Source organism: Dongia sp. agr-C8, assembly GCF_054658695.1.
Window position 1 is genome coordinate 220,709 of the sequence record NZ_BAAGHZ010000002.1, and the last position, 54,282, is coordinate 274,990.

At 66.2% G+C, this 54,282-nt stretch carries 59 protein-coding genes and 1 pseudogene (2 of these 60 only partly in view); 29 read left to right on the plus strand and 31 right to left on the minus strand.

Annotated features, from left to right (window positions below):
* On the minus strand, positions 1–659 hold the 5' portion of the coding sequence (locus ACYQ4T_RS08450) for a creatininase (protein WP_459852513.1). It extends 115 nt beyond the left edge of the window; only the first 659 of its 774 coding nucleotides appear in the window; its start codon is at positions 657–659; its stop codon lies off the left edge, out of view.
* Positions 656–1,645 (minus strand): agmatinase, encoded by a 990-nt coding sequence (gene speB, locus ACYQ4T_RS08455; RefSeq protein WP_459852515.1) that lies wholly within the window; start codon positions 1,643–1,645, stop codon positions 656–658. Before speB ends, ACYQ4T_RS08450 begins: the two co-directional genes overlap by 4 nt.
* Positions 1,646–1,747: 102 nt before the next feature.
* On the opposite strand from speB, the gene ACYQ4T_RS08460 reads away from it, so the two are divergent.
* A complete protein-coding gene (locus tag ACYQ4T_RS08460; protein WP_459852517.1) occupies positions 1,748–2,680 on the plus strand; it encodes a LysR family transcriptional regulator in 933 nt (310 codons plus the stop codon).
* A gap of 59 nt (positions 2,681–2,739) precedes the next feature.
* Here the strand turns inward: ACYQ4T_RS08460 and ACYQ4T_RS08465 are convergent, their stop codons facing one another.
* The 13 genes from ACYQ4T_RS08465 to coxB all read right to left on the minus strand — a co-directional run bounded on the left by ACYQ4T_RS08465 (position 2,740) and on the right by coxB (position 16,337).
* Complete coding sequence (locus ACYQ4T_RS08465) at positions 2,740–3,393, minus strand: GNAT family N-acetyltransferase (protein ID WP_459852519.1); 654 nt, start codon at positions 3,391–3,393, stop codon at positions 2,740–2,742.
* A 19-nt stretch (positions 3,394–3,412) separates the two neighbouring features.
* Entirely contained in the window at positions 3,413–4,696 is a 1,284-nt protein-coding gene (locus tag ACYQ4T_RS08470; RefSeq protein WP_459852521.1) for a M16 family metallopeptidase, read from the minus strand.
* On the minus strand, positions 4,693–6,099 hold the full coding sequence (thrC, locus tag ACYQ4T_RS08475) for a threonine synthase (RefSeq protein WP_459852523.1): 1,407 nt from the start codon (positions 6,097–6,099) through the stop codon (positions 4,693–4,695). The genes ACYQ4T_RS08470 and thrC overlap by 4 nt, the downstream gene beginning before the upstream one ends.
* Positions 6,100–6,197: 98 nt before the next feature.
* Entirely contained in the window at positions 6,198–8,327 is a 2,130-nt protein-coding gene (locus tag ACYQ4T_RS08480; protein ID WP_459852525.1) for a sensor histidine kinase, read from the minus strand.
* A 90-nt stretch (positions 8,328–8,417) separates the two neighbouring features.
* On the minus strand, positions 8,418–9,926 hold the full coding sequence (locus ACYQ4T_RS08485; protein WP_459852527.1) for a carboxypeptidase M32: 1,509 nt from the start codon (positions 9,924–9,926) through the stop codon (positions 8,418–8,420).
* The gene (locus tag ACYQ4T_RS08490) at positions 9,923–10,642 is read right to left on the minus strand and encodes an SURF1 family protein (RefSeq protein WP_459852529.1); all 720 of its coding nucleotides are present in this window, start codon (positions 10,640–10,642) and stop codon (positions 9,923–9,925) included. The genes ACYQ4T_RS08485 and ACYQ4T_RS08490 overlap by 4 nt, the downstream gene beginning before the upstream one ends.
* Positions 10,643–10,675: 33 nt before the next feature.
* Positions 10,676–11,032: a DUF983 domain-containing protein gene (locus tag ACYQ4T_RS08495; RefSeq protein ID WP_459852531.1), complete on the minus strand. Its 357-nt coding sequence runs from the start codon at positions 11,030–11,032 to the stop codon at positions 10,676–10,678.
* A gap of 78 nt (positions 11,033–11,110) precedes the next feature.
* A complete protein-coding gene (locus tag ACYQ4T_RS08500) occupies positions 11,111–11,959 on the minus strand; it encodes a cytochrome c oxidase subunit 3 (RefSeq protein WP_459852534.1) in 849 nt (282 codons plus the stop codon).
* Between the two features lie 59 nt (positions 11,960–12,018).
* Complete coding sequence (locus ACYQ4T_RS08505) at positions 12,019–12,627, minus strand: cytochrome c oxidase assembly protein (RefSeq protein WP_459852536.1); 609 nt, start codon at positions 12,625–12,627, stop codon at positions 12,019–12,021.
* Between the two features lie 3 nt (positions 12,628–12,630).
* Positions 12,631–12,756 (minus strand): hypothetical protein, encoded by a 126-nt coding sequence (locus tag ACYQ4T_RS08510; RefSeq protein WP_459852539.1) that lies wholly within the window; start codon positions 12,754–12,756, stop codon positions 12,631–12,633.
* Complete coding sequence (gene cyoE, locus ACYQ4T_RS08515; protein ID WP_459852542.1) at positions 12,753–13,649, minus strand: heme o synthase; 897 nt, start codon at positions 13,647–13,649, stop codon at positions 12,753–12,755. Before cyoE ends, ACYQ4T_RS08510 begins: the two co-directional genes overlap by 4 nt.
* Positions 13,650–13,776: 127 nt before the next feature.
* Entirely contained in the window at positions 13,777–15,408 is a 1,632-nt protein-coding gene (gene ctaD / locus ACYQ4T_RS08520) for a cytochrome c oxidase subunit I (protein WP_459852545.1), read from the minus strand.
* Between the two features lie 29 nt (positions 15,409–15,437).
* Entirely contained in the window at positions 15,438–16,337 is a 900-nt protein-coding gene (coxB, locus tag ACYQ4T_RS08525) for a cytochrome c oxidase subunit II (RefSeq protein ID WP_459852548.1), read from the minus strand.
* Between the two features lie 381 nt (positions 16,338–16,718).
* Here coxB and tldD point away from each other — a divergent pair, with 381 nt between their 5' ends.
* From tldD to ACYQ4T_RS08540, 3 genes are all read left to right on the plus strand, one after another.
* Positions 16,719–18,152: a metalloprotease TldD gene (gene tldD, locus ACYQ4T_RS08530; protein ID WP_459852550.1), complete on the plus strand. Its 1,434-nt coding sequence runs from the start codon at positions 16,719–16,721 to the stop codon at positions 18,150–18,152.
* Positions 18,153–18,312: 160 nt separating this feature from the next.
* Complete coding sequence (locus tag ACYQ4T_RS08535) at positions 18,313–20,331, plus strand: hypothetical protein (RefSeq protein ID WP_459852553.1); 2,019 nt, start codon at positions 18,313–18,315, stop codon at positions 20,329–20,331.
* Positions 20,332–20,353: 22 nt separating this feature from the next.
* Positions 20,354–20,851: an acyltransferase gene (locus ACYQ4T_RS08540; RefSeq protein WP_459852555.1), complete on the plus strand. Its 498-nt coding sequence runs from the start codon at positions 20,354–20,356 to the stop codon at positions 20,849–20,851.
* A gap of 102 nt (positions 20,852–20,953) precedes the next feature.
* Here ACYQ4T_RS08540 and ACYQ4T_RS08545 read toward each other — a convergent pair whose 3' ends face one another.
* From ACYQ4T_RS08545 to ACYQ4T_RS08560, 4 genes are read right to left on the minus strand one after another with little or no spacing between them, the layout of a single operon-like run.
* Positions 20,954–21,958, minus strand: coding sequence for an SDR family NAD(P)-dependent oxidoreductase (locus ACYQ4T_RS08545; protein ID WP_459852558.1), 1,005 nt, complete (start codon positions 21,956–21,958; stop codon positions 20,954–20,956).
* Entirely contained in the window at positions 21,955–23,061 is a 1,107-nt protein-coding gene (locus tag ACYQ4T_RS08550; protein ID WP_459852561.1) for a DegT/DnrJ/EryC1/StrS family aminotransferase, read from the minus strand. The genes ACYQ4T_RS08545 and ACYQ4T_RS08550 overlap by 4 nt, the downstream gene beginning before the upstream one ends.
* Before the next feature lie 8 nt (positions 23,062–23,069).
* Positions 23,070–24,080, minus strand: coding sequence for a Gfo/Idh/MocA family protein (locus tag ACYQ4T_RS08555; RefSeq protein WP_459852563.1), 1,011 nt, complete (start codon positions 24,078–24,080; stop codon positions 23,070–23,072).
* Positions 24,074–25,252, minus strand: coding sequence for a DegT/DnrJ/EryC1/StrS family aminotransferase (locus ACYQ4T_RS08560; RefSeq protein WP_459852566.1), 1,179 nt, complete (start codon positions 25,250–25,252; stop codon positions 24,074–24,076). Before ACYQ4T_RS08560 ends, ACYQ4T_RS08555 begins: the two co-directional genes overlap by 7 nt.
* 150 nt (positions 25,253–25,402) lie before the next feature.
* Here ACYQ4T_RS08560 and ACYQ4T_RS08565 point away from each other — a divergent pair, with 150 nt between their 5' ends.
* The gene (locus ACYQ4T_RS08565; RefSeq protein WP_459852569.1) at positions 25,403–25,900 is read left to right on the plus strand and encodes an acyltransferase; all 498 of its coding nucleotides are present in this window, start codon (positions 25,403–25,405) and stop codon (positions 25,898–25,900) included.
* A gap of 11 nt (positions 25,901–25,911) precedes the next feature.
* Here ACYQ4T_RS08565 and ACYQ4T_RS08570 read toward each other — a convergent pair whose 3' ends face one another.
* Entirely contained in the window at positions 25,912–26,883 is a 972-nt protein-coding gene (locus ACYQ4T_RS08570; protein WP_459852572.1) for a class I SAM-dependent methyltransferase, read from the minus strand.
* Between the two features lie 130 nt (positions 26,884–27,013).
* Here ACYQ4T_RS08570 and ACYQ4T_RS08575 point away from each other — a divergent pair, with 130 nt between their 5' ends.
* The 8 genes from ACYQ4T_RS08575 (at position 27,014) to ACYQ4T_RS08610 (ending at position 35,455) form a co-directional block, all read left to right on the plus strand.
* Positions 27,014–28,000, plus strand: a complete 987-nt coding sequence (locus ACYQ4T_RS08575; RefSeq protein WP_459852574.1) for a GNAT family N-acetyltransferase — start codon at positions 27,014–27,016, stop codon at positions 27,998–28,000.
* Positions 27,997–28,722: a polysaccharide deacetylase WbmS family protein gene (locus tag ACYQ4T_RS08580; RefSeq protein WP_459852576.1), complete on the plus strand. Its 726-nt coding sequence runs from the start codon at positions 27,997–27,999 to the stop codon at positions 28,720–28,722. Before ACYQ4T_RS08575 ends, ACYQ4T_RS08580 begins: the two co-directional genes overlap by 4 nt.
* Before the next feature lie 52 nt (positions 28,723–28,774).
* The gene (locus ACYQ4T_RS08585) at positions 28,775–29,788 is read left to right on the plus strand and encodes a glycosyltransferase family 2 protein (RefSeq protein ID WP_459852579.1); all 1,014 of its coding nucleotides are present in this window, start codon (positions 28,775–28,777) and stop codon (positions 29,786–29,788) included.
* Positions 29,789–29,801: 13 nt separating this feature from the next.
* Positions 29,802–31,184: a ribosome biogenesis GTPase Der gene (der, locus tag ACYQ4T_RS08590; RefSeq protein WP_459852581.1), complete on the plus strand. Its 1,383-nt coding sequence runs from the start codon at positions 29,802–29,804 to the stop codon at positions 31,182–31,184.
* Entirely contained in the window at positions 31,181–32,149 is a 969-nt protein-coding gene (locus ACYQ4T_RS08595) for a lysylphosphatidylglycerol synthase transmembrane domain-containing protein (RefSeq protein WP_459852583.1), read from the plus strand. Before der ends, ACYQ4T_RS08595 begins: the two co-directional genes overlap by 4 nt.
* Positions 32,142–32,879 (plus strand): class I SAM-dependent methyltransferase, encoded by a 738-nt coding sequence (locus tag ACYQ4T_RS08600; RefSeq protein WP_459852585.1) that lies wholly within the window; start codon positions 32,142–32,144, stop codon positions 32,877–32,879. The genes ACYQ4T_RS08595 and ACYQ4T_RS08600 overlap by 8 nt, the downstream gene beginning before the upstream one ends.
* A 229-nt stretch (positions 32,880–33,108) precedes the next feature.
* The gene (locus tag ACYQ4T_RS08605) at positions 33,109–34,377 is read left to right on the plus strand and encodes a glycosyltransferase (RefSeq protein ID WP_459852587.1); all 1,269 of its coding nucleotides are present in this window, start codon (positions 33,109–33,111) and stop codon (positions 34,375–34,377) included.
* Positions 34,343–35,455 carry a radical SAM protein gene (locus tag ACYQ4T_RS08610; protein WP_459852589.1) on the plus strand — a complete coding sequence of 371 codons (1,113 nt, stop codon included), beginning with the start codon at positions 34,343–34,345 and terminating at the stop codon, positions 35,453–35,455. Before ACYQ4T_RS08605 ends, ACYQ4T_RS08610 begins: the two co-directional genes overlap by 35 nt.
* 167 nt (positions 35,456–35,622) lie before the next feature.
* Here ACYQ4T_RS08610 and ACYQ4T_RS08615 read toward each other — a convergent pair whose 3' ends face one another.
* From ACYQ4T_RS08615 to ACYQ4T_RS08625, 3 genes are all read right to left on the minus strand, one after another.
* Positions 35,623–36,612, minus strand: coding sequence for a lysylphosphatidylglycerol synthase domain-containing protein (locus ACYQ4T_RS08615; RefSeq protein WP_459852591.1), 990 nt, complete (start codon positions 36,610–36,612; stop codon positions 35,623–35,625).
* A gap of 18 nt (positions 36,613–36,630) precedes the next feature.
* A complete protein-coding gene (hpnA, locus tag ACYQ4T_RS08620) occupies positions 36,631–37,620 on the minus strand; it encodes a hopanoid-associated sugar epimerase (protein ID WP_459852593.1) in 990 nt (329 codons plus the stop codon).
* Between the two features lie 260 nt (positions 37,621–37,880).
* Positions 37,881–38,729, minus strand: a complete 849-nt coding sequence (locus tag ACYQ4T_RS08625; protein ID WP_459852596.1) for an aldo/keto reductase — start codon at positions 38,727–38,729, stop codon at positions 37,881–37,883.
* Positions 38,730–38,805: 76 nt separating this feature from the next.
* Between ACYQ4T_RS08625 and ACYQ4T_RS08630 the strand changes: the two genes are divergently transcribed.
* The 7 genes from ACYQ4T_RS08630 to ACYQ4T_RS08660 all read left to right on the plus strand — a co-directional run bounded on the left by ACYQ4T_RS08630 (position 38,806) and on the right by ACYQ4T_RS08660 (position 43,711).
* Positions 38,806–38,997 (plus strand): twin transmembrane helix small protein, encoded by a 192-nt coding sequence (locus ACYQ4T_RS08630; RefSeq protein WP_459852598.1) that lies wholly within the window; start codon positions 38,806–38,808, stop codon positions 38,995–38,997.
* A gap of 7 nt (positions 38,998–39,004) precedes the next feature.
* Complete coding sequence (locus ACYQ4T_RS08635) at positions 39,005–39,562, plus strand: cob(I)yrinic acid a,c-diamide adenosyltransferase (protein WP_459852601.1); 558 nt, start codon at positions 39,005–39,007, stop codon at positions 39,560–39,562.
* A gap of 68 nt (positions 39,563–39,630) precedes the next feature.
* Complete coding sequence (locus tag ACYQ4T_RS08640; protein ID WP_459852604.1) at positions 39,631–40,506, plus strand: hypothetical protein; 876 nt, start codon at positions 39,631–39,633, stop codon at positions 40,504–40,506.
* 275 nt (positions 40,507–40,781) lie between these two features.
* Entirely contained in the window at positions 40,782–41,534 is a 753-nt protein-coding gene (locus ACYQ4T_RS08645; RefSeq protein ID WP_459852607.1) for an electron transfer flavoprotein subunit beta/FixA family protein, read from the plus strand.
* Between the two features lie 43 nt (positions 41,535–41,577).
* Entirely contained in the window at positions 41,578–42,516 is a 939-nt protein-coding gene (locus ACYQ4T_RS08650) for an electron transfer flavoprotein subunit alpha/FixB family protein (protein ID WP_459852609.1), read from the plus strand.
* Between the two features lie 37 nt (positions 42,517–42,553).
* Positions 42,554–43,426: a 3-hydroxybutyryl-CoA dehydrogenase gene (locus tag ACYQ4T_RS08655; RefSeq protein WP_459852612.1), complete on the plus strand. Its 873-nt coding sequence runs from the start codon at positions 42,554–42,556 to the stop codon at positions 43,424–43,426.
* 30 nt (positions 43,427–43,456) lie between these two features.
* Positions 43,457–43,711: a hypothetical protein gene (locus ACYQ4T_RS08660; RefSeq protein ID WP_459852614.1), complete on the plus strand. Its 255-nt coding sequence runs from the start codon at positions 43,457–43,459 to the stop codon at positions 43,709–43,711.
* A gap of 33 nt (positions 43,712–43,744) precedes the next feature.
* On the opposite strand, the gene ACYQ4T_RS08665 is transcribed toward ACYQ4T_RS08660, so the two are convergent.
* From ACYQ4T_RS08665 to ACYQ4T_RS08675, 3 genes and pseudogenes are all read right to left on the minus strand, one after another.
* Positions 43,745–44,119 carry a hypothetical protein gene (locus ACYQ4T_RS08665; protein ID WP_459852616.1) on the minus strand — a complete coding sequence of 125 codons (375 nt, stop codon included), beginning with the start codon at positions 44,117–44,119 and terminating at the stop codon, positions 43,745–43,747.
* 243 nt (positions 44,120–44,362) lie between these two features.
* Positions 44,363–45,120: pseudogene (locus ACYQ4T_RS08670) on the minus strand (IS5 family transposase).
* Between the two features lie 79 nt (positions 45,121–45,199).
* Positions 45,200–46,825 carry a tetratricopeptide repeat protein gene (locus tag ACYQ4T_RS08675; RefSeq protein WP_459852619.1) on the minus strand — a complete coding sequence of 542 codons (1,626 nt, stop codon included), beginning with the start codon at positions 46,823–46,825 and terminating at the stop codon, positions 45,200–45,202.
* Between the two features lie 260 nt (positions 46,826–47,085).
* Between ACYQ4T_RS08675 and ACYQ4T_RS08680 the strand changes: the two genes are divergently transcribed.
* Positions 47,086–47,361 carry a hypothetical protein gene (locus ACYQ4T_RS08680; protein ID WP_459852621.1) on the plus strand — a complete coding sequence of 92 codons (276 nt, stop codon included), beginning with the start codon at positions 47,086–47,088 and terminating at the stop codon, positions 47,359–47,361.
* Between the two features lie 16 nt (positions 47,362–47,377).
* Entirely contained in the window at positions 47,378–47,893 is a 516-nt protein-coding gene (locus ACYQ4T_RS08685) for a PAS domain-containing protein (protein WP_459852624.1), read from the plus strand.
* A gap of 10 nt (positions 47,894–47,903) precedes the next feature.
* Here ACYQ4T_RS08685 and ACYQ4T_RS08690 read toward each other — a convergent pair whose 3' ends face one another.
* Positions 47,904–48,308, minus strand: coding sequence for a response regulator (locus ACYQ4T_RS08690; RefSeq protein ID WP_459852627.1), 405 nt, complete (start codon positions 48,306–48,308; stop codon positions 47,904–47,906).
* A 194-nt stretch (positions 48,309–48,502) separates the two neighbouring features.
* Here ACYQ4T_RS08690 and ACYQ4T_RS08695 point away from each other — a divergent pair, with 194 nt between their 5' ends.
* Together ACYQ4T_RS08695 and ACYQ4T_RS08700 are read left to right on the plus strand one after the other, a co-directional pair.
* Complete coding sequence (locus tag ACYQ4T_RS08695) at positions 48,503–48,685, plus strand: DUF3606 domain-containing protein (RefSeq protein WP_459852629.1); 183 nt, start codon at positions 48,503–48,505, stop codon at positions 48,683–48,685.
* A gap of 175 nt (positions 48,686–48,860) precedes the next feature.
* Complete coding sequence (locus ACYQ4T_RS08700; protein ID WP_459852632.1) at positions 48,861–49,073, plus strand: hypothetical protein; 213 nt, start codon at positions 48,861–48,863, stop codon at positions 49,071–49,073.
* Here the strand turns inward: ACYQ4T_RS08700 and ACYQ4T_RS08705 are convergent.
* Positions 49,070–49,366, minus strand: a complete 297-nt coding sequence (locus ACYQ4T_RS08705) for a hypothetical protein (RefSeq protein ID WP_459852635.1) — start codon at positions 49,364–49,366, stop codon at positions 49,070–49,072. The genes ACYQ4T_RS08700 and ACYQ4T_RS08705 overlap by 4 nt on opposite strands.
* A gap of 146 nt (positions 49,367–49,512) precedes the next feature.
* Here ACYQ4T_RS08705 and ACYQ4T_RS08710 point away from each other — a divergent pair, with 146 nt between their 5' ends.
* The 3 genes from ACYQ4T_RS08710 (at position 49,513) to ACYQ4T_RS08720 (ending at position 50,606) form a co-directional block, all read left to right on the plus strand.
* Positions 49,513–49,746: a hypothetical protein gene (locus ACYQ4T_RS08710; RefSeq protein ID WP_459852637.1), complete on the plus strand. Its 234-nt coding sequence runs from the start codon at positions 49,513–49,515 to the stop codon at positions 49,744–49,746.
* Between the two features lie 84 nt (positions 49,747–49,830).
* Positions 49,831–50,367: a hemerythrin domain-containing protein gene (locus tag ACYQ4T_RS08715; protein WP_459852639.1), complete on the plus strand. Its 537-nt coding sequence runs from the start codon at positions 49,831–49,833 to the stop codon at positions 50,365–50,367.
* Positions 50,368–50,384: 17 nt separating this feature from the next.
* Positions 50,385–50,606, plus strand: a complete 222-nt coding sequence (locus tag ACYQ4T_RS08720; RefSeq protein WP_459852642.1) for a DUF2934 domain-containing protein — start codon at positions 50,385–50,387, stop codon at positions 50,604–50,606.
* Between the two features lie 62 nt (positions 50,607–50,668).
* On the opposite strand, the gene ACYQ4T_RS08725 is transcribed toward ACYQ4T_RS08720, so the two are convergent.
* Positions 50,669–50,983 carry a hypothetical protein gene (locus tag ACYQ4T_RS08725; protein ID WP_459852645.1) on the minus strand — a complete coding sequence of 105 codons (315 nt, stop codon included), beginning with the start codon at positions 50,981–50,983 and terminating at the stop codon, positions 50,669–50,671.
* Between the two features lie 185 nt (positions 50,984–51,168).
* Here ACYQ4T_RS08725 and ACYQ4T_RS08730 point away from each other — a divergent pair, with 185 nt between their 5' ends.
* Positions 51,169–52,575 carry an SAM-dependent methyltransferase gene (locus ACYQ4T_RS08730; protein ID WP_459852648.1) on the plus strand — a complete coding sequence of 469 codons (1,407 nt, stop codon included), beginning with the start codon at positions 51,169–51,171 and terminating at the stop codon, positions 52,573–52,575.
* On the opposite strand, the gene ACYQ4T_RS08735 is transcribed toward ACYQ4T_RS08730, so the two are convergent.
* Entirely contained in the window at positions 52,572–52,946 is a 375-nt protein-coding gene (locus ACYQ4T_RS08735) for a response regulator (protein WP_459852650.1), read from the minus strand. The genes ACYQ4T_RS08730 and ACYQ4T_RS08735 overlap by 4 nt on opposite strands.
* Positions 52,947–53,023: 77 nt before the next feature.
* Here ACYQ4T_RS08735 and ACYQ4T_RS08740 point away from each other — a divergent pair, with 77 nt between their 5' ends.
* Positions 53,024–54,061, plus strand: a complete 1,038-nt coding sequence (locus tag ACYQ4T_RS08740) for a DMT family transporter (protein WP_459852652.1) — start codon at positions 53,024–53,026, stop codon at positions 54,059–54,061.
* Between the two features lie 23 nt (positions 54,062–54,084).
* Here the strand turns inward: ACYQ4T_RS08740 and ACYQ4T_RS08745 are convergent, their stop codons facing one another.
* Positions 54,085–54,282 carry the final stretch of a hemolysin family protein gene (locus tag ACYQ4T_RS08745; RefSeq protein ID WP_459852654.1) on the minus strand. It continues 1,092 nt past the right edge of the window, so only the last 198 of its 1,290 coding nucleotides appear in the window; its start codon lies beyond the right edge, outside the window — the gene reads right to left on this strand; the stop codon is at positions 54,085–54,087.

Sequence of the window (54,282 nt, forward strand, 5' to 3'; positions counted from 1 at the left end):
ACCCAGTCGCGGTGCGGCGGCCAGATGTCATAGGGCGGAAACTCGGCCGGCGGATTGTCCGGGATCAAGTCGAGCCGCACCATCTCCGGGTAGTAGTGCATCATCATGGAGGTCTCCATGACGGCGGCATGCTCGAGGGCGACGCCCGGGAAGCCATCCGGGAAGACGGTCTTCAGCGTCTCCTCGGTGCAGAAATCCCAGTATTCGAGCCGCATCACCTTGAGGCCGGTATGGCCGCATTCGCGCATCGCGAGATCGATGCCCTCGGTCACGATCCACTGGTTCTCGTAGTGGCCGACGACGCAGCAGATCTTCTTGACGCCGTGGCGCACCAGCTCGCGGATCACATCGCGCACCATGGAGATCAGCGTCTGGGCGTCGAGGTTGAGGGTGCCCGGGAAATGCGGCCCGCCGCCGGATTTCGGCATCGACTTGTAGCCGAAGCTCAAGGTCGGCGCGACGACGCCGCCCACCATCTGCGCCACGTCGCGGCAGAGGGCGGTGGGGAGCAGGCAATCGACCGAGAGCGGCAGATGCGGCCCGTGCTGCTCGGTGGCGCCGCAGGGAATGAAGACGGTCGGGTTGCTCTTCAGCGCGTCCCGGAACTCCGGCCAGGACATCCGGTCCATCATCACCCCATTCGGATTTGGGGCGGTCATCTGCGGCGCCGGCGCGCGGAAGAATCCGCGAGGAGACAGAGGATCTCGAACATCAAGGTCGCACCGACCAGGGCGGTGTTGCCGCTGGGGTCGAAAGGCGGTGAGACCTCGACCACGTCGCCGCCGATGAGATCGAGACCCTGCAGGCCGCGCACCAGATGCTGCGCCTCGAGCGTGGTCAAGCCGCCGATCTCCGGCGTGCCGGTGCCCGGGGTGAAGGCGGGGTCGATGCCGTCCACGTCGAAGCTGATATAGGTGGGGCCGTCGCCGACCACGCGGCGCGCCTCGGCGATGGTCTTCTCGACGCCGAGCTTGGAGAACTCCTCCATGTAGATGACCCGCATGCCGCTGTCCTTGGCGAAGGCGATGTCGTCGGCGCTGTAGATCGAGCCGCGGATGCCGATCTGCACCGTGCGCTTCGGGTCGAGCAGCCCCTCCTCCACCGCGCGCCGGAAGGGCGTACCGTGGGTGTACATGTTGTCGCCGAAATAGCGGTCGTTGGTGTCGGAATGCGCGTCGAAATGCACCATGCCGACCGGGCGCTGCCTGGCGATGGCGCGGAAGATCGGCAGGGTGATCAGGTGATCACCACCGGCCGAGAGCGGCATGGCGCCGGCCGCATGGATCTTGGCGAAGAAGCCTTCGATCCGCTTCAAGGCATCCATCAGGTCGATTGGATTCACGGGGGCGTCGCCGAGATCGGCGATCCGGGCGAGCTGGTAGGGCGCGATGCCGCTGACGTGGTGCACCTTGCGCATGAAGCTCGACATGTTGCGGATCTCGCGCGGCCCGTGCCGCGCCCCCGCCCGGTTGGTGGTCCCGCCGTCCCAGGGCACGCCGATCAAGGCGATGTCCACCTGGGTGGGCTCGGTGATGTAAGGCAGACGCATAAAGGTCGGGATCGCGCCGAAGCGCGGGACGATGGCGGCGTCGACCGGCTGCGGGTTGTTGTGGCCCTGCGATGGGTTCTGGGTCGGCAGGTTCATTTGGGTGCGCGCCTCCGCTGTTTACCGATCTTCACCGGGGAAGTCGGTTGCGATAAAGTCGAAATATCGGAAGTAAGCTTCCCGATTTTGGAAAGTATCGCCATGGCGGCAAGCCTCGGAAATCTCGGCAATATCGACCTGAAGCAGGTCCAGGCCTTTCTGACCGTGGTGGAGAGCGGCGGCTTCGCCGCGGCCCAGGCGGTGCTGAACGTCAGCCCCTCGCGCTTGAGCACGCTGATCTCCGACCTGGAGCGCCGCCTCGGCATGCGGCTCTGCCAGCGCGGGCGGGTCGGCTTCCGCCTGACCGAACGCGGCGAGGAGGTCTATCGCGCGGCGCAGCGGCTGGTGACCGGGCTGGATGCGTTCCGTTCCGACGTCAGCGCGCTGGCCGGAAGGCTGGTCGGCAACCTCGCGATCGGCATGGTGGACAACATCATCTCCAACCCGGCCAACCATCTGCCCCGGGTGATGAACCGCTACGGCGAGCGGGCGCGCGAGGTGCATATCACGATGTATATCGACGCGCCGCAGGAGCTGGAGCGCAAGGTGTTGGACGGACGGCTGGACCTCGCGATCGGCGCCTTCCACCACGCTTTGCCCGGCATCGCCTATCGCGCGCTGTTCCTGGAGGAGCAGACGCTCTATTGCGGCGCCGGCAATTCCCTGTTCGGCCGGGCCGGCGAAGCGATCACCAACGAGGACATCCTGGCGGCACCCTATGCCGGCCGCGGCTACATGGAAGACCGGCGGCCGCTGCGCTTCACCGCCAGCGCCAGTTCATACTCGATGGAAGGCCTGGCGCTGATGGTCCTTTCCGGGCGGTTCATCGCCTATCTGCCGAGCCATTACGCGGCGCCCTGGGTCGCGCGCGGCGAGATGCAGCCGATCCGGCCGCGCCGCCTCTCCTACCAGTCGCTGTTCGAGGTGGCGGTGAAGAAAGGCGCCCAGCAGACCCCGGCCTTGCAGGCCTTCCTGGAGGATCTCTACGCGGCGCATGCGGGACCGAAGTCTGGTCGACGTCACCCGCGGGCTTGACTCGCGGATCTCTCGACGGAAGGAGATCGCCGGGTCACGCCCGGCGATGTCGACCGCTGTTACACGATGCGATCCAATAGCTTGCGGAAGTCGCCACCGTCATTGGCAGGCTGCGCGCGCATCGCCTCGGAGTTCATGACGTCTTCCAGGAGCGCGCTGGTCAGCAGGTGGTCGCGCCATTCGCCGTTGATCTTCAGGTAGCCCTTGGCCTCGCCGATCTCGCGGAAGCCGAATTTCTTCAAGAGATGCCGGCTCGGGCGATTCTCGGGGATGCAGGCAGCGTCGATGCGGTGCAGCCCGAGGCCCTGGAAAGCATGCGGCAACAGCGTGCGCACGGCGTCGGTCATGTAGCCCTGGTTGGCGTATTCCTCGCCCATCCAGTAGCCGAGGTTGGCGGCCTGCGCCACGCCGCGGCGCACGTTGTTGAGGTTCACGCCGCCGAGCAGGCGGTCGTCGGTCTTGCGGAAGATGTGGAAGCCGTAGCCGAGGTCGAGGCGCCATTCCTGCAGGATCCGCGCGACCCGGTCGCGGAACACCGCGCGCTCCAGCGCATCCTCGCCCCAGGCGGGCTCCCAGGGCTCGAGGAAGCTGCGGCTCGCCTCGCGCACCGCGGTCCATTGCTTGTAGTCGGCGCGCGACGGCGGCCGCAGATAGGTACGAGCGCCGATCAGCTTGAACCGCGAGAGACCGTCGGAGCGGAAAAGCGGCAGCATCGCGGCCCCGTGCCCGCTCTCAGGCCAGGCGGCGCCGAACCGCGTCGAGGCTCGGCACCTGGCCGACCGGGCCGAGCGAGGCCAGGGTCGGCGGGGAGGCGAAGATGCGCTTGGCAACCCGCACGACATCGAGCACACCGACCGCCTCGATCTTGGCGACGACCTCCTCGGCCGGGATCGGGCGGTCGTAGAGCAGCAGCTGCGAGGCCAGCTGTTCGCAGCGGCTGCTGGTGCCTTCGCGCGACATGAGGGTGCCGGCCTTCAATTGCGCGGCGGACCGCCTCACCTCCTCGTCGCTCAGGTTGTCGGCAACCTTCAGGACCTCGTCGCAGATGACCGGCATCATCTCGGCCGCTTCCTTCTCGCCGGTGCCGGCATAGATGCCGAACAGGCCGGCATCGCTGTAGGAGCTGGAGAAGGTGTGGATGCTGTAAACGAGGCCGCGCTTCTCGCGCACTTCCTGGAACAGCCGCGAGGACATGCCGCCGCCCAGGAGCTGCGACAGCACCGCCGCGGCGTAGTAGTCGGGATCGTGGTAGCTGACGCCGGAGAAGCCGAGCACGACGTTGACCTGCTCGAGGTCGCGGTCTTCGCGATGCTCGCCGCCCTTATAGACGGCCTTCTCGCTGCCCGGCGCGGCGCCCTTCGGCAGGCGGTCGAGCAGGCGCGCGGCGAGATCGACCAGGCGGTCGTGGTCGATGTTGCCGGCGGCGGAGACGATCATCCGCTCCGGGCGGTAGCGGCTCTCCAGGTAATGCGCTACCACGTCGCGCGGCAGGCTGCCGATGATCTCGGCGCGGCCGAGCGTCGGCCAGCCCATCGGCTGGTCGGGGAAGGCGGCTTCCTGGAACTGGTCGAAGATGATGTCGTCCGGCGTGTCCTCGGCCTGGCCGATCTCCTGCAGCACAACCGCGCGCTCGCGCTCGAGTTCGGCCTCGTCATAGACCGAATCCTGCAGGATGTCGGCGAGCACATCGATCGCGAGCGGCATGTCGGCGCTCAGCATCTTGGCGTAATAGGCGGTCTGCTCGCGGCCGGTGTAGGCGTTCAGGATCCCGCCGACCGACTCGATCTCCTGGGCGATCTCGAGCGCGTTGCGCCGCTTGGTGCCCTTGAAAGCCATGTGTTCGAGCAGGTGCGCGACACCATTATGCTCCGCCGTCTCGTGCCGCGTGCCGACGCCGGCCCAGATGCCGAGCGAGACGGTCTCGACGGAATCCATTCGGTCGGTCGCGACCCTGAGGCCGTTAGGCAGGGTCGTGATTTGCACGCTGTTGGGGCGGTGTTTCTGCGCGACGTTCAATTGCCGCTCCCGCTTCGCCGGTGGGCGAGGACGTAGTCCTGGATCTTGCCGAGGTCCTTCGGCAGCACGTCGTAGCGTTCGCGGCGGGAAAGCAGGTTCGACAGATGCGCCGGCAGGGCGGGACGCACCCCGGTCGCCTTCTCCACCGCGTCGGGGAACTTCGCCGGGTGGGCGGTCGCCAGCGCCACCACCGGAACCGACTTGTCCTTGCGCATCGCTTCCGCCGCGGCGACGCCGATCGCCGAATGCGGGTCGATCAGCATGCCGGTGCGCTTGTAGAGGTCGGCCATCGCCTTCAGCGTGCCGGCATCATCCAGCTTGAAACCGGAGAAGAGCTTCTGCGTGGCCGCCCAGCCCGATTTCGGCGCGACGAACCGGCCGGTCTTGCGGAAGGCCGCCATCGCCTCGGCGAGTTTCGGGCCATTGCGCTTGTAGAGGTCGAACAGCAGGCGCTCGAGGTTGCTGGAGATCTGGATGTCCATCGAGGGGCTGAGGCTCGGGACCACGTCCGTCACCTTCATGCTGCCGCTCTTGAAGAAGCGGGTCAGAATGTCGTTGCGGTTGGAGCCGACGATCAGCTGCGCGATGTCGAGGCCCATCTGCCTGGCGGCATAGCCGGCGAAGACGTTGCCGAAATTGCCGCTCGGCACCGAGAAGCTGATCTTGCGGTTGGGCGCGCCCAATGCCACGGCCGCGGTCACGTAATAGACGATCTGGGCCATAACGCGGGCCCAATTGATCGAGTTCACCGCCGACATGGCGATCTTGTCGCGGAAGGCGTGGTCGTTGAAACAGGCCTTCACGATGTCCTGGCAGTCGTCGAAGCTTCCGTCGATCGCGATGTTGAAGACGTTGCCGGAATCGATCGTGGTCATCTGCCGGCGCTGGACTTCGGAGACGCGGCCCAGGGGATGCAGGATGAAAATGTCGATGGCGCGGCGGTCGCGGCAGGCTTCGAGCGCGGCGGAACCCGTATCCCCCGAGGTGGCGCCGATGATGGTGACGCGCTTGCCCTGCTTCTTCAGCACGTGGTCGTAGAGCCGGCCCACCAGCTGCAGGGCCAGGTCCTTGAAGGCGATCGTGGGCCCGTGGAACAGCTCTTCGATCCATACCCCCTCGCCCACCTCGACCAGCGGGGTCACGGCTTCGTGGCGGAAGCCGGCATAGGTTTCGGCGACCATGGATTTGAAGGTGGCGGGGGCGATGGATTTGCCGATGAAGGGCGCCATCACGGCGGCGGCGACCCCGGCGTAAGATTTGCCGGAAAAGCCGGCGAGCGTCTTCGGCTTCAGGCTGGGCCAGGTTTCCGGAACATAGAGCCCGCCGTCCCGGGCGAGGCCGGCCAGAAGAACCGCCTCGAAATCGAGCCGCGGCGCGGCGCCGCGGGTGCTGATGTAACGCAAAATCCACCTCCAAATGGGTGGCGGTACAGTAGTTTGGCGGGGGGTGGGAGGCAACCGCGTAGGCGCGGTATTCGGCCCCAGAAGCCGGGCGGTTGGCCCTAAACCAGCCGGCTGGGCGGCAGCCACAGGATGGCCGTGGTGCCCTCGCCGATACGGCTCTTCAAGGTGACGGTGCCGCCGTGCATCTCGGCCAGGCGGCGGGAGATGGCCAGGCCCAAACCGGTCCCTTCCCGCTTGCGGCTGACGTCGCTGTCGCTGCCCTGGAAGAAGGGCTCGAAGGCGCGTTCGATTGTCTCCGGCGACATGCCGCGGCCGGTATCGGTCACGCTGACCGTGAGGCCGTCGCCGTCGGCATGGGCCTTCAGCTCGACCCTGCCGCCTGCGGGCGTGAACTTGGCGGCATTGGTGAGCAGATTGAGCAGGATCTGGGTCACCGCCCGCTGGTCACCGTTGAAGCCGACTGCACCCAGCGAGATATGGGTTACGAAGGAGACCTGCTTGCTGTCGATCTCCTGGGAGACGAAGCGCGCCGCGGCACCGAGCACGGCGGAGACGTCGAAGACCTCCTCGATCAGGGGAAACTTGCCGGCCTCGATCTTCGACATGTCGAGGATGTCGTTGATCATCCGCAGCAGATGCCGGCCGGAGCCGGCGATGTCGGCGACGCATTCCTTCTGCCGGTCGTTCAAATGACCGTAGGCCTCGCCGTTGAGAACGTCGGCGAAGCCGATCACCGCGTTCATCGGCGTGCGCAATTCATGGCTGACGGTGGCCAGGAAGCTGGTCTTGGCGCGGTTGGCGGCCTCGGCCTGCTTCATGGCGGCCTCGATCTCGCGGCGGCTCTCCTCGAGGTCGAGTTCGCGCTGCTTCTGGGCCGAGATGTCGATCAGCATGCCGCGGAGTTCCAGCGAGCCGTCGACCTTGCGATCGACGCGGAAGAGATCGCGCACCCAGATCACCCGGCCGTCGCCGGCGACGACCCGGTACTCCCATTCGTGGTCCTCGTCGGCGCGGAGCTCGGCGGCGGCGAGACGCTTCATGCGGTCCCGGTCGTCGGGATGGATGAAGTTGATCCAGGCCCGCGGCTTCACCCACTCGGCCATGGGATGGCCGAAGGTCGCGGCCGCGCGCTCGCCTACATAGGAGTAGTCGAGGAAATGCGGGCCGTCCTTGGCGTAAGGAACGATTTGGCCGCCCTCCATCATCATCCTCAGCCGGCTCTCGCTCTCGAGGATCTCATCCTGCTGGCGGTCGCCCTCGGCACGGGCGATCGCGACCACGAGCAGGCCGATCAGCACCGCCGCGAGCATGCCGGCCAAGGCGATACGTTCGCCGTCGAGCGAGAATTGGGGAAAGGGCATGACGCCGAAGCGCGCGGCGCCCACCAGCGCCACCGCCAGCAGCAGTGCCGAGAGGCTGGCGCCGCGCCGGCCGTAGGAGATCGCGGCCCAGAAGGCGAGCGGCATGCCGATCACCGCCAACGTCGAGACGCCGACCGCCAGGTTGGGCGTCATCCAGCCCACCATGAAGAGGAGCCAACAGGCTGAGCCTGCGAGCGCGGCGATCTCCATCCAGCGCGGCCCGCGCACCCGAGCCTGGGTGACCCAGACCAGCGCCATCGGCACCGTCATCAGCACGGCCGTGGCATCGGCGGTCGCCCAGCCGAACCAGAAAGCCAGCGGGTCAATCTCCGTATGTGGCGCCACCACAAGCGTACCGACGATGCCGGAGAGCGCCGGGATGAGGACAACGCCGAACAGTACGAAGCGCTGCAGGTCATCCTGGGTGCGAAAGCGCGGGTCGAACGGCGTGAAACGCGCCATCGCGGCATAGGCCAGCGCCGCCTCGGCCACATCGCCGGTCGCCGCGATCAAGGTACCCTCGGCGCCGCCGCGGGAAATAGCCTCGACCGCAAAGGCCAGGGTGATCGCCGCCGGCAAGGCGCGCCAGCCGTAGAGAATAAGCGGCGCCATCGCCACGGCGCCGCACCAGAACAAGCCTAGCCCGCCGTCGTTCCAAGGGAGCAGGCTTGAAGCCACCAGCCGGCTGGCCAGCGCGCCGAACAGCGAGACCGCCGCGGCATAATAGAGCCGTACACGGTTTTCCTCGGAACGGAAGTCGATGGCGAGCTTCGGCATCATGGAATTGCGGCCCCGACCGCCACCATGCCAGCCGTGCGACGCGGGCGGCAAGCCGCTTCGCGTGCCTTCGTCGGAGTCTGTGACCATGCCCTCACCCCCAACCGAAATCGTCGGCGTCGATGGGTGAAACTTACGACTCTCGCCGTGATCGGTCCGTGACCGACTGTAGCGTCTTGTTCAATCGGGCAAATATCGCCGCTGCAGATGCGCCTTGAAGACCTCGACATCGAGCGGCCGACCGGTGGCCGCGGTCACGATCTCCCGCGTCGTCAGGCTGGAGGCACGCTCGTGCACATTGGGCCGAAGCCAGGCCATCAGCGGCGCGAAATCGCCACGCGCGATCGCGGCCGGGATGTCAGGGTTTGCCTTGCAAGCGGCGGCATAGAGCTGGGCCGCGGTCATCGCGCCGAGGCTGTAGCAGGGGAAGTAGCCGACCGCGCCGTCGAACCAGTGGATGTCCTGCAGGCAGCCCTCGCGGTCGCTCTGCGGCTTGATCCCGAGCAAGGACTGCATGCCCTCGTTCCAGGCGCCGGGGATATCGGCGACCTGCAGATCGCCCTTCACCAGGGCCTGTTCCAGGCGGTAGCGCAGGATGACATGGGCCGGATAAGTGACTTCGTCGGCATCGACCCGGATGAAGCCGCGCTCGACCCGGCTGTAGAGCCGCTGCAGGTTCTCCGGTGCGAAGGCGGCCTCGTTGCCCGGGAAGGCCTCGTTCAGCAGCGGCGAAAGGAAGGTGCAGAAGGCGAGGCTGCGCGAGGCCTGCATCTCGACCAGCAGCGACTGGCTCTCGTGCAAGGCCATGCCGCGCGACTGGCCGACCGGCTGAAGCCGCCATTGGCTGGGCAGGCCGCGCTCGTACATTGCGTGACCGGTCTCGTGGATGATGCCCATCAATGCCGAGGTCACCTGCTCCTCGGAATAGCGCGTGGTGATGCGGACATCGTCCGGCACGCCGCCGCAGAAGGGATGCAGGCTGGTGTCGAGCCGGCCGTGGTCGAAGTCGAAGCCGATGGTCTTCATCACCCGCTCGCCCAGCGCCTTCTGCGCCGCGACCGGGAACGGACCCTTGGGCTCGATCGGCGCCTCGCCCTGGGCCTGGCGCTCGAGCACGGATCCCAGGAACTCCGGCAGGAAGGCGGCATAGTCGCTGAATACCGCGTCGATATCGGCGGTGCGGCTGCCGGGCTCGTATTCGTCCATCAGCGCTTCGTAGGGCGAGAGGCCGAGCTTCTCGGCCTTGGCCTGTGCCGCCTCGCGCACCAGGCGGATGATCGCCTCCAGATGCGGCTGCACCATAGCGAAGTCGCCGGCCGGGCGCGCCTGGCGCCAGACCGCCTCGCAGGCGGTCGAGGCCTTGCTCATCGCCTCCACGAGATCGGAATTGAGCGCGGTCGCATGGACATGAACCCGGCGCATCTCATTGAGGTTTGCGCGCTGCCAGCTGTCGAGGCCCTGCTCCTCCTCGGCCGCGGCCTGAAGGAGCTCACCGGTCTTCGGCTCGGTCAGCAGCTGGTGCGAGACCACGCCGAGGGCCGCGAGCTGTTCCGCGCGCGCGCTATGGCCGCCTTCCGGCATCATCGCCGACATGTCCCAGTGCAGCATGCCGGCGGCGTCGCGCAAGGCCGACCAGCGGCGGAAGCGTTGCTCCAGGTTCTCGTAGGCGCCGACTGTGTTTCCAGTCACCGACTGCCTCGCTCGCGTTCCAGTTTCAGGTGATAGACGACATACACGCCTGCCAGCGATAGCGCCAGCAGCGCCCAGGTGACGGCGTATTGCAGGTGGTCGTTGGGCAGCTCGATCCGGGTCTGGCCGCCCAGGGGATAGTTGCCGGGAATGTCGGTCTTCTCCGCATCGAGATAGAGATCGGTGCGGACGGTGACACCGGCCGCCGCGGCCATCTGCATCGGGTCGATCGTGAACCACACATTCTTGGCGGGCTCGTTGTCCGGCTGAAAATAGGTCTTCACCTGCGGCAGGCGGATGAAGCCGTTGAGGGTCACGCTGCCGGCAAGCTGCCCCTGGGGGCGGGTCGCCGGCGTCTTCATGTTTTCCGGCACCCAGCCCCGCTCGATCAGTACGCTTTCTCCGGATTCCAGCTTCAGCGGCGTGATGATCCAGTAGCCGACATTGCCGTTCTGCGACCGGGCAGCGAGATAGAACTCATGGGCGTGGTCGAAGCTGCCGGTGACGGTGACGCGGCGAAACTCGAGCGGGCCAAGGTCCACCCCGACGGGCGGCAGCGCGACCGGCGCGGCGGTGGTGCGCGCGACCCGCTCGGCGATCAGGTTCTCTTTCCAGTGCAGGCGCTGCACCTGCCAGATCGAGAGGCCGATCATGACCAGGATCGCTGGTACGGTGAAAACCGTCGGCCAGAAGGTGGGGCGGAAGGGAAGGCGCATGATACTGCCTAGATAATCAGAACGGTCGGGCGTTCAACGGTCGTCGTGACCGGCGCGATGATGGAGTTGCAGCGCCATCAGCACCGATTTCGCGGGGCGCATCAGCAGCGCACCGCCGCCCAGGGTGACCGGGATCAGGACGACGACAAAGAGCCAATAGGGCGGATCGAAGGTGAACTCGGCCCAGAAGGCGAAGCCCATGACGATCGCGCCCCAGATCAGGATGACGAAGGCGATCGGCCCATCGCCGGTCTCTTCAGCGTGGAAATCGAGGCCGCAATTCGAGCAGGAAGGCGCGGGTTTCAGGAAACCCGTCAGGAGCTTGCCCTGGCCACAGCGGGGGCAGACACCCGCCAGGCCGGAAGCGATCGGCGACCGGTAGCCGGCCATCAGAGGAAAACGGAGGGAGTCATTGCGGGGCACCCCCACCCCACCCTCCCCCGAAGTCGGGGGAGGGCTTTAAAAGGGTCAGCCCGCGTACGGGCCGGGGCCGCTGCCCCAGATGTAGACGAAGCTGAACAGGAACAGCCAGACCACGTCCACGAAGTGCCAGTACCAGGCGGCCGCCTCGAAGCCGAAGTGATGATCCGGCTTGAAGTGGCCCTTGATTGCGCGCACCAGGCAGACAATCAGGAAGATGGTGCCGACGATCACATGGAAGCCGTGGAAGCCGGTCGCCATGAAGAAGGTGGAGGTGTAGATGCCATCCTTGAAGCCCCAGGGCGCGTGCATGTACTCGTAGGCCTGGAACGAGGTGAACAGGATGCCGAGCACCACGGTCAGCGCCAGGCCCTGAATGAGGCCGGCCCGGTCATTGTGCTTCAGCGCATGGTGCGCCCAGGTGACGGTGCAGCCCGAGGTCAGCAGGATCAGCGTGTTCAAGAGCGGGATCGCATAGGGATCCAGCGGCGTGATCGCGGTCGGCCCGGTCGGGGGCCAGACGCCGCCGGAGGCCTCGCGCGGGAAGATCGAGAAGTCGAAGAAGGCCCAGAAGAAGGCCGAGAAAAACATCACCTCGGAGGCGATGAACAGCGCCATGCCGTAGCGCAGGCCGATCTGCACGACCGGGCTGTGATGGCCCTGGAACTCGCCCTCCTTCACCACGTCGCGCCACCAGAGATACATGGTGGCGGCGATCAGCAGCACGCCGGGGACGATGTTGCCGAGCCCGAACTTGTGCCCGAACACGGCGATGTCGTGCATGTAGAGCACCATGCCGCCGGTGAACAGGCCGCCCGCCAGCGCGCCGACCACCGGCCAGGGGCTGGGATCGACCAGGTGGTAAGGATGGTTCGGCTTATGGGCTGCGTCGCTCATGGTCTCCACTCTCCCTTCGCGGCCGGTCCCCCTTGGACCCGGTCGGCAGATTCACGCATTCAATTCACGGCCGGCTTCGACACCGGTTCGGCCGAACCGACCTTGGCCGGCGCGTCCTGCGCCGACGGCTGATCGGCCGCCTTCCAAAAGGTGTAGGACAGGGTCACGTCCGACATCCGATTGAGCAGCTTGTCGTCCGCCAGCGCCGGGTCGAGGTAGAACGTCACCGGCATCTCGATCGATTCCCCCGGCTTCAGGGTCTGTTCGGTGAAGCAGAAGCATTCGATCTTCACGAAATACGGGCCCCAAGGCTCCGGCGACACGTTGAAGGTCGCGGTCCCGGTGATCGGCTTGTCCGAGAGGTTCTTCGCCTCGAAGAAGGCGAGATAGGTCTCGCCGACCTTGGCCTCGATCCGGTTCTGCTTCGGATAGAAGGCCCAAGGCATGCTCTGGTTGACATCACCGGTGAAGCTCACCGTCACCACCCGGTCGATCGCCTTGCCGCGCTGGCCCGCGGCGTCGGCGCGGATCGGCGTGCCGTCAAAGCCGGTGCGCTCGCAGAAGATACGGTAGAGCGGCACGGCGGCGAAGGTCAGGCCCACCATGAAGGCAATGACGCCGACCAGGCTCATCACGACGTTGAGGTTGCGGCGGTTCTTGCGCGTCATCGCTCAGCCGCCCTTCATCTTCACGATGGTGACGACATAGACCAGCACGACGAAGGCGACCAAGGCCGCGAGCAGGGCCCAGTTGCGCTGGCGGAGGCGCTTCTGCTTCTCGGTCAATTGCGCGCTCATCGCAGGAGCTCCAGCAGGCCCGGCGCACGGTCGATGCAGAGCACGGCGAAATGCGCGAAGAGGTAGAGCAGCGAGAAGCCGAACATGCGCTTGGCGTAGCGCAGATCATCACTCTTGAGCACCCGGATCGCATGGCCGACGAAGCCGAAATTGAGCGCGATCGAGACCGCGCCGTAAACCCAGCCTGCAACGCCGAAGTAAACCGGCAGCAGGGTCAGCGGGCAGAGGATCAGGGTATAGACCAGCATCTGCAGCTTGGTGGAGCGCTGGCCGGCCACCACCGGCATCATCGGCACGCCGGCCTTGGCGTAATCCCCCTCGCGGTAGAGCGAGAGCGCCCAGAAATGCGGCGGGGTCCACATGAAGATGATCAGGAAGAGCGCGATGGATGCCAGCGACACGTCGCCGGTGACGGCGGCCCAGCCGATCATCGGCGGGAAGGCGCCGGAAGCACCGCCGATCACGATGTTCTGCGGCGTCGAACGCTTCAGCCAGATCGTATAGACCACGACATAGAAGAAGATGGTGAAGGCCAAGAGCGCCGCCGCGGTGGTGTTGACGGCGATGTCCATCAGCATGACCGAGAACAGCGAGAGCACCAGGCCGAAGGTCAGCGCCTGCTCCGGCGTCACCACGCCGCGTGGGATCGGGCGGCCACGGGTCCGCGACATGACCGCGTCAATGTCGCGGTCGTACCACATGTTGATCGCACCGGAGGCGCCGGCGGCAACCGCGATGCAGAGCACCGCCACCGCGGCGATCACCGGATGGATATGTCCAGGTGCCACATAGAGGCCGGCGAAACCGGAGAATACCACCAGCGACATCACGCGCGGCTTCAAGAGCGCGATGAAGTCGCCGACGGACGCGCCCTCGCCCACCACACCCACCATTTGACTGATGGGGGCAGCTGCTTCGTTCGCGATGCCAATCTGCTGTTCGGCCATTTTCAGTCAGTTCATCCCGACAATTCGGCGGCGGGCCGCTCTCTTTGGGAAAGCGGGCCGCCGCCGTTCGTCGTCAGTGGTGACCTTCAGCCGGCTTGATCACCGGCAGGTCTTCGAAGGTATGGAATGGCGGCGGCGAGGACACCGTCCATTCCAGCGTCGTCGCGCCCTCGCCCCACTGGTTCGCACCGACTCGACGGCCGGCGAACACGGTGTAGAGCGCCATCGCCACGAAAAACAGCGTAGAGGCGAAGGAGATGAAGGCACCGATCGAGGAGATGTGGTTCCACAGCGAGAAGGCGTCCGGATAGTCCGGATAGCGCCGCGGCATGCCCGCGAGGCCCAGGAAGTGCTGCGGGAAGAAGGTCAGGTTCACGCCGACGAAGGTGGTCCAGAAGTGCAGCTTGCCCGCCCATTCCGGATGCTCGCGGCCCGACATCTTGCCGATCCAGTAGTAGTAGCCGGCGAAGATCGAGAACACGGCACCCAATGAGAGCACGTAGTGGAAATGCGCGACGACGTAATAGGTATCGTGCAGCGCCACGTCCACGCCCGCGTTCGCCAGCACCACGCCGGTGACTCCGCCGACCGTGAACAGGAAGATGAAGCCGAGGGCCCACATCATCGGCACGCGGAAGGTGATTGAGCCGCCCCACATCGTCGCGATCCAGGAGAAGATCTTGATGCCGGTCGGGACCGCGATGACCATGGTCGCCGCGGTGAAGTAGGCGCGGGTGTCGACGTCGAGACCGACCATGTACATGTGGTGGGCCCAGACGACGAAGCCGACGAAGCCGATCGCGACCATCGCGTAGGCCATCCCGAGATAGCCGAACACCGGCTTCTTCGAGAAGGTCGACACGATCTGCGAGATCATGCCGAAGCCCGGGAGAATGAGGATATAGACCTCGGGGTGACCGAAGAACCAGAACAGGTGCTGGAACAGGATCGGATCGCCGCCGCCGGCGGGATCGAAGAAGTGGCTGCCGAAGTTGCGGTCGGTCAGCAGCATGGTGATCGCGCCGCCGAACACGGGGAGCGAAAGCAGCAGCAGGAAGGCGGTGACCAGCACCGACCAGACGAACAGCGGCATCCGGTGCAGGGTCATGCCCGGGGCGCGCATGTTGAAGATGGTGGTGATGAAGTTGATGGCGCCGAGGATCGACGAGGCGCCGGCCAAATGCATGGAGAAGATCGCCATATCGACGGCGATGCCCTGTTGCGTGGCCAGGGGCGGATAGAGGGTCCAGCCGGTACCGGCGCCGCCGTCGACGAAGGCCGAGCCGATCAGAAGGGCGAAGGACGGGATCAGCAGCCAGAAGCTGATGTTGTTCATGCGCGGGAAGGCCATGTCCGGCGCGCCGATCATCAGCGGCACGAACCAGTTGCCGAACCCGCCGATCATCGCCGGCATGACCGTGAAGAAGATCATGATCAGCGCGTGCGCCGTGATCACCACGTTCCAGTACTGCTGGTCCGGGTTGGCGTCGCCGCCGAACATCGGCAGGTCGATGCCCGGGCTCATCAGCTCGGCGCGCATGAAGATCGAGAACAAGCCGCCGATGCAGCCCGCTACCACCGCGAAGATAAGGTACATCGTGCCGATGTCCTTATGGTTCGTCGAATAGAGGTAGCGGATGATCCCGGTCGGGTGATGGCCGTGATCGTGGCTGTCGTGGGCGTGCGAAGTGGAGACGGGGCTCATGGCAGGGTGTCCCTCAAACTACCGGCGGATCAATTCGCCGTCTGAACTTGGGTGGCGGAAGCGAGCGCGCTCGATCCGTCGTTGGTGGGCGCGATCGAGGCGGCCGGCGCGTCGAGCTTGTCGAACTTGCCCTGGGCTTCCTTCACCCAGGCGTCGAACTCTTCCGGGGTCACGGCGCGGACCTTGATCGGCATGTAGGCATGCTGGATGCCGCAGAGCTCGGAGCACTGGCCGTAGTAGATGCCAGGCTTCTCGATGTTGAACCAACTCTCGTTGACGCGGCCGGGGGTCGCGTCGTGCTTCACGCCGAAGCTCGGGATGGTCCAGGAGTGGATCACGTCTTCCGAGGTGATCTGGATGCGGATGTTCTTGCCAACCGGCAGCACGACTTCCTCGTCGGTGTCGAGCAGGCGCACGACATTCTTCTCCTTCGCGACCGCCTCTTCGGCGGTGACCATGCGGGCGTCGAAGGTGAAGTTGCCGTTGTCCGGATAAACGTATGACCAATACCACTGATGGCCGATCGCCTTGATCGTGAGGTCCGGCTTCGGGATCTCGAGCTGGTTATAGAGCAGGCGGAAGGACGGGATCGCGATCAGCACCAGGATCAGAACCGGGATGCCGGTCCAGGCGATCTCCAGCATCGTATTGTGCGTGACCTTCGACGGGACAGGGTTCCGCTTGGCGTTGAAGCGGAACATCACGTAGAGCAGCAGCAGCATGACGAAGATGGCGATCACGAAGATGATCGGCGTCAGGATCGCGTTGTGGATCCAGTCCAGCTCTTCGGCCAAGGCGGTCACGGGCGGCTGCAAGCCGATCTGGTCGGGCTTCGGCTCGCCGATCACCTCTTGTGCGAAGGCGACCCCGCTCCAACTTGAGACTCCGAGCACCCAGGCAGCTTGTGCAAGAAGACGCTTCAACGACATATCGATCCACCCCGTCCTGTCGGCGTTCGCAAGGCCCCCTAAGACCCGTCCCGCCGACGTGTGCGAAAGGCCGGAAACGGACCGATCGGCCCTTCCGGCGAAAGAATTTGCTCTCATTCCAAGGCTTTGACGGGCAGCCGCAGGCTTGCGTCCGACCCCCATCGAAAGCGAGCCGACCCTACATGGGCGTCCTCGATAACTCAAGCATTTCGGGGCCTTGCACGCCTTAAGGCGGACGGCTTTGCGGAGGATCAATCCGATTCTGCGACGATCCGTCGCAATAAAGGTAAACGCCCGCGGTAAACGCGGTTGGTGACGGCGGCGGATGACTTATATTGCGGATAGCTACATGCCTTGAGCACCGCGTTTTCCGGAGGATCCATGTCGAATCTGATCGAGGCCGACCGCCTTTTCTTCGAGCGCGCCGGGCTGGACCGCAGCCGAATCGAGCGCACGGTCGCCGATTCGCTGAAAGGGGCCGATGACGGCGAGCTCTACCTGGAATACGCCCAGTCCGAGGCACTCGCCTATGACGACGGCCGGCTGAAGAGCGCCAGCTTCGACACCACGCAGGGATTCGGGCTGCGGGCGGTCAGCGGCGAGACCCATGGCTATGCCCATGCCAGTGAACTCAGCGAAGCCGCGATCAAGCGCGCCGCGGAGACGGTGAAGGCGGTCCATGCCGGGCGCGGCGGCAAGCTCGACGTCGCACCCAGTGGCACCAACAAGCAGCTCTACAAGCCGGACAACCCGATCTCGCTGGTGCCCTTCGAGACCAAGGTGAAGGTGCTGCAGGAGATCGACGCCTATGCCCGGGCCAAGGACCCGCGGGTGAAGCAGGTCATGGCCTCGGTCTCCGCCTCCTGGCAGGCGATCGAGATCCTGCGCGGCGACGGCGCCCGCACCGCCGACATCCGCCCGCTGGTCCGCCTCAACGTGACGGTGATGGTCGAGGCCAACGGCAAGATGGAGACCGGGAGCTACGGCTCCGGCGGCCGCATCGGCTATGAGAGCCTGCTCGAGCCCGAGCATTGGAAATCGAGCGTCGATGAGGCGCTGCGCCAGGCTTTGGTGAATCTCGATTCGATCCCCGCCCCCGCCGGCGAAATGCAGGTCGTGCTCGGGCCTGGCTGGCCCGGCATCCTGCTGCACGAGGCGATCGGCCATGGCCTGGAAGGCGATTTCAATCGCAAGAAGACCTCGGCCTTCGCGGGCCTGATGGGACAGCGGGTCGCCGCGAAAGGCGTGACCGTCGTTGACGACGGTACGCTGGGGCAGCGCCGCGGCTCGCTCACCATCGACGACGAGGGTACGCCGACCCAGTGCACCACCATGATCGAGGACGGCATCCTGGTCGGCTACATTCAGGACCGGCAGAACGCCCGGCTCATGGGCATGAAACCGACCGGCAATGGGCGACGCCAGAGCTTCGCGCATAACCCGATGCCGCGTATGACCAACACCATCATGATGAACGGGCCGCACGATCCGAAGGAGATCATCGCCTCGGTGAAGAAGGGCCTCTATGCCGTCAATTTCGGCGGCGGCCAGGTCGATATCACCTCGGGCAAGTTCGTGTTCTCGGCCGCCGAAGCGTATCTGATCGAGGACGGCAAGGTCGGCCCGGCGGTCAAGGGCGCCACCCTCATCGGCAACGGACCGGACGTGCTCACCAAGGTCGACATGATCGGCAACGACATGATGCTCGATCCAGGCATCGGCACCTGCGGCAAAGACGGCCAGGGCGTGCCCGTGGGCGTCGGCCAGCCGACCCTGCTGATCGGCGGCCTGACTGTCGGCGGCACCGGGGCGTAACCCTGATACGTCATTGCCGGGCTTGACCCGGCAATCTGCCGCCACGCGGAGCGAGATGCCCGGGTCAAGCCCGGGCATGACGGTGAAATTTTCGGTCGGCAGACGGCGGCGCGCCTGATAGCGTGCCGCCGTTGTCTTATCTGAGAATCGAGAGAGCCAAATGCCGGGGGAAGGCCGCTCCGCGGAGATGATTCGGCCGGAACTTGAACAACTGCGGCTCGGCCTGTTCGCCGTCGCGTTGTCCATCCTCATCACCGCAGTCCTGTTCGCCTTCCGGGTCGGCCTGCCGAACCCGCCGCTGGCAATTCTGCTCGGCCCCGCCATCGTCGCCGTCGCCGTGCTGCCAGCCTTGCTCTGGGGCGGCTCGATCTGGGCCGGGCCGCTGGCCGTGGTCGGGCTGCTGGTCGGATGCGGCCTCGCGGCCCTGGGAACGATTGGATTCGCCCTGCTCTGGCTCGCCGCCATGGCGAGCGCCGGTATCGCCGTCCGCCGGCTGCTCGACAACGCCTTCCAGTCGCCGCGGCGGGTCGCGGCATGGCTGCTGCTGCTGCTTGCGGCCGCGCTCCTTTCCACCCTGCTGATCGCCGGGAGCAAGTACACCAACTTCATCTCCGACCAGCTGCTGCTCTACGGCCGCACCGACGGCGACGTGATGTTCCACGGTGCGATCATCAACGCCTACCGCTACTTCCATTTCCCGAGCACCGGGATCGACGGCCTGCATCTGCTGCGCTACCACACCGGCGTCGATGTATTGGCGGCGGCGATCGCTGGCGGCGCCGGCATCGACGCGCTGCTCGGGCTGGTGATTCTGCATGCCTCGGTGCTGTTTCCGCTCGCCGTCTTCGCCGTGGGCTGGGGCGGCCTGCTGTTCGGCCAGGCCCTGCTGCCGGTCGGGCTGAGGGCACTGGCGGCGGCGACCGCCGCCGTCATCGTGGCGCTGCTGATCCAGTGCGGGTCCTGGAACGAGCTCTCGCTGCAAGGCGACCCCATGCTGTTCAGCGGGACGCTGTTCGTCCTGCTGGCGCCGCCCATCGTGCTAGACCTGCTGGCGCGCCGCGCCGCGGCGCATGTCGCGCTGGGCGCCGCGATCCTGGCCGTGCCGCTGCTCAGCCTCTCCAAGGTCTCGACCGGCGCGGTCTGGTGCACGCTGATCGGATGGCTGGTGCTGCGCCTGATCGGACCGAAGCGCCCGGCCTTCTGGGTCACCGCCGTCGCGATGACCATTCTCTTCGTGGGCAGCGTCCTCATCGCCAATGATCCCGGCCAGTCCGGTGCGGTGCTGTTCGGCACGCCCTTCTTCGTTCAATCCGGATTCCAAGCCGGAAATCACCTGCTGCCGATCGCCGTGCATGCGACGCTGCTGGTCGTGATCGGCGCCCTCGTGCTGCTCAAGGACGTCGTCCCGGAGCCGGCGCGGCGCATGCTGATCGAAACCTTCCTGCTCACCGCATTGGCGGCCAATGTGCCGGGACTGGTGCTGGAGATTCCCGGCGGCGACGCCTTCTTCTTCCTCAGCGCGCTCAATTGGCTGATGGCACCGGTCTTGGCTATGGTGGTCGCGAGCCTGCCGGCATTGATCCCCCAGCTGCAGCCGGAGCGCCGCCGCTTCGCCTGGCCGCTGGCCGGCCTGGTCCTGCTGGCACTGCTGGTCGATGCCGGCCTCAGGGCCGACACCCGCTTCTACACGGCGATGTCCGGGAGCGCGCTGGTGCGGACCGGCGACACCACCTACTACGCCGACGACAAGCGCAAGATCTGGCGCACGGATACTGCGCGCGCCTTGTCCGAGCACGGGCTGTTTGGCCTGTTTGCCCTCCAGCCGCCAAGCCCGTCGGGCGCCAGCATCGCCTCGGCCCTGGCGACGGCGAAGAGCGCGGACGCGGCCGCCTATATCCCGCCGGAATCCGACTATTGGACCTATGTGAAGGATTGCGACGGCCGCAGCCTGTGGCCGATGGCGGTCGCCGGCGTGCCGCTGATCGACGGCACGGTTCCGGTGCAGGCCGAGTGCCGGCAGGAGTTCGCGCTGATCGGGTATCCGGCGCCGCCGGAGGTGCGCACCAGGCTGGACGAGGCCGCGCTTTGCGCGCGCGCCGATGCCGCCGGATTCCCCGTGGTGATGGAGATCGAGAGCCTCGACGACCGCAGCCGGGACCGGGTCGCGGCCTGTCGCTGAGAGCGCTGAACGGAGAAACGCGATGATCAAGAACGATGTCGTCCTCGGCGCCAATGTCGGCATTCCGCAGCCGGACCTGGTCAACCTCTACGGCTGTACCATCGGCGACGAGACCAAGATCGGCGCCTTCGTCGAGATCCGCAAAGGCGTCAGCGTCGGCAGGCGCTGCAAGATCCAGGCCTTCGCCTTCATCCCCGAGGGGGTGACGATCGCCGACGGCGTCTTCATCGGGCCGCATGCCTGTTTCACCAACGACCTCTTCCCCGCCGCAATCACGCTCGGCGGCGAGCTGAAGTCGCCCGACGACTGGGAGATGAAGCCGACCCTGGTCGAGACCGGTGCCGCAATCGGCGCCAATGCGACCATCCTCTGCGGCATCACCATCGGCAAGCACGCGCTGATCGGTGCCGGCGCGGTGGTGACCAAGGATGTCCCCGACTACGCGATCATGATCGGCAATCCGGCGCGCCGGATCGGCGATCGGCGCGACCAGGTGAGCGACGAACCGAAGATCGGGTGACGCGCATCGCCTTTGAGCAGACCCCCGGGTCAAGCCCGGGGGTGACGGATTCTTAGAACCGTCATGCCCGGACTTGATCCGGGCATCTCGCGCCGCGTGAAACTAAGCCTTCCAGTTGACCGTCTGCTCGTCGGCAAGGAGCTCTTCGGGATTCTTGCCGCTGGCGACGTACCAGTCGCGCAGCAATTCCAGGCCTCGCTGCAGCGAGGTCTCCGGCTTGAAGCCGATCAGACGCTGCGCCTTGCTGCTGTCGGCCAGCAGGCGGCGCACGTCGCCCGGACGATCGGGGCCGTATTCAACGTTGATGTTGCGGCCGGGGAGCGTGCGGGCGATCAGCTCGGCCAGCTCCTTGATGGTCACGTCCTTGCCGCTGCCGAGGTTGATGGTCTCGCCGATCGTAGCGGGATGGGTGCCGGCGGCGATGATGCCGCGCGCGGTGTCGGCGACGAAGGTGAAGTCGCGGCTCTGCAAGCCATCGCCATGGACGATCAGCGGCTTGCCCGCCATGGCGCGGAGCATGAATTTCGGAATGACTTCGCCGCTGTCACCTTCATGGTGGCTGCGCGGGCCGAAGGCGTTGAACGGGCGGATGACCGTGGTGGGATAACCATAGGTCTTCCAGTAGGCATCGGTGTAGCGCTCGCCGGCGAGCTTGGCCGCGCCATAGACCGTCATCGGGTATTGCGGATGCTCCTCGGTCATCGGCGCGGTCCGCGCGGTGCCGTAGATCTCCGAGCTGGAGACATTGGTGAAGCGCTTCACCCCGGCGGCGCGGGCGAGTTCCAGCAGGACGAGCGTTGCGGTCGCGTTGACCTCGTGGTTCTCCAGCGGTGCGTGAATCGAGTGCCGCACGCCAAGGCAGGCGAGATGGAGCACGAGGTCCTGGCCTTTGAGCGCCTTGGCCATGGCATCGCGGTCGCGGATGTCGGCGGCCTCGACCTTCATGCGATCGGATCGGATGTCGGCGAGATTCTCGCGCTTACCGTTGCGGAAGTTGTCGACGACGGTGACCGCCGCCCCCGCCGCGATCAGCTGCCGCGTCACTTCATTGCCGATGAAGCCGGCGCCGCCGGTGACTAGCACCCGGGACTTGGAGAGGTCGATCACGCCAGAATGCGCTTCAGGGCGCCGGCGACTTCCTCGACCTGGGCATCGGTCATCTCGGGATACATGGGGAGCGACAATTCGCGGTCGCCCTGCTCTTCCGCGGCCGGGAAGTCGCCCTTCTTGTGGCCAAGCTCCTTGAAGCAGGGCTGCAGGTGCACCGGCACCGGGTAATGCAGGTTGGTGCCGATCCCCGCCTCGTTCAGCTTGGCGATGATCTCGGAGCGGCGCGCGGCATCGACGCGCACGGCATAGACATGCCAGACATGGCGCGAGCCTGGGCGCTCATAGGGGAGTTCGATGCCGGCGACGTTGCCGAGCGCCTGCTGATAGCTTCGCGCGACACGCCGGCGGCCCTCGGTCCAGGTCTCGATATGCTTCATCTTGACGTCGAGCACTGCGCCTTGGACACCGTCCATGCGGTAGTTGAGGCCCTTGATCTCGTGGTTGTACTTCTTGGTCTGGCCCCAGTCGCGCAGCATGCGGAGCTTCTCGGCCAGCTTGGCGTCGCCGGTGGCGACCAGCCCGCCCTCGCCGTAGGCGCCGAGATTCTTCCCCGGATAGAAGCTGAAGCAGGACATGCGGCCCATCGTGCCGGCGAACTTGCCGTCGAACTTCGCGCCATGGGCCTGGGCCGCGTCCTCGATCACGATCAGGCCATGCTTGTCGGCGATCTTCTGGATTGCGGTCATGTCGGCGCATTGGCCGTAGAGATGGACCGGCATGATCGCCTTGGTCTTCGGCGTGATCGCGGCCTCGATCTTCGCCGGATCGAGCAGCGCGGTTTCGAGGTCGATGTCAGCGAAGACCGGCGTGGCGCCCACCAGATCGATGGCGATCGCGGTGGCGATGAAGGTCATCGGCGTGGTGATGACCTCGTCGTCCCGGCCGATGCCTGCGGCCAGTAAGGCGAGATGCAGCGCCGCGGTGCCGGAACTGCAGCCGATCGCATGCTCGATGTCATAGGCGGCAGCGAAGGATTTCTCGAAGGCCTGCACCGCCGGGCCGAGCACGAACTGCCCGCTTTCCAGCACGCCGATCACGGCGGCATCGACTTCCGGCTTGATGGCCTGGTATTGCGATTTCAGATCGAGGAAGGGAACCACGTTGTCTCTCACGAAACTGGTAAAACGGCGCCGGATCGCTGCGCCGATTTGTCGGCCAGCTCCAGCAGCTTGACGATCCGCATCCCCACCTCGCCCGAGGTGATCGGCGGCTTGTTGGCGGCGAAGCATTCGTTGGCATGTGCGGCCAGAACAGCCAGGGCCTCGCGGGTATCGATCACGGGGGCGCGCATGTCGCCGATGCGGTATTCGACCCGCATCGCATGCTCGCGAACGGGATCCCGCACGAACTCGACGCCCTTGTCGTAGATCCGGATCTTCTCCGAGGGCGAGAGGTCGTCATAAACCACCATGCTCTTGTCGCCGCCGACAATCACCTGCCGGATCTTCACCGGAGCGAGCCAGCTGGCATGCACATGGGCGACGGCATTGCCCGGATAATGCAGCGTCACGTAGCCGACGCTGGCGAGGCCGCTGGCCGTCGGGTCGAAGGCCTGGGCACTGATTGCGGTCGCCCGAACCGGCATGATGCGCTCCAGGATCGCGAGGTCGTGCACCACGAGATCCCAGATCACGTTCACGTCGTGCTGGAACAGGCCGAGATTGATGCGGGTGGAATCGTAGTAAAGGATGCGGCCGAGCTCGCCGGCATCCGCCATCTCGCCGATCTTCCGCACCGCGCCGGTATAGACGAAGGTGTGGTCGGCGAAGATCTGGCGGTTCTTCTTCGCAGCCAGCTCCACCAGTTTCTCGGCATCGGCGTAGTTGCCGCAGAGCGGCTTCTCGACCAGGACATGCTTGCCGGCATTGAGCGCCGCTGCAGCCAGCGTGTAATGCGTGGAGACCGGGGTCGCGACCGCGACCACGTCGATGGCGGGATCGTTGATGATCGCCATTGCGTCATCGTGGGTCTGGGTCTTCGGATAGAGCGCCTCGACCTTGGCGCGGTTGGCCGCGACCTTGTCGGCAACCGCAGCGACGGTCGAATCCTTCGCCTGGTTGAAGACGCGCACCAGGTTCGGCCCCCAATAGCCGTAGCCGATCACGCCGATTTTCAGCATGCGCGCGCTTTCTGAGATGCGTCCGCCAGCGCGGCGTCGATCCGGGATGCGACCCAGCGCGCCTGATCGACTTCCATACCCGCGAACATCGGCAAAATCATGCCGCGGTCCTGCGCTTCTTCCGAGATTGGCAAGGCAACGCGCACGCCCTCGCTGCCGGCATAAGCCGGCTCGCGGTGGATGCACATGACGCCGCGGCGCGTGGAGATGCCGTCATCGAGCAGGCGCTGCATCACGCCGCGCTGGTCGGCGCCTTCGGGAAGCAGGACGCAGTAGCTCTGCCAGTTGGTCCGGGTGTCGGCCCGGTCCGTCGGCGGCACCAGGCCGGGAATCCGCGCCAGCGCCTGGCTGTAGGCGCCGGCAAGCGTGCGGCGCTCCTCGACCATCGCGGGGAGGCGCTGCAACTGGCAGCGGCCGATCGCGGCCTGGATGTCGGTTAGGCGGTAGTTGAAGCCGACCTCGTCATAAGTTTCGAACACCACCGCGTTGGATTGATGCCGCTGCCGGTCGTTGAGCGACATCGCATGCTGGCGCAGGCGCCGGAGATGCGCGGCGAAATCCTCGTCGTCGGTAGTGATGATGCCGCCGTCGCCGGTCGCGAGCAGCTTCCGGGGATGGAAGGAAAAGCAGGCCGCGAGGCCGAACGGCTTGCCGACCTTGATCCAGCCCTCGGCCGTCTTCAGCTCGCTGCCGATGCCGCAGGCGGCGTCCTCGATCAGGATCAGCTTGTGCTTCTGCGCGACGGCGCGGATCTTCTCCATCTGCGCCGGGAGTCCCAGCTGGTGCACCGGCAGGATCGCCTTGGTCCGCGAAGTGATCGCGGCTTCGATCTTGGCGGGGTCGATGTTGAAGTCGTTCAGGGTCACATCGACGAAGACCGGGGTGGCACCGGCCATTCGGATCGCATTGGCCCCGGCGATGAAGGAATGGCTGACGGTGATGACCTCGTCGCCCTGGCCCACGCCGGCGGCATGCAGCGAGAGATGGAGCGCGACCGTGCAATTGGCGACCGCAACCGCATGGCGCGCGCCGCAATAATCGGCGAACTCGCGCTCCAGCGCCGCGACTTCCGGGCCCTGGGTCACCCAGCCGGACCGCAGCACGCGCACCACCGCCTGCTCCTCCTCCGGCCCGTAGAACGGCTTGGCAACAGGCAGATTGGTCTTCGGCATCTCGACGGGTTTCGCGCGTTTCGGGCAAAGGCGCCTCCGAATAGCATCCCCCACCCGGCCCCGACAAGGGCAACCCCCGCTCTCATGGCCCCGGCGGCAAACTGCCACGCTGCGTGTTAGGTTGGCGCAAACGACCCGGAGAGGGACTCGATGATCGACGAACTGCGCGCCTTGCAGAAGCGGCTCCAGGCGGAAAAGCGGCGGGATTTCAACCGGCGCGTCTCCCTGGGCGACCTCCTGACCGAGCGTAAGGACAATGCCGCCGAGATGGGCTTCGGCGAGGGCACGACCTGCTACGACAACGTGCTGATCCTGGGCGAGGTGACAGTCGGCAAGAACACCTGGATCGGTCCTAACGTGATCCTGGACGGCAGCGGCGGGCCGCTCATGATCGGCGACTTCTGCTCGATCTCGGCGGGGGTGCAGATCTACACCCACAACACCGTCGAATGGAGCACCTCCCTCGGCGAGAAGCCGATGGCCAAGGCGCCGACTCGGATCGGCAACGGCGTCTATATCGGGCCGAACAGCGTGGTCGCCATGGGCGTCACGATCGGCGACAAAGCGGTGGTCGGCGCACTCTCCCTGGTCAACGGCGATATCCCGGCCGGCGCCAAGGCCTGGGGCACGCCGGCCCGGGTGGTCTAGCGCGGCTGGAACTAGGCCCTGCGGCAGACCAGCGTGTGGGCGCGCATCATGCGCCCGCTGCCGCCGAGCTCCGAGAGCAGCCTGTGCACGGCGGGAAGGTGCTTCTCATCCTCCGGCCCGCCGAGTTTCCCCAGGCCGCGCAGATAGGAAAGGACCAGCGAGAGCGACGATATCCCGTGCTGCTCCAGAACGTGGAGGTTGCAGGATTCCGCCATGGCGACCAGTTCCTCCCGGGTGAAGCAGCGCGAGCGCACCAAGTTGTCGGGGGCGCCGTCCCAGAGATCGCGGTTGCCGACCTGCTTCAGCATGCCCGACACACCGCTGAAATAGAGCAGCTGCAGCAACAGCCCGCTTTCGTAGTCGCGATCGGAAACCAGGAAATGCGCTGCAGCCTGCATTACCCGGCGGCATTCCTGCAAGCCGGCGGCGTATTCCTCGTTCAAGTAGGCGAGCGCCTCGATGCTCTGCACCGCGTCGAAGGCTTCGCTCCGGAGCGGCAGGCGCCGGGCATCGCCTTCGACCAGCAGCACGCGGTCATGCCACTGCGGATGCTCGGCTTCGAGGCGCTGCCGGAAGCGGGAGAGTCCGTCGAAGATCGGGTCCACGACGACGACCCGCGCATCGGTCTCCGCCAGCCAGGGTGTCGCGTTCCGCCCATCGCCGCCGCCGATATCGGCGACCAGCGCCCCGCTCTTCGCAGGGCGGATCAGCTTCAGGTAGGCGGCATAGATCGGCGTGTCCAAGGTGGTCATGGCGTAGCCGACCTTGGAACGGTCGTGGAAATTGGCGCCGCCGACCGACTGGTAGAACTTGATCGAAGGGTCGTCGGCACTGACTCCGAACCGCAGGATGCCGTGGTCGACGAAGCCGATCTCGGCGCCGGACGCACCACGGATGCGGTTGCCGTCGAGCCGAGCCACGCCCACGCCGCCGGGCTCGGCCAGCACATCCTTGGCCCATGCGGGCGGCGCCCAATCCGTCATCGTCCCAGACCCTCGTCCGAATGAGATGCTGCTGGATAGGGCCGGGCGAGGTGCTTGTAAAGTGCGTGGGTGCCTGATACCCGGTGGTCCGTTGAGGGGAGGCTCATTTGCAGCAGCGGGTCGGTCGGCGGTGAATCAGCAAGAGGGATACGCGATTCATGCGGTCGCGGCCGAGGACCCGTCCTGGCGCGATCTCCTGGCCCGCTCGCCCTGGGCGGGGCTGTTCCACGAGGCGGCTTTCCTCGCCTATCACCCGGAAGGGCGGTTCTACTGGCACCATCTGCTGGCGACCAACGGCGGCAAGCCGGTTGCGCTGATCCCCGGCGGCCTCGCCGGGAAAGGCGGCGGCAAGGTGTTCCGGTCACCGCTTGGCGCCTCGTTCGGCGGGCCGGTCCTCACCGCGCGGATGCCCGCCTCGGATATGCTGGCGCTGCTGCAGGCTGTGCAAGCGCATGCCGGGGCGGAAGGCTGGACGGGCGTTGAGCTAACGCCGCCGCCAGTGGTCTATCGCGGCGACGGCTCGGACACGCTGGGTTATGCGCTGCAGGCTGCGGGATTTGCGCTGGCTTCGCGGATGCTCTGCTCGGCGCTGTCGCTCGCGGCGAAGGCGCCGCGCTTCGAAACGCTCTATCGCAGCCGCAATGTCACCAAGACCCGCGCGGCGCAAAGGCTCGGCATCGAAACCGCGTTCGGCGGACAAGAACTGATGTCGGACTTCGCCACGGTGCTGGACGCCACCTTCCAGCGCCATGGCGTCGCGCCGACCCACACCCTCGCGGAATTGAACGATCTCATGGCGCGCATGCCGGAGCGGTTCAGCATCGCGCTGGCGCGGCATGAGGGACGGCCGGTTGCAGGGCTCTTTCTCATGAAGATGAACGCGCGGGTGGAGAATGCCTTCTACATCTGCCAGACCACCGAGGATCAAAGCCTGAATGCCGGGCTCGCCTTGTTCGCCGCGACGATCGACCGGCTGGGCGATCAGGGCGTGGAGATTCTCGATCTCGGCCCGAGCAGCATGCCGGACGGATCCTTGAACCGCGGCGTCTGCTTCTTCAAGGAAGGGATCGGCGCCGTCGGCTATTGCCGCGACCGCTGGATCTGGAGTGCGGCATGAAGTGGAACACCGAGCCGGTCTTCGTGCTGACCAGCGACACCGACTGGGCCTCGGAATATGCGGTCGACCGGCTGGTCGATTTCACCACCGATGCAGGGATCAAGCCGACCGTCTTCGTCACCCATGAGAGCGCGCGGCTGAACGCGGCCGCGGCAAAGGGCGAGGTCGAGCTCGGGATCCATCCGAACTTCCTGCCGGGCTCCAGCCACGGCGCCGACGTCGATGCGGTGATCGCACATGTCTTCAAGCTGGCGCCGGATACCAAGCTTTGGCGCAGCCACGCCTTCGTGGATGGCACCCATGTAGCGGTGAAGCTGCACCAGGCCGGCATCCGGATCGACAGCAATGTCTGTCTCTACATGCAACAGGGTCTGATGCCGCTGGAGCATTGGATCGGCATCCGGCGCTTCCCGGTCTTCTGGGAGGACGACGTGCACTGGCACCGCGGCGGGAACTGGGATTTCGTTCGCTATCGCGACGCCTTCTTCGCGCCGGGCCTGAAGGTGGTGAACGTCCATCCCTTCATCTACGCCCTCAACATCCCGGACGAGGCGACCTACACCGCGGTCAAGGGTAACATCCCCAGGCTCGACGCCGAATCGGCCGGGAAGCTGCGCTTTGCGGGCCCAGGGCCGGCGGATTTCCTGGCCGCCCTGGCCGACGCCGTCAAAGCCCAGGGGCTGCGCTGGCACACGCTGACGGAGCTGGCCGCGCTCGGTTGATAAACCGGGGCCGTCTGGGTAGCTTGGGCCGATCTGTCCCTTGGAGAGCCCATTGGAGTCCTCTGCGCCGAACGCCCAGCCGGAAGCCGGAATGCAGGCGAGCCAGCGCAGCCCGCTGGTGAGCATCGTCCTGCCCTGCTACCGCGAGGCCGAGAACCTGCCGATCCTGCATGAGCGTCTGGCGAAGGCGCTCGGCGGCGCCGGGGTCGGCTGGGAAATCATCGTGGTGGACGACCATTCGCCCGACAGCACCTTCGAGGTCGCGGCTGCCCTGGCAGAGAAGGATTCCAACGTGAAGGTCGTGCGCCTGGCGCGGAACAGCGGCTCGCATGTCGCCTCGGCCTGCGGGCTGGAACTCGCCCAGGGCGACGCCGCCGTGGTGATGGCCTCCGATCTCCAGGATCCGCCGGAAGTGCTGCCGGAAATGATCGCGCGCTGGCGCGGCGGCGACCAGGTGGTCTGGGCCTGCCGGCGCCAGCGGACCGGCGTCGGCCCTTGGGGCCGGTTCCTGTCGCGGGTCTATTACACGCTGCTCGCGCGCCTGGTGCCGAACGAGACCCTGCCGCCGCAGGGCGCCGATTTCTTCCTGCTCGACCGTAAGGTGGTCGACGCCTTGAGCCGCTGCCAGGAATCGAATTTCAGCGTGCTGGCGCTGATCCTCTGGCTCGGCTTCCGGCAGGGCCAGATCGCCTATGACAAGCAGGCGCGGCTGCATGGCCGCTCGAGCTGGAACTTCACCCGCAAGGTCCGGCTGCTGCTCGATTCCATCATCTCGTTCAGCCACCTGCCGCTGCGCCTGATCAGCATCTTGGGATTGCTGGTGGCGGCGGCCGGGTTCCTGTATGCGGTCTATGTGGCGATCAGCTATTTCTTCGGCATGGTGCCGGTCGAAGGCTGGTCGTCGCTGATGGTCGTGACGCTGGTGCTGGCCGGCAGCCAGATGATCATGCTGGGCGTCATCGGCGAATACGTTTGGCGCACCCTGCACGAAAGCCGCCGCCGGCCGCGGTACAATATCGAGCGCGCCGTCGCGGCCGATCCGCAGCCGCCCGGACCCCGTCTCTAACCGAAATCGGAACATGCCCTTCACTGTCGCCATCGTCGGACGCCCCAATGTGGGCAAGTCCACCCTGTTCAACCGCCTGGTCGGCAAGAAGCTCGCGATCGTCGACGACCAGCCCGGCGTCACCCGCGACCGCCGGATCGGCGAGGGACATCTCGGCGATCTCGATTTCGCGGTGATCGACACCGCCGGCCTCGAGGACACGTTCGATGACAGCCTGGAATCCCGGATGCGCGAGCAGACCGAGGAAGCGGTCAAGGAAGCCGACGTCGCTTTGCTGGTGATTGACGGCCGCGCCGGTGTCACGCCGCTCGACGAGCATTTCGCCCGTCGCTTGCGCAAGAGCAAGACTCCGATCCTGCTGGTCGCCAACAAGAGCGAGACCAAGCAGAGCGAGGTCAACGCCAGCGAGGCGTATCGCCTGGGCTTGGGCGATCCCATTCCGATCTCCGCCGAGCATGGCCAGGGTCTCTCGCTGCTCTACGATGCGCTCAGGCCGATCGCCGAGAAGGCAGGCTCGGCCCTCACCGACGACGAGTTCCGCGACGCCAACCTCGAGCCGCTGCCCGATGACGAAGCCGAGGCGCCGAAACATCTGCAGATGGCGATCATCGGCCGGCCCAATGTAGGCAAGTCCACGCTGGTGAACAGCCTGCTCGGGCGCGAGCGGCTGCTGACCGGGCCGGAAGCCGGCATCACCCGGGATTCGATCGCCATCGACTGGAGCTGGAAAGGCACGCCGATCCGGCTGATCGACACCGCCGGCCTCCGGCGCCGTTCCAAGGTGGTGGACAAGGTCGAGCGCCTCTCCAGCGCCGATACCGACCGCGCCCTCACCTATGCCCATGTTGCGGTGCTGGTGCTGGACGCCAACGACATGCTGGAGAAGCAGGACCTCACCATCGCCCGCCACATCGTCGAGGAAGGCCGCGCGCTGGTGATCGCCGCCAACAAATGGGATGCGATCGAGAACAAGACCGAGGCGATGAAGAAGCTCCGGGACCGGATCGACTACTCGCTGCCGCAGGTCAAGGGCGTGCCGGTGGTGACGATCTCGGCGATGACCGGCAAGAATCTCGACAAGCTGATGCAGACGGTGCTGGACATGTATGCGCTCTGGAACAAGCGCATCCCGACCGCTCGGTTGAACCGCTGGCTCGAAGGCACCACCCAGGCGCATCCGCCGCCGCTGGTTTCCGGCAAGCGGATCAAGATCCGTTACATGACCCAGATCAAGACCCGGCCACCGACCTTCGCGCTGTTCGCCCAGAAGGGCGAGGAGCTGCCCGATGCCTATCACCGCTATCTGATGAACGGTATCCGCGAGACCTTCGACCTCGAAGGCGTGCCGCTCCGGCTTTATCTGCGCAAGGGCGAGAACCCCTTCGATCGCAAATGACCAGCGTCGATTTCCAGGATGGGAAGCGCGGGCGGCTGCTCGGCGTCCTGAAGCTGGTTGTTTCGGCCGTGGTCCTTTGGCTGGTTTTCCGATCCGTTGACGCGGGCGACGTCTGGAATCGCTTCCGTGACGCCGATCCCAGCTGGACCCCGGCGGCCTTCCTCGCGCTGCTCCTGCATTTCGTGGTGATGGTCTGGCGCTGGAACTTCGTGCTGGTCCATTTTTACCAGTTGCGGCTTGGCATGGGGCGCCTCAGCCTGGTGTTCGGCCTCGGCGAGGCCTTGGGACCCATTTTGCCCAGTTTCGTCGGCATTGATCTGGTCCGCACCTTCGCGCTGGCCGGCAGCGCCCGGATCCCCACCATCGCCAAGGCCGTCCTGCTGGATCGCATCATCGGCTTGGTGGCGCTGTTGCTGTTAATCGCCCTCACCCTGCCGGGTTTTTACGCCGGCGTGGACACTGGATCGGCCTTTCTGGTCGTCGCCGTCCTTTCGCTGGGCGGGCTCGCCGCCTATGTCATCGGCCTCTGGACGTCGCCTTTGGTCGCGCGCATCCCGGTGATCGGCAGAAGCGCTGCGGCACTGCTCGACGAGTTGAAGCGTCCATCGCAGGATCTCAAGGCGATGGCCGTGCTGCTTTGCTCCGGCCTGCTGGTCCACGTGGCGTCAGTGGCCATTCTCTGGACCGCAATCCGGATGCTAAACGGCAGCGTCGGCTTCTGGCCCTGCCTGCTGATTGCGCCGGCGGCGATACTGATTGCCTCGATCCCGATTTCCCTGGGGGGCTGGGGCTTGCGCGAAGGGGCGCTGGTCGCGGGGTTCACGCTCGTCGGCGTGTCACCCGACGTGGTCGTCGCGGCCTCGGTCCTTTACGGCGTGAGCGGCATCGCCTCGGGCGTGATCGGTCTCGGCCTGTTCCTGATCCTGCCGAATCGCAAGCAAGCGGCCGAGACCGAGCATGGCTGAGCCCGGCGGCACCCCGCATCTCCAGGCCTATGAGCAGTCAGCGCATGATTGGGACAGCACGTTTTCTGCGCAGGCGCTCAACCGGTATCATGTCGCCGCGTGCTGGCGGGTGTTCCAGGCGCTGTTCGGGCCGGAGCGCCGCGGGGATACCCTGGTCGAGCTCGGGGTCGGGACCGGGCTGTTCACGGATCGCCTCGCCGCGCGCTTCGAGCGCCTGATTGCGGTCGATTACAGTGAGCAGATGCTGCAGGCGCTGCGCGAAAAGATGGCCCAGGGCGGCATCAGCAACGTTGAGACGCTTTGCTCCAAGGCCGAGCAGCTCGAGGCTATCCCGGACGCGGATGCCGACGCAGTCGTGTGCTTCGGTTTGCTCGAGAACATCCAGGATTTCACGCCGCTGTTTCGTGAGATCGCGCGGATCCTGAAGCCCGGCGGACTCTTCGCCGGCGTTGCGTCCAATGCATCATGCCCCTGGTACGCACTGCGCCAGAAGCTCAGTGGGGACAAATGGTACTGGAAAGACGTGCACCTTTGCACGGCGCAGGAACTCCGCACGGCCGGGGCCGCCGCCTTGCTTCGGGAGGTTGATATCCGCGGCTGGGGCCTGATCCCTTCGCAGCTGCCCAATTCCTCGCTCCTGGCGCCGGTCGCCGCGGTTGAACGCGTCTTGGAGTTGAGCCCGATCCGACGCTGGATGGGCGGCTTGGCGTTCCGTTTCGACAAGGCTTGAAGCGGTCCGGCCGGAGCGACGACGACGGATTGACCCGGCAGCAGTCGGATATCCGATGCGGCCGGCATCTCGCCAGCCTGAGGCAACTCTTTGATTGGACTAAGCCTGCCAGAAGTGACGGCCGTCAATTGGCCCTGGTCCGGAGTTCTGGTAGCTTCCGGCCGCCAAGGGGGACGAGAAGCCTGCCACGATGACCAAACCGATTGCCCATCAGCCGCTGAAAGTCGCGGTGCTGGTCACGCTGGAGCGCGGGCCGGCCGCCGGCGGCCATGTGAAGAGCTGGGAGCGGATCGCCGAGGTCGCGGCGAAGCGGCCCGACCTGGTAGAGCTCGATCTTCATTTCCTCGGGCCGAAGCGCTCCATCGAGGCGATCGCGCCCAACGTGCGGTTTCACACCCATCGCCCGACGCTTGGCACCCGTGCGCTGATGTTCCTCGAACAGGGCGCCGGCCACACCGACCTGGCGCCGTTCCATCCCGGCATTTTCGCGGCGCTCAAGGGCTCCGACGTGGTGCACGCCACCGACTTCTTCAGCTTCGGCAAGACGGCGATTGCCTTCGCCAAGCGAACGGGGAGCGGCCTCTCCGCTTCGGTGCAGACCGACGTGCCGCGTTTCACGCTGATCTATGCCGGCGGCATCATCCGCCGCATGTTCGGCCCGGTGATCGGCAGCTGGCTGTTCGTGAAGATCTGGCGCCTGCCGGAACGCGTGGCCCGCGGCCAGCAGCGCGGCATCGACCGCCGCCTCGCCCTGTGTGATCGCATCCTGCTCTCGAAGCCGGAGGACCGCGACCGGCTCGCTAAGTCCGCACCGAGCGTCCGGTTATTCAGGCGGGGAATCGACCGCGCCCGGTTCAATCCAGAGCACCGCGACCGGGCCAAGCTGCTTGAACGTTTTGGCATACCGGCCGATCGCATTGTGCTGGTCTTCGCCGGAAGGGTCGATGCCAGCAAGGGCGCGCCGCTGATGGCCGAGGCGACCAAACGCCTTCTGGATCAGGGGCTTAATGTCCATGCCCTGGTCGCCGGTGAGGGCCATGAACGTGGCCGGATCGCTGCGCTTCTGGGCGAGCGCGTGACTTTGCCGGGCAACCTCCCACAGAGCGAATTGGCCTGGATTTATGCCAGCGCCGATGTATTTGTCTTCCCCTCCACGACCGAGGTCTCGCCCAACGTCGTGCTGGAGGCGAAGGCCAGCGGCCTGCCGGTCGTCGTGGCGGCCGACCACGGCGGCGGCCAATTCGTCGCCCGCTCCGGTGAAGACGGCATCGTCCTCAGCAAGATGGACGCCGCAAGCTGGGCGGAGGCGATCGCGCCGCTGGTGATGGACGAGACCCGCCGAAGCGAAATCGGCTGCAATGCCCGCCAATGGATCGAGCGGGAATGGCCCGACTGGGGCGAGGTCTTGGAGCGGGATTTGTTGGCCGCCTGGCATGAGGCGGCGCTGAATGGAAGGTACCGGCATGTCGATCATGCGCGCCGTTGGGCAAGCAGTTGACGTTCTTCGCCTGCTGCCGATCGGCGGACCCAGTTGCTGCAACATCGCGGTCACCAACGTCTGCAACGCGACCTGCGATTTCTGCAACTACGCCAAGGACAAGGATTTCGTCACCGAGAAGAAGTGGCTGGACCCCGAACGCCTGAACCGCGCGCTCGACATCCTGCACGCCCGCGGCATCCGCTACATCACCTTCTCGGGCGGCGAACCGATGCTGCATCCGAAGATGTGCGAGATGATCGCCGCGGTCGCCTATCGCGGCATGCGCCCGGCGATGGTGACCAACGGCTCGGCCTTGACTGAGCGGAACATGCGCGACCTCGCTGAAGCCGGCTTGAAGACGCTGTTCATCTCGATCGATTCTCCGGAAGCCGAGAAGCACGAGAAGAATCGCGGCCTGCCCGGCGTGTTCGAGAAGATCAAAGCCGGCAACGCGCTGCTGCGCGAGCTCGGCATCAAGACCGTCGCCTCCTGCACCATCAACCGGCTGATCGGCGACGACTTCGAGACCCTGTTTGCGGCGCTCGAGGATCTCGGCTTCTCGACAGTGACTTTCACCTATCCGAAGAAGGAGCTCAATTCCGGTTCGCTGGTCTTCTCCTCCTCCTCGCTGATCGACTTCTCCGACCTGGAGCTGGCCGACGTGCTGGAGATCCTGCGTTCGAAGAAGGAGAAGTTCGGGGTCCTCAACCCGGCGGAATCGCTCAGCGAAATGGTGCGCTTCCTGAAGAAGGAGAAGCAGCAGTTCGAGTGCTACGGCGGCTACAAGTATTTCGCGCTCGACGTCAATTTCAACATCTACCGCTGCGACTTCTGGCACGAGCCGATGGGCACGATCGAGGAGTTCCAGCATGTCGAGTTCGTGCGCGACGGCTGCACCAAGTGCATGTCGGTCTGCTATCGCGACAGCAGCGTATTCCTGAACCTTCCGGTGGCGATCGGCGACGCCATCGGCCATACCAAGCGCGGCCGCATCGACAAGGCGGCGAAGGCGCTGGCCCAGCCCAGCGTCCGCAAATCGGCCCGCTCGCTGATGCACGAGTGGAAGACGCTGAAACGGCTGGCGCGGACGTCGTAGCGCTGGCCCTGTGGTCGGCGCGATACCTGAAACATCACGGCTGCAATTCACCCCCACCCCAACCCGCCCCCGTTTCGGGGGCGGGGCCAGACCGTCAGCCGCAACGGCCTCTGCATAGAATCCCCCCGGTTTGGGCGGAGGTCAGGTGGGGGCACGAAACCCAGCTCTCAGCGCGGATGCCGGTGCCTTCGCATCTTCGGGCGTTCCAGCACCGCCCAGGTCACCAGTCCCGGCAGGCAGACGCCGAGTTCCCGCGCGCGCTTCACCAGCGCCAGGGCCAAGGCGATAGGGCCCGGCACGCCGGCCCAGCCGCAGAGCAAAAGCAAGGCGCCCTCCTGGATGCCGAGGCCGGCGGGCAGGAGAAACCCGATGGTGCGCGCGGCACTCAAGAGCCCTTCGATCATAATCGCATCGAGCAGGCCGATATCCTGGCCCATCAGGCGAAGTGCGATATAGGTCTCGCCGGCGCGGCAGGTCCAGGCGACCACATGGCCGGCGGTGACCGAAGCTGCCAAGGGCAGGCGGCGATAGAGCGCCGCCAGGCGGGTCCAGAGCGGATGCTCCTGGCTTTCATCGGCAACCAGGCGCGCCAGCCCGAAACGCGCGGCCAGGGCGGTGCCGCCCCGGATGGCGCCCTGGTGCTGGGCGGCGATCAGCAGTACCAGCGGCAGGATCGAGACCACCACGCCGCCGGCGACCCGGGCGATCGCATCCTCGTTCAGCTGCCAGAGATGCCAGAGGCCGGGCAAGGCGAACACCACCTGCGCGACCAGCGCCAAGGTCATGTCGACGATCACCGTCGCCGCCGAATCCATGCCGCTCGAGGGCTTGCCTTCGCGCTTCAGGGCGTGGAACAGCAGGCGCGCGCGGGCCAGCTCGCCGCCGACCTGCGCCACCGGCAGCAGGCCGTTGACGCTCTCGCTGACCCAGCGGGCGATGACGGTGATGCCGAAGCCGGGTCGCGCGCCCGGCGCGTAGAGCAGGCGCCAGGAGGCGCCGGCGATGATCAGCGAGACGAAGCGCCAGAGGATGATCGCGGCGAGGCCCCAGCCGAGCAAGGCCACCGCCTGCCAGATCTCATCCCAGTCGTGGCGCGTGAAGACGAAGACGCAGGCCGCAATGCCGAGCACGGCGCCGATGATGACGCGAAGACGCAATGCCAGATTCCTTGGCCCCTAGATGTAGCCGTGCTGGTTGAACCAGGTGACGGCGTCGGCGATCGCGACCTTGGCCGGGCGCGGCTTGTAGCCCAGCGCCTGGATCGCATGATCGCTGGAGAAGAACATGTGCTTGCGCGCGAGGCGCACGCCATCCCGGGTCACGAAGGGCTCGCGCCCGGTCAGCCGCGCCCAGAGCTCCGCCAGGAACGCGATCGGCATCACCACGTCGTGCGGCAGCCGCCATTTCGGCGCCGGGCGGTGCACGATCTCGGCGACGGCACCCAGGATCTCGGCCAGCGTCAGGTTCTCGGCGCCGAGGATATACTGCCCGCCGATCGCACCCCGTTCCATCGCGAGGAGATGGCCGGCGGCGACGTCGTCCACATGCACCACGTTCAGCCCGGTATCGACGAAGGCCGGCATCCGGCCCTTGGCGGCCTCGACCACGATCTTGCCGGTCGGCGTCGGCTTCACGTCTCGCGGGCCGATCGGCGTCGAGGGGTGGACGATGACGGCTGGGAGACCTTGCTCCGCCACCATCTTCTTCACCAGCGCCTCGGCCGCGTATTTCGACTGCTTGTAGGGGCTGATGATGTCGCCTTCCTTGACCGGCGTCTGCTCGTTGGCCGGCGCGTCGTCGCTCTGCGGCAGGCCCAGGGTCGCGACGCTGCTGGTGTAGACGATGCGCTTGGCGCCGGCATTGCCGGCGGCCTCCATTACGTTGCGCGTGCCGTCGACATTAGCGCTGAACATCTCGTTGGGTTGCGGCACCCAGAGCCGGTAGTCGGCAGCGACGTGGAAGACGGTGTCGCAGCCTTTCATGGCGCGGTCGAGCGAGGCGCGGTCCCTGAGATCGCCGACCTCGATATCGACCTTGATGTTCTCGAAATTGCGGCGGTCGCTGGAGGGCCGGACGAAAGCCCGCACCGTCTCGCCGCGATCGAGCAAGGCGCGCACCACGGCGGAGCCGACGAAACCCGAGGCGCCGGTAACCAGAGCGGTCATCTTGAGCGACGCCCCGTCCCGAACCCGATGAAACGACATGGCCCTGTCGTCACGACCGCACCCCCCTCGGTACTCGCACCAAAACCCCGGTTGATAAATACAGCATCTCGGCCGTCTGACTCATCCTTGATCGATGGCGGCAGGGTCCGAATCGCCCCTCGCCGGGCGTCAATATAATCCCTTTCGCCGAGCATGAGTGGCTCAGCCAGCTGACGAAATCGTAACAACCAGCAACCGCGGCCCGTGACACTGGGACAGGATTACAGCATTTCCAATGGCTTCGCCCGAACCGGCGGCGGAAAGTCGCGGTCGATCTCCGCGAGATCCTGTTGTGTTAACACCAGATCGCCGGCTGCGGCATTCTCCCGCACGCCCTCCAGGCGGCTGGTCTTCGGCACGGCGAAGACGGTTTTGTGGCGGAGGCACCAGGCCAGCATCACCTGCCCCACCGTCACATGGTGCCGCGCCGCCACCCCCTTCAGGGCCGCGGATTTCGGCAGCCGGCCCTGGGCCAGCGGTGAATAGGCCATGATCGGGATACCTGCCTTGGCCTGGAACGGCAGCAGGTCGAAATCGATGCCCCGGGTGGCGACGTTGTAGAGGACCTGGTTGGTCTGCGTCGCCTTCGCGGCGCCGGCGATACCGGAAGTCAGCGCCAGCCACTCCGTCATGTCGTTGACGTCGAAATTGCTGACCCCGAAGCTGCGGATCTTCCCCGCCTGCTGGAGATCCAGAAAGCCGGCCAGGGTCTCGGCCAAGGGCTCGCCGCCGCGCCAATGCAGCAGATAAAGATCGATGCGGTCGGTCTTCAGCCGCTTCAGGGAACGCTCGCCGGCCTGAACCACGGCCTTGCGGGCGGCATTTGACGGCAGGACCTTGGTCACCAGGAAGACCTGGTCGCGCTTGCCGGCGATCGCCTCGGCAACCACTTCCTCCGACTTGCCCTCCGCGTACATCTCCGCGGTGTCGATGAGAGTCATCCCGAGTTCGAGGCCGAGCTGCAGCGCCTTCATCTCGTCGCCGCGCTTTGCGGCGGATTCTCCCATCCGCCAAGTGCCCTGGCCCAGCACTGGAATCTCGTCGCCCATCGGCAATCGGAGTTTGCGCATCCCTGTCGCCCTGCTGTTTTCTGACTTGGGGCAGCAATCTAGCGGTCGAAGATCGAGGCCGCTATAGTGCCGGCCCATGAGCATATTCTTCTTCGCCCTCGGCGGGCTTTTCGCACTCGCTACCCTAGGCACCCTGCTGACCGGCGTGGTCGGCATGGGCAAGGGCGGCGCCTTCAACGAGAGATACGGCAACAAGCTGATGCGCTTCCGCGTGATCTTCCAGGGTCTCGCGATCGGCTGCTTCGTGCTCGGCCTGCTGACGCGCTGAAGGCCGCATGGTCCAGCTGACCCGCATCTACACCAAGGGCGGCGACAAGGGGACGACCTCGCTCGGCACCGGCAAGCGCGTGCCCAAGCACGACCCGCGCGTCGCCGCCTATGGCACGGTCGATGAAGCCAATGCGGCGATTGGCATCGCAAGACTCCATACGCAAGGTGAGCTCGACCAGATGCTCTCCCTGATCCAGAACGACCTCTTCGATCTCGGCGCCGACCTCTGCCGGCCCGACATCGAGAACCAGGAAGGCTTGCGCATCGTCGAGGCCCAGGTCGAGCGGCTGGAACGCGAGATCGACGCGATGAACGCCAAGCTGCAGCCCTTGAACTCCTTCGTCCTCCCCGGCGGCACGGCGGCGGCGGCCTATCTTCACCAGGCCCGCACCATCGTCCGGCGCGCGGAACGCGAGATGACCGCGCTGGCCGAGAATGAGCCCGTGAATCCAGCCGCGATCCGCTATGCCAATCGCCTCTCCGACCACCTCTTCGTGGCGGCCCGCGCCGCCAACGACTGGGGCAAGGGCGACGTGCTCTGGCAACCCGGCGCCAACCGCTAGCCCGAGTCTTAACAAGCTGTTAAGACTCTCGGCGCAGGCTTGTCAGGTTCCCGATCAACGGTGGCGTCATGCTTGAAGGACAAGGACTCTTCCAGCTTGCGGCGCGCAATGCCGCCAATCTCGCCCTCGCCCGCAACAAGGGCGCGGCGCACAACGTCTTCGAGCGCAACGCGAAGCCCCAGGGCATGGGCTTCAGCCTCGGCGCCCTCACGGTCGATGCGAGCACCACCATCCGCGCCATGTTCCAGGCCGCCTGGGAGAAGGTGCACGAGGACGAGAACTTCATCACCGACGACATGATCAAGCGGCTGGAGAAGGCCGCCAAGTCCGACAACAAGGAGATCGCCGCCGAACGCCTGCGCCAGGCCAAGGCGAAGCTGCGCTCGCTGCGCCTGCAGGCGCAGATGGCGGCGGCCAGCGGCGATCCCAAGCAGTTGAAGCGCATCGCCCAGCAAGCCGCGCAGGCGGCGCGCGAGGTGGCGTCGGCCGCGCGCGGTCTCGCCGAGGGCATCGCCGCCAGCGCGGTGCCGTCGGATGGATCGGCCAGCGCCGGCAGTCTTCCGACGGCGACGACGGATGCAGCGAACGGCGCGACCACGACGGTGCCGACGATAGCGACTCTTTTCAGCGGCGAGCGCGAGGCGTTGCGCAAGCTCGGCGACGAGGCGCATGCGGCGATCGCCCAGGCCAAGGGCCTGATCGCCTTCGCCGCGCAGGCGTCGCGCAACCGCCGGCATCGGCCGGATGACGACCATCAGTTCTTCCGCCAGCTGCAGCAGTCGGTACAGGAGGCGGCGCAGGATCTGGACAGCGCCCTCGGCGAAGCCGGACAGAGTCTGAGCGCGGCGGAGTCGGGGATCTCGAGCCTCTCCGCCGTCCTGACCACCACCCTGATGGTCCAGATGTCGGTCGAAGTGTCGGTCACCGCGAATCTCGTCATCTAGACTCCGAGGCAGTCAAAAAAAACCGTCATGCCCGGACTTGATCCGGGCATCTCGCGTAGGCGGCGCCAGACCCGCGGATCAAGTCCGCGGGTGACGATTAACCTTCGAATCGACATCGAATCAGCCGCTTAAACCGGGCCTTTCGGGGCCCGGAAAGCCCCCTGTGGCCACGTTGACACGTCTCTGTCGCATCCCTATTGTGCGACCGCGAAATAGCGGTTCGGGCCTTGTGCCGCCGCCGAAAATGACCCCCTTCGTGAGATCCGAGCAGCAAGATGAAAGTCCTGGTCGCGGTTAAGCGGGTGGTCGACGCCAACGTGAAGGTGCGCGTGAAGAGCGACGGCACCGGCGTCGAGACCCAGAACGTCAAGATGTCGATGAACCCCTTCTGCGAGATCGCGGTCGAGGAAGCGGTGCGCCTGAAAGAGGCCGGCAAGGCGACCGAGATCGTCGCGGTGTCGCTGGGCGGCGCGCAATGCGCGGAGACGATCCGCACTGCGCTGGCCATGGGCGCCGATCGCGGCATCCACGTGCAGACCGATGTCGAGCTGCAGCCGCTCGCGGTCGCCAAGCTGCTGAAGGCGGTCGTGGACAAAGAACAGCCGGGCCTCTGCATCCTCGGCAAGCAGGCGATCGACGACGACAGCAACCAGACCGGCCAGATGCTCTCGGCGCTCTTGGGCTGGCCGCAGGCGACCTATGCCTCGAAGCTCACGATCAACGGCGACAACACCGCCAACGTGACCCGCGAGGTCGATGGCGGCCTGGAGACCGTGCAGGTGAAGGTGCCGTTCGTGATGACGACGGATCTCCGCCTCAACGAGCCGCGCTATGCCTCGCTGCCGAACATCATGAAGGCGAAGAAGAAGCCGATCGAGGCGCTGACCCCGGAAGCGCTGGGCGTCGATCCGGCGCCGCGCCTGAAGACCCTGAAGGTGGTCGAGCCGCCGAAGCGCTCCGCCGGCGTCAAGGTGAAGTCCGCGGCCGAGCTGGTCGAGAAGCTGCGCAACGAAGCCAAGGTCATCTGAGCTCGTATAGCGCGCGCCAAAACTCCTATCTGGGATGAGATCCATGAGTGTTCTGATCATTGCCGAGCATGACAACGCGACCCTGAAGCCCGCGACCCTGCACACGGTGACCGCGGCGCAGAAGCTGGGCGGCGACATCCATATCCTGGTCGCCGGCCAGGGCGTCGACGGCGCGGCCGCTGCGGCGTCGAAGGTCGCCGGCGTCGCCAAGGTGCTCAAGGCCGACGATGCGGCCTATGCCCACCAGCTCGCCGAGAACATGGCGCAGCTGATCGTGGCCCTCGCCCCGAACTACAGCCATGTGCTGGCGGCGGCGACGGTCAACGGCAAGAACTTCATGCCGCGCGCCGCAGCACTCCTCGACGTGCAGCAGATTTCGGAAATCTCCGGGGTCGAGAGCGCGGACACCTTCGTGCGCCCGACCTATGCCGGCAACGCGATGAGCACGGTGCAGTCCTCGGACAAGATCAAGATCGTCACCGTCCGCGCCACCGCCTTCGATCTCGCCCCGGCCGAGGGCGGCTCGGCCGCGATCGAGAATGCGTCCGGCGGCGGCGATGCCGGCCTCTCCAAGTTCATCGGCCAGGAAGTGCAGAAGACCGAGCGTCCGGAGCTGACCTCGGCCCGCGTCGTCGTCTCCGGCGGCCGCGGCATGCAGTCCGGCGACAACTTCAAGCTGCTCGAAGCCGTGGCCGACAAGCTCAACGCCGCGGTGGGTGCCTCACGCGCCGCGGTCGATGCCGGCTTCGTGCCGAACGACTACCAGGTCGGCCAGACCGGCAAGATCGTCGCCCCGGAGCTCTACATCGCGGTCGGCATCTCGGGTGCCATCCAGCATCTCGCCGGTATGAAGGATTCGAAGGTGATCGTCGCGATCAACAAGGACGAGGACGCGCCGATCTTCCAGGTGGCGGATTACGGACTGGTGGCCGACCTCTTCACGGCGGTCCCCGAACTCACCCAGGCGCTCGAGAAGAAATAGGCTCGGGAACGCGCCGGGGCTTTGAAAGGCTGAAAGTATGATCGAGACGGTTGGTGTGATCGGCGCGGGCGCCATGGGCAACGGCATCGCCCATGTCTGCGCGCTGGCGAAGATGGACGTGACGCTGGTTGACATCAACGAGCAGCAGCTCGAAAAAGCGCTGGGCACGATCCACCACAACATGGACCGGCAGATCAAGCGCCAGCTCATCACCGATGCCGACCGGGATGCCGCGCTGAAGCGGATCACCACCTCGCTGAAATACGACGCGCTGAAGAACTGCGACATCGTCATCGAGGCGGCGACCGAGAAGGAAGAGATCAAGAAGGAGATCATGAAGACGGTCTCGCCGCTCTTGAAGCCGAGCGCGATGATCGCCTCCAACACCTCCTCGATCTCGATCACGCGGCTCGGCGCCGCGACCGACCGGCCGGCGAAGTTCATCGGCATCCATTTCATGAACCCGGTCCCGGTGATGCAGCTCGTCGAGCTGATCCGCGGCCTCGCCACCGACGACGAAACCTTCACCGCGGCGAAGCAGCTCGCCGAGCGCCTCGGCAAGACCACGGCGACGGCGGAAGACTTCCCCGCCTTCATCGTCAACCGCATCCTGCTGCCGATGATCAACGAGGCGATCTACACGCTCTACGAGGGCGTCGGCTCGGTGGACAGCATCGACACCGCGATGCGGCTCGGCGCCAACCACCCGATGGGCCCGCTCGAGCTCGCCGATTTCATCGGCCTCGACGTCTGCCTCTCGGTGATGCAGGTGCTCTACGACGGCCTCGCTGACAGCAAGTACCGCCCCTGCCCGCTGCTGGTGAAATACGTCGAAGCCGGCTGGCTCGGCAAGAAGACCAAGCGCGGCTTCTACGACTACAGCACAGAGACGCCGACGCCGACGCGCTGAGGCGCGGGCGCTGCGGGCTGAGCATCCCTGATGCTCGCGCGCCTTGGCGATTTCCTCTATGGCGCCGGCTGCACTCTCGCCGTGCTCAGTCTCGGCGCGGTGGCCCTCATCATTTTCGTGCCCGGCCATGACTTCGGCGGGTGGACCGACACCTATGCGCTGACGGGGATCGCCGCTTGGCCGATCGGCATGGGAGCGCGGCGCCTCCTCGGTGGCGGTAGAGCGCGGGACGAGGCAACGCAGGGCTCGACCGAACGAAAGGCCGGACAGCCGGACCGGCCCTAGGGGCGCGTCCGTCTGGCTGCTTCGCGCCATCGATCAGAAATCGTAGGCACGCCCGCAGGATTCGAACGCCGCCTCGAGCTCCGGGTGGCTGTCGAAATAGGCCTCTTCATATTCGGCGGGCAACCGTTCGCCCTTCTCGGCCAAAATCCGCGTGACCTCGGTGATGTAGCAGGCACAAACCTTCTTGAGCTTGCCTTCTTCCGCGTCATCCAGGGTCTTGCGGTTAAGTGCGAGGATCTTATTTGCCTGGCTGACGCAGGTTGCCTCCATCTTTCTGCTGAAGTCGCGTGCAACCTGTGGATCTTTCAAATCGACCTGTGGGCTCGCGAGGAAGCCGCGCCCGCCGAGCACAACGACAGCGGCGCCTATCACGACAAGACCGAGGACCGCACCAAGCGGCCACTTCACGGCGTTCTCCTGCCCGAAACCAGCAACATCGCCTCTGACTTAACGCGTCGGAACGTCGGCGACAACCAAAGCGCCGTTGCATTGCCCGACCTGCGGCTCTACGGTCACTTGGCAAGCCTAGCGCCAGCCCGACCTGATCGCCGTCGGCGCCTTCGCCGACCCCAAGTTCCCGGCGCCGCAGCAGGCGGTCCATACTGAGCATCGGCACGCCTGGGTCACAGCCACACGCCCTAGGGTCCGGACTCAATTGATCCAGCAGGTAAAGATGGCGGCGATATAAGCGCCGCTGAGGAAGTTTCTGGCGAGCTTGTCGTAGCGGGTTGCGATGCGGCGCCAGTCTTTGAGCCTGCACCACAGGCGCTCGATCCGGTTTCTGGCTTTGTAAGCTCGCCGATCGTAGGGGATTGGCTGGCTGCGGGATGTGGTCGAAGGGATCACCGCCTGGGTGTTCTGGGCGGCCAAGCGGTCGCGCAGATGGTTGGCGTCGTAAGCGCGGTCAGCCAAGAGCCGTCGGAGCGGCCCGACCCGATCGAGCAGGCTCGCCGCGACCGTGATGTCGTTGATATTGCCGGCGGTCAGGATGAGCGCGCGCGGCCGGCCTTTGCCGTCGGCGAGCGCGTGGAGCTTGCTGGTGCAGCCGCCCCGCGACTTGCCGAGTGCTTGCTCGAAGGCCCCCCTTTTCCGCCGCTGGCCGAGCGGTGCGCCTTGATGTGGGTGCTGTCGATCGCCGCCAGCCCGTAGATGCCACTATGGCCGGTCAGGGCCTCAAAAATCTTGAACCACAGCCCTTGCCGGCTCCAGCGGTTGAACCGGTTGTAGATCGTCGTGTAGGGGCCATAGGCCGCCGGGCAGTCGCGCCAGCGCGCCCCCGAGCGTAGCATGTGCACGATCCCGCTGATCACGCGGCGGTCGTCGACCCGATGTGCGCCGCGGCGCCCCCGCGGAAGCAGTGGCTCGATCCGAGCCCACTCCGCGTCGCTCAGCCAGGTGATTCCCTTCATCGCAAGCCTCCAGCCGTTTGGAAGCTTGAATCACAATCCCAAAAAACAGGGAATCCCTAATTGAGTACGGACCCTAGCGCTACCGCGATCCCCAGGGGCCGAGGCCGAGCAGGCCGAGGATGCCGTAGGCCGCGAAGAGCAGGACCGCGAAGGCTGCGACCACCTTCAGCATCTTCTGCAGGCCCATGGGTTCCATCGAGACGCCGAAGAGCGGGTGCACGCGCTCGGCCTGCGCGTTGCGCTGTGCCGCCGCCGCGATGGCGCTGCGCATGAAACCGGCGTCCGGGGAGGCCTGTCCACCCGGCGCGGGCGCGTCCTCTTGCTGCACCGAGCGGCTGAGCACCGTGTAGCCGCCAAGCCGGCGATAGAGGTCGTCGGTCCCGTCCGGCATCGTGCCGCTCCGCTCGGATGGCCTGGGCACGCGGTGCGGCCAGACCCGCCAGGTCTCGAAGACCCGCGGGATGGCGGCTTGCCCGGCCTCGGTCAATAGGAATACCCGCTGGTTCTCGGTGACCTGCTTGTCGCGGCCGGCTGCCTTCATCCAGCCGAGCCGGGCCAACGCCGACCAGAGCGCGTGGTTCTTGCTACCCTCGACCGTTCCCAGATGCGCGTCCGGCTTGTCCATCGCCACATAGAGCACGGAAAGGTCGGCGTCGCTCATCCCGTCCATGACCGGCAGCAGCGGCACGGTCTGCCGCAGCAGGGCAAGATCCTGATCGGCGCTGCTCTCACCCTGCAGGCGCGCCTTGTCGAACCAAGAGGCCGCCGCATCGAGATCCTGCGGGATGCCGCGGGCGAATTGATGGAAGCGGCCGAGATTCTGCTGCGCCGGGGCGAAGCCCTGCTCCGCCGACTTGGCGTACCATGCGAGCGCCGCGGCATTGTCGGCCTCGACTCCCTCGCCGCGCCAATGCATGTAGCCCATGTTGAATTGCGCGAAGGCATCGCCCGCTTCGGCGAGCGCGCGAAAGAGCCGGAGCGCCGCTGGGTAGTCGCGCGCCCTGTAGGCGGCGAGCGCCAGGTCCATCCGCTCCTGCGCGGCGTCAGGTGCCGGCGTCTCCGCCGCACTGGGCGTCGTCTTGCCGCGCGCGGACCAGAGCTTCAGCGTCTCCAGCGCCATCGGGATCGCCGTGCGGCCGTATTCCGTCACCCGGAAGGTCTCGCTGGCCGGCGTCGCGCGGTCGTCGCGGCTGGCAGAGAGCACCCAGCCGGGCTTCGCCATCGCCGACCAGGCGGCATGTTTCGTGCTGCCGGCGAAGGTCATGGTCTCGGTCTCCGGCCGCGCGACAGCGGCCTCGAGCGCAAACAGGTCGGGGCTGTCGAGTTTGTCCAGCAGCGGCAACAACGGCAGCGTCGCGTCGAGGATCGCGAGGCAGGCCTGCGCCTTCGGGTGGTCGCGCCGGGCGGCCTCGGCGAACCAGCGCCGCGCCGCCCCCAGGTCCTGCGCCACGCCCTGGCCGAACTGATAGTGGATGCCGAGATTGTGCTGCGCCGGCGCCAAGCCCTGCTCCGCCGACTTCAGCGTCCACCGGAACGCCTCGGCCGGATCCGCGGCGGCGCCCTCGCCGCTCCAGCACATCTGGGCGAGCGTGCATTGCGCGATCGGGTCGCCTTCCTCGGCGAGCGCGCGAAACATCGGCAGCGCAGCCCCGTGGTCACCCGCCGCGTATTTGTCGTAGGCCGCGCCGTAGCGTTCCTGGGACACGTTTCTCTCTTTCTGAGCGCACCGGGAGGTGTATCGGGGCCTATAGACTATTGGTGGCGAGCCTTTCTGACAATTCAATTGAAGGATGGATCTCGCGCCATGCGGACCGACGAACGCGGGGCCGCTATTCGGGACGGACCCGACTACCCGCGAACGCACACCGGCCGCATGATCTGCATCTAGGCAGAATCCCTCACTAGGATTTAAGGCTGGTTGCGTTGTTGCGTTGATATTGCCCGGGAAAGGCATAGCCCATCACCATGAGTCATCACCCCGTCAACTTCGCGCGCGGCTTTCAGTGGGCCGGCAGCTTCGTCAAGCTTGCCACCTATCGCGGCCGCCCGCTTTCCTTCCGGCTCTCCACCCAGCTGGCCGCCAACTGCCTGGCGCCCCAGCCCGGCGCGATCGGCCCGGTGCAGAACGTCGCCGCCAACGAGCCGGCGATCGAGCGCGCCTGCCGGCGCGCACTGCAGCGGCTCAGCCACAGCACGACGGCGATCGAACTACAGCGGCAAGACTTCGACGACGCCGCCTGAGGCCGGAAGAACGCCCGTGCCGCTCCGCAACCGCGTGGACGAACTCGCTTCCGACAAGGTCAAGGCGCTGCATGATTGGTGGCGCGCGGCGGGCGATGCGGCCGGGGGCATTCCCGATCGCCGGGACTTCGACCCGACCCGCTTCCCGCGCCTGCTGCCCAACATGATCATCTGCGAAGCGGTCGCCGATCCCTTCCGCATCCGCTATCGCCTGGTCGGCACCAAGGTGGCCGATGTGCTCAACATCGACTTCACCGGCCATTATCTCGACGAGCTGCTCGACGGCGCCACCGACACGCCGTGGCAGGATTACTTCGTGACGGCGTTCGAACAGCGGGTGCCGATCCTGGGCGAGGTCACCGAGCAGACGCTGGCCGGCGGCAATTTCGTCTTTGAGTTCGGGATCTTCCCGGTCACCGCGGGCGGCGCCGAGGTCGCGCAGTTCCTCTGCATCGAGGATTATTTCGACTTCCACCTCACCTCGGCCGAGCTCATTCCCTGGTCGCTGCGGGAATCCAGGATCTCGGCCTGAGCGCGGGCCGCTAGCGGGCCGCGCCCAGCAGCGCCTCCACCGCGTGGACGATCTCGGTGACGACGAAGGGCTTCTCGATGGTCGCGTCGGCGCCGAGCCGCCTGGCGATCGCCAGCACGTCGTATTTGTGGACCGCGCCGGACATGGCGAGGATCGGGGTCTGGATGCGCTGCCGGCGCAGCCGCCGGATCAGCTCCAACCCGTCGGTCTCCGCCATGTAGATGTCGGTCACTACCAGCGCCGGCGCGAGTTCGTCGAAACGCGCCAGCGCCTCCCCGCCGTCGGCGACATCGACGCAGCGATAGCCGCGGTCGGCCAGGGCCGCGCAGATATCCATGCGGATCAAGGCTTCGTCATCGATGACGAGGATGGTGGGTGGCTGGGCGGCCGATGCGCCGCCGGGGTCGAGGGTCATGATATCGGGGGAATCGGGGGAGAGGAAACCGCGGAATCTTCTGTGCCGTAAAAGTCATCAACCGCGGCCGGGGGATGGCGTTCCGCTGGACGCCCGGGCCGGCCGCCGGGCCGCCCCGAAAACCCGGCACGCCGCCACCATTCCCGCCGCCCGGGGTTGGTCCGTCATCCACCCACCGCAAGGAAGAACGCATCATGGCTGACGACAAGACCAAGACCGGCAAGCCCGACCGCGACCGGATCAACACCAGTGAGGATTACGAACTGCGCGACTGGGCCAAGCGCTTCGGCGTCTCCGCAGAGGCGCTGAAGACGGCGGTGAAGAAGGTGGGCCCGATGGCCAATGACGTGGCGAAGGAGCTCGGCAAGTCGCTCTGAGCCGGGTGACCGCTTCGGGACAGGTCCGATTTTTGGTGAACTTTAGTCCCGGTGCCGGGTTTACCCTGTATTGCCCTCTATTGCCGGCTTGCGACCCTGACGCGCCGGCGGCTGAGAGATTGCGGCATGAATCCAAGAGGTACCGCGCTCCCGTTCACCGCGGAGGGCGCCCTTCATGGCTAAACCGATTCCCGTCGAACGCGATCCCGTGCTGGGTCTCTGGGCCCGGCTCGCCTTGGTCGAGCAATGCTCGCTGGCGATCCTGCACTACACCTTCCCGTCCTGCCGTCCGGTGCGACCGACGCTGCGCGGGCAACAGCCGGCGTCGACGCGCCTGGATCAGGACGCGCCCGAGGCCGCGCGCGGCCCAGCGGACGCGGCTCGCTAGTAAAGCGTGGTGCGGCCCTCGCGGCGCGCGTCGTGCTTCAACACCAGGGTCAGCACCCCGCAGACCGCCAGCGAGACCGCGCCGACGACGGCGAGGCCCCAGAACACATCCTCGTCGCGGAGGGTGATGTAGACCCTGGTCTCGTCATCGCCCCAGGGACGCACGGCGCCGGTGAAGACATCGGGCCGGTGCGGCCGCACGAAATCGAAATAGCTCGACAGCGCCACCGCGAAGCAGACATGGGCGGCCCCGAGCAAGGCGGACACGGCGTGCAGGATCTTGATGATGGCCATGGGATGATCGGAGACTAGGGGTTGCGCCTAAGGGCGGCAACATGAATGGGATGGCCCGTCCTGCGCCCCGAATCCCTGGGGCGGATCCGCGTGGATCGCTCCCCGCTCGGCCGTGTTGTTCGCGCGGGACTTGGGGTTATCAAATCATGACCGATAGAAGCGCGATCGAGGCGGCCCGCCGCCGCCTGGCCGAGGCCACGGAGAAGTTCGACCGGCAGACGCGGCGCTATGCCCTGATGACGGTATCGTCCGATGCCGGCTCGAAGGTCGGCAGCTCGGAGCGAGGCGAAGCCGCGAAGGCGCTGCTGGCCGAGCTGGAGGCGGAGCTCGAGGCCGCCAAGGCCGCACTGCAGAAGCTGGAAAAAGACCCGGCGCAATAGCTTTCAACTTCTCCGGGAACCGGGCCCGCGAATGCCGGTTGGTTCGGCGCCAGGCATTGCGCCTAAACCGGGAGAATTTGATTCATGGCAAGCAGCAAGAATATGGATGCGGTCGCTCTGTTGAAAGCGGACCACCGCAAGGTCGAGGAATTGTTCGAGAAGTTCGAATCAGCGCGCAGCAACAAGCAGAAGATCGCCGAGCAGATCTGCATGGAGCTGATGATCCATGCGCAGATCGAGGAGGAGATCTTCTATCCGGCTTGCACCGGCCAGGTCGAGGACGCGAACCTCGTGCAGGAGGCCTATGTCGAGCACGATGCCGCGAAGGTGCTGATCGCGGAGATCCTGGCCGGTGGGCCAGACGACGACTTCTACGACGCCAAGGTGAAGGTGCTTTCGGAAATGATTAAGCACCACGTCAAGGAGGAGGAGAAGCGCGCCGAGGGGCTGTTCGCCGAAGCCAAGGACGCCGGCCTCGACATGGACGCGTTGGGCGAGCAGCTCATAGCGCGCAAGGAAGAACTGATGCAGGAGTTCAAGTCCGGCCTGCCGACGCCGCAGACCCGCTCCTTCAAGGGCGCCGAGCTGGAGAATGGCGAGCCGGTCAGCCAAGCGGCTTGAGCGGCATGGAGGAAAGCATGGACTGGAGCCGGGAAGAAGAGATCCGCAAGCGCGCGCAGCGGATCTGGGAAGAGGAAGGCAAGCCCGAGGGCAAGGATGCCCAGCACTGGGCGCAGGCCGAGCGCGAGCTCGATATGGCTTCTAGCCAGGGCGGGGAGACCGGCAACGCGGGCGGCTTTGCCGAAGGTTCGAAGACCGAGCGCACTGCCGAAGACCTGAGATCGGCCAACCGGCGCTAGCACGGAGCCCGGCCGGACGGACAGCCCCCTGGGCCTGGCCGTTCGTCCGGGTTGCCGTCTCCTCAGATACAGCGCCCTTCATAATAGACGTCGTAGATGCTGCCCAGCGCCCCGGTCGAGAACAGCACGGGCTTGCGCGCGGTAATCTCGTAGCCTTTGGGGCAGGTTCCGGTCTGCCGCAGCCGCTGCTCCAGCCACTTCATGCGCCAAGCCTCGCCGTTGGCGGTGTGCTCCGGATAGGCGGCGTCGGCGATGGCGCGGAACGCGAATCCGCCCTCCATCGCGTCGAAATGCGTGGATTCCGGCTTGTGCAAGTATTCGCAGCCGGTGAGCAGCAATGGAACGGCGGCGATTGCCAGCCAGCTTCGGCATTCCATGGGCATTCCTCGTGTTCCCGGGCTAAAAGCCGGGCGGCGCCGGAACGTTCCGCGACGACCGGCGGCCGCCCAGGCCCCGGCGTGCGCGCGATCACGTTTTGGCCCGACGCAGCGCATAGGGCTGGCCGTCGGCCGGTGCCGGGTATAGCGTCGCCCGGCTTGATCCCCGGAACAGCCGAGTGCCCATGAAGCGTGCGAACTATTTTCCCAATCCCTCGGTCACCATCGAATTGATGACGCTGGTGGTCATCGCCACCAGCGCGGTCTCCGCCTCCGCGCTGTGGAGCACGGCCGCCAGCGACAACTGGTATCTCGACCACGTCAACGCCTTCATCGCCGCGCTGATGGCGATCTTGAGCGCGCATCGCCTCTACCTCGGCGTGGGTCCGCGGCTGGCCCGCGCGGCCTGGATCGCGGTCCTGGTGCTGTTCCTCGCTCTCGCCGTGATCTCGCCTTACGAGGCGGCGATGGACCGGATCGAGACCACGCTCGGCATCGAGGACATCGACGACCTCTGCCTCTGGTTCGTGCTGCCGTGTGCGCTGCTGGTCGCCATGCGTGCCGAGCGCGTGGCCGCTCTGCCGTTCCAGCTGCTGGTCGGCGCCTTTATCGCGCAGACTCTATCGACCGTGCTCGACCTGCTGGACGACAACCTGGTGCCGATCGGGCGCATCACCATCGGCGAGATGGTCGACTTCTCGGAGTTCGTCTATCTGCAGCTCTACTTCGTCGGCCTGACCCTGTTCATGGCCTCGGTCTATCTGCGCCTCTGGCCGAACGGCGCCGCGCAGCCGACCGGGCTGCGGCGTTCGTTGGTTAAGCGCGGCAGCGCGGCCCTGCGCTACCGGGTCTGGCAATTGCGCCATCCCGACCGCAGCCATGGCGATTACTATGCCGAGCGCATCGCGCGCCGGCTCGACCGCGGCGAGGGCCATGCCACCCTGGGGCTGCAGGAGCGCCAGCGGTTGCTGCACCCGACCCGCGGCGCCGGCGGCGGAAACCTGGAGCTGTGGCAGCGCGGTGCCGGCACCTTCCGCTTCCTCAAGGCCTATGGGCTGGAGCCGCTGCACAAGGTGGTCGACTACGGCTGCGGCAGCTTGCGCATCGGCATGCATTTCATCGACCACCTCGCGCCCCGGAAATACTGGGGCGTGGACGTGACGCGGCGCTTCTTCGAGGACGGGCTGCGCCTGCTGGACCCGGAGATGATCCAGGAGAAGGCGCCGCGGCTCGAGCAGATCTCCGCGCGGAGCCTGTCCGAGATCCGGGCCTGGCAGCCGGACTTCGTGTTCAGCGTCTCGGTGCTGATGCATGTGCCGCCGGCCGAGGTCGACGACTTCCTGCGCAAGATCACCGATCTCTTGGCGCCCGGCGCCCGCGCCGTGATCCTGTTCGACCGCACGGAGCAGAACGCCAAGACCGCGACGATGAGCTGGACCTATAACGAAGCCTTCCTGTGCGAGGCGCTGCGCCGCATCAACCCGGCATTCCAGATCAGCTTCCGCTTCTTCGAGCCGGCGGGCTTCGCCGGCCGGAAGCCGATCAGCCGTCTCGGCATGGAGATCGTCGCGTCGGCTGGAAATGCCGACTAGGCCGGGGCGCGGTCGAGCAAGCTGTCCAGCAGGCTCTCGAGCTGGCGCGGGCGGAAGGGCTTGGTCAGCGTGGCGTCGGCGCCGAGCTTCCGCGCCAGCTCCGGCTGGCCGCCCGAGATGACGATGATCGGCACGGTCTCGCCGCGGCTGCGCAAGGCATTGATCAGCACGAAGCCGTCCGAGCCGCCCATATACATATCGGTGACGATCGCGGCGACGTCGCGCGTCTCATAGAGCGCCAACGCCTCCTCGCCCTCGGCCGCCGTGAGGGTCTCGTAGCCGCGTTCGGCCAAGGCGTCGGCCAAGCTCTCGCGGACCAGCAATTCATCATCGACGATCAGGATCAGCGGGCGATGGGTGGCGTCATCCATGCCCTTGCTTAGGCCGGGCTTCGCCCTGCGACGATGATCCATGTCAAAGACGCAAAGAAATGCGGTAGGCTTGCCCGATGACCGGGATCCTCTATGCCCTGCTTTCCGCCGCCTTGTTCGGCATCAGTGCACCCCTGGCGAAGCTCCTGCTGGGTGAGATCTCGCCCTGGCTGCTGGCCGGCCTGCTCTATTGCGGCTCCGGGCTCGGCCTCGCTCTGGTGCGGCGGGTGCGGCGCTCCACCGAAGCGGGCCTGAGCCGCCGCGACCTGCCCTGGTTCGGCGCGGCGGTGCTTTCGGGCGGCGTCATCGGCCCGGTCCTGCTGGTCTTCGGCCTGGCGCAGAGCACGGCCTCCGAAGCCTCTCTGCTGCTCAACCTCGAAAGCGTGCTGACCCTCGGCATCGCCTGGATCGTGTTCAAGGAGAATGTCGACCGGCGTCTTCTGCTCGGCGCGACCGCGATCGTCGCCGGCGCGCTGGTGCTGACCTGGCCGGAGGATGCTTCTATCGGCTTCAGCCCGGATGCACTAGGCGGACCGCTGCTGATCGCCGGCGCCTGTCTCGCCTGGGCGATCGACAATAACTTCACCCGCAAGGTCTCGGCCGCCGATCCCATGCAGATCGCCATGCTGAAGGGTCTCGCCGCCGGCATCGTCAACGTCGCGATCGCCTTCAGCCTGGGTGCGCCCTTGCCCTCGATCGCCGCGCTGGCCGGCGCCGGCTTGCTCGGCTTCTTCAGCTACGGCGTCTCGCTGACTCTGTTCGTACTGGCGCTCCGGCATCTCGGCACGGCGCGCACCGGCGCCTATTACGCACTGGCGCCCTTCATAGGCGCCGGGGTCGCGATCCTGTTCCTGGGCGAGCCGATCGGCCTCGCCTTCCTCGCCGGCGGCCTGCTGATGGCGATCGGCCTCTGGCTGCACCTGACCGAGCAGCATCAGCACGAGCATGTGCACGATCCGATGGAGCATGAGCATGTCCATGTGCATGACGCCCACCACCAGCACGACCATGCCCCCGGCACGCCACCCGAGCCCCATGTGCACAAGCATCGCCATGGGCGGCTGATCCACCGCCACCCGCATTACCCCGATTTGCACCACCGGCACTCGCATTGACCCGAACGGCCTAAGCTATCGGCCTAGGCATCCGGCTGCTTGGAGACCAGCAGCTTGTCGATGCGCCGGCCGTCCATGTCCACGACCTCCAGGGTGAAGGCGCCGATGGCGACCTTCTCGCCGGTCTTCGGCACATGGCCCAGGCGGTCCAGCACCAGGCCGGCGACCGTGGTATAGTTCCGGCCCGACCATTCGAAGGCGCCGACCGCGCGCTCGGCATC

What these genes read in the sequence shown, in the direction of transcription:
- speB (WP_459852515.1), bottom strand. Translation starts at nt 1,645, where the DNA reads ATGAACCTGCCGACCCAGAACCCATCGCAGGGCCACAACAACCCGCAG.
- ACYQ4T_RS08460 (WP_459852517.1), top strand. Translation starts at nt 1,748, where the DNA reads ATGGCGGCAAGCCTCGGAAATCTCGGCAATATCGACCTGAAGCAGGTC.
- ACYQ4T_RS08465 (WP_459852519.1), bottom strand. Translation starts at nt 3,393, where the DNA reads ATGCTGCCGCTTTTCCGCTCCGACGGTCTCTCGCGGTTCAAGCTGATC.
- ACYQ4T_RS08480 (WP_459852525.1), bottom strand. Translation starts at nt 8,327, where the DNA reads ATGGTCACAGACTCCGACGAAGGCACGCGAAGCGGCTTGCCGCCCGCG.
- ACYQ4T_RS08490 (WP_459852529.1), bottom strand. Translation starts at nt 10,642, where the DNA reads ATGCGCCTTCCCTTCCGCCCCACCTTCTGGCCGACGGTTTTCACCGTA.
- ACYQ4T_RS08495 (WP_459852531.1), bottom strand. Translation starts at nt 11,032, where the DNA reads ATGGCCGGCTACCGGTCGCCGATCGCTTCCGGCCTGGCGGGTGTCTGC.
- ACYQ4T_RS08500 (WP_459852534.1), bottom strand. Translation starts at nt 11,959, where the DNA reads ATGAGCGACGCAGCCCATAAGCCGAACCATCCTTACCACCTGGTCGAT.
- ACYQ4T_RS08505 (WP_459852536.1), bottom strand. Translation starts at nt 12,627, where the DNA reads ATGACGCGCAAGAACCGCCGCAACCTCAACGTCGTGATGAGCCTGGTC.
- ACYQ4T_RS08510 (WP_459852539.1), bottom strand. Translation starts at nt 12,756, where the DNA reads ATGAGCGCGCAATTGACCGAGAAGCAGAAGCGCCTCCGCCAGCGCAAC.
- cyoE (WP_459852542.1), bottom strand. Translation starts at nt 13,649, where the DNA reads ATGGTGGGTGTGGTGGGCGAGGGCGCGTCCGTCGGCGACTTCATCGCG.
- ctaD (WP_459852545.1), bottom strand. Translation starts at nt 15,408, where the DNA reads ATGAGCCCCGTCTCCACTTCGCACGCCCACGACAGCCACGATCACGGC.
- coxB (WP_459852548.1), bottom strand. Translation starts at nt 16,337, where the DNA reads ATGTCGTTGAAGCGTCTTCTTGCACAAGCTGCCTGGGTGCTCGGAGTC.
- tldD (WP_459852550.1), top strand. Translation starts at nt 16,719, where the DNA reads ATGTCGAATCTGATCGAGGCCGACCGCCTTTTCTTCGAGCGCGCCGGG.
- ACYQ4T_RS08535 (WP_459852553.1), top strand. Translation starts at nt 18,313, where the DNA reads ATGCCGGGGGAAGGCCGCTCCGCGGAGATGATTCGGCCGGAACTTGAA.
- ACYQ4T_RS08540 (WP_459852555.1), top strand. Translation starts at nt 20,354, where the DNA reads ATGATCAAGAACGATGTCGTCCTCGGCGCCAATGTCGGCATTCCGCAG.
- ACYQ4T_RS08555 (WP_459852563.1), bottom strand. Translation starts at nt 24,080, where the DNA reads ATGCTGAAAATCGGCGTGATCGGCTACGGCTATTGGGGGCCGAACCTG.
- ACYQ4T_RS08560 (WP_459852566.1), bottom strand. Translation starts at nt 25,252, where the DNA reads ATGCCGAAGACCAATCTGCCTGTTGCCAAGCCGTTCTACGGGCCGGAG.
- ACYQ4T_RS08565 (WP_459852569.1), top strand. Translation starts at nt 25,403, where the DNA reads ATGATCGACGAACTGCGCGCCTTGCAGAAGCGGCTCCAGGCGGAAAAG.
- ACYQ4T_RS08570 (WP_459852572.1), bottom strand. Translation starts at nt 26,883, where the DNA reads ATGACGGATTGGGCGCCGCCCGCATGGGCCAAGGATGTGCTGGCCGAG.
- ACYQ4T_RS08580 (WP_459852576.1), top strand. Translation starts at nt 27,997, where the DNA reads ATGAAGTGGAACACCGAGCCGGTCTTCGTGCTGACCAGCGACACCGAC.
- der (WP_459852581.1), top strand. Translation starts at nt 29,802, where the DNA reads ATGCCCTTCACTGTCGCCATCGTCGGACGCCCCAATGTGGGCAAGTCC.
- ACYQ4T_RS08595 (WP_459852583.1), top strand. Translation starts at nt 31,181, where the DNA reads ATGACCAGCGTCGATTTCCAGGATGGGAAGCGCGGGCGGCTGCTCGGC.
- ACYQ4T_RS08600 (WP_459852585.1), top strand. Translation starts at nt 32,142, where the DNA reads ATGGCTGAGCCCGGCGGCACCCCGCATCTCCAGGCCTATGAGCAGTCA.
- ACYQ4T_RS08610 (WP_459852589.1), top strand. Translation starts at nt 34,343, where the DNA reads ATGTCGATCATGCGCGCCGTTGGGCAAGCAGTTGACGTTCTTCGCCTG.
- hpnA (WP_459852593.1), bottom strand. Translation starts at nt 37,620, where the DNA reads ATGACCGCTCTGGTTACCGGCGCCTCGGGTTTCGTCGGCTCCGCCGTG.
- ACYQ4T_RS08625 (WP_459852596.1), bottom strand. Translation starts at nt 38,729, where the DNA reads ATGCGCAAACTCCGATTGCCGATGGGCGACGAGATTCCAGTGCTGGGC.
- ACYQ4T_RS08630 (WP_459852598.1), top strand. Translation starts at nt 38,806, where the DNA reads ATGAGCATATTCTTCTTCGCCCTCGGCGGGCTTTTCGCACTCGCTACC.
- ACYQ4T_RS08635 (WP_459852601.1), top strand. Translation starts at nt 39,005, where the DNA reads ATGGTCCAGCTGACCCGCATCTACACCAAGGGCGGCGACAAGGGGACG.
- ACYQ4T_RS08640 (WP_459852604.1), top strand. Translation starts at nt 39,631, where the DNA reads ATGCTTGAAGGACAAGGACTCTTCCAGCTTGCGGCGCGCAATGCCGCC.
- ACYQ4T_RS08645 (WP_459852607.1), top strand. Translation starts at nt 40,782, where the DNA reads ATGAAAGTCCTGGTCGCGGTTAAGCGGGTGGTCGACGCCAACGTGAAG.
- ACYQ4T_RS08650 (WP_459852609.1), top strand. Translation starts at nt 41,578, where the DNA reads ATGAGTGTTCTGATCATTGCCGAGCATGACAACGCGACCCTGAAGCCC.
- ACYQ4T_RS08655 (WP_459852612.1), top strand. Translation starts at nt 42,554, where the DNA reads ATGATCGAGACGGTTGGTGTGATCGGCGCGGGCGCCATGGGCAACGGC.
- ACYQ4T_RS08660 (WP_459852614.1), top strand. Translation starts at nt 43,457, where the DNA reads ATGCTCGCGCGCCTTGGCGATTTCCTCTATGGCGCCGGCTGCACTCTC.
- ACYQ4T_RS08680 (WP_459852621.1), top strand. Translation starts at nt 47,086, where the DNA reads ATGAGTCATCACCCCGTCAACTTCGCGCGCGGCTTTCAGTGGGCCGGC.
- ACYQ4T_RS08690 (WP_459852627.1), bottom strand. Translation starts at nt 48,308, where the DNA reads ATGACCCTCGACCCCGGCGGCGCATCGGCCGCCCAGCCACCCACCATC.
- ACYQ4T_RS08695 (WP_459852629.1), top strand. Translation starts at nt 48,503, where the DNA reads ATGGCTGACGACAAGACCAAGACCGGCAAGCCCGACCGCGACCGGATC.
- ACYQ4T_RS08700 (WP_459852632.1), top strand. Translation starts at nt 48,861, where the DNA reads ATGGCTAAACCGATTCCCGTCGAACGCGATCCCGTGCTGGGTCTCTGG.
- ACYQ4T_RS08705 (WP_459852635.1), bottom strand. Translation starts at nt 49,366, where the DNA reads ATGGCCATCATCAAGATCCTGCACGCCGTGTCCGCCTTGCTCGGGGCC.
- ACYQ4T_RS08710 (WP_459852637.1), top strand. Translation starts at nt 49,513, where the DNA reads ATGACCGATAGAAGCGCGATCGAGGCGGCCCGCCGCCGCCTGGCCGAG.
- ACYQ4T_RS08715 (WP_459852639.1), top strand. Translation starts at nt 49,831, where the DNA reads ATGGCAAGCAGCAAGAATATGGATGCGGTCGCTCTGTTGAAAGCGGAC.
- ACYQ4T_RS08720 (WP_459852642.1), top strand. Translation starts at nt 50,385, where the DNA reads ATGGACTGGAGCCGGGAAGAAGAGATCCGCAAGCGCGCGCAGCGGATC.
- ACYQ4T_RS08725 (WP_459852645.1), bottom strand. Translation starts at nt 50,983, where the DNA reads ATGGAATGCCGAAGCTGGCTGGCAATCGCCGCCGTTCCATTGCTGCTC.
- ACYQ4T_RS08730 (WP_459852648.1), top strand. Translation starts at nt 51,169, where the DNA reads ATGAAGCGTGCGAACTATTTTCCCAATCCCTCGGTCACCATCGAATTG.
- ACYQ4T_RS08735 (WP_459852650.1), bottom strand. Translation starts at nt 52,946, where the DNA reads ATGGATGACGCCACCCATCGCCCGCTGATCCTGATCGTCGATGATGAA.
- ACYQ4T_RS08740 (WP_459852652.1), top strand. Translation starts at nt 53,024, where the DNA reads ATGACCGGGATCCTCTATGCCCTGCTTTCCGCCGCCTTGTTCGGCATC.